The sequence below is a fragment of the Pseudoalteromonas sp. DY56-GL79 genome (genome assembly GCF_041414765.1).
Lineage (GTDB): Bacteria > Pseudomonadota > Gammaproteobacteria > Enterobacterales > Alteromonadaceae > Pseudoalteromonas > Pseudoalteromonas piscicida.
The window spans coordinates 1-49,786 of record NZ_JANHZS010000023.1 but is presented as its reverse complement, the minus strand read 5'-3'; the positions used below and the strand labels follow the sequence as shown (position 1 = coordinate 49,786).

The 49,786-nt window shown below is 41.3% G+C and carries 23 protein-coding genes; 22 read left to right on the top strand and 1 reads right to left on the bottom strand.

The window, feature by feature from the left end:
- Positions 1–189: 189 nt before the first annotated feature.
- From NO992_RS16745 to NO992_RS16725, 5 genes are all read left to right on the top strand, one after another.
- Positions 190–372, top strand: a complete 183-nt coding sequence (locus NO992_RS16745; protein ID WP_371379125.1) for a hypothetical protein — start codon at positions 190–192, stop codon at positions 370–372.
- 64 nt (positions 373–436) lie between these two features.
- Positions 437–619, top strand: a complete 183-nt coding sequence (locus tag NO992_RS16740; protein WP_010376894.1) for a hypothetical protein — start codon at positions 437–439, stop codon at positions 617–619.
- A 90-nt stretch (positions 620–709) separates the two neighbouring features.
- A complete protein-coding gene (locus NO992_RS16735) occupies positions 710–1,279 on the top strand; it encodes a hypothetical protein (RefSeq protein ID WP_253106340.1) in 570 nt (189 codons plus the stop codon).
- 49 nt (positions 1,280–1,328) lie between these two features.
- On the top strand, positions 1,329–2,093 hold the full coding sequence (locus NO992_RS16730; RefSeq protein ID WP_010376898.1) for an ABC transporter ATP-binding protein: 765 nt from the start codon (positions 1,329–1,331) through the stop codon (positions 2,091–2,093).
- A 40-nt stretch (positions 2,094–2,133) separates the two neighbouring features.
- Positions 2,134–3,243 carry an ABC transporter permease gene (locus tag NO992_RS16725; RefSeq protein ID WP_371379120.1) on the top strand — a complete coding sequence of 370 codons (1,110 nt, stop codon included), beginning with the start codon at positions 2,134–2,136 and terminating at the stop codon, positions 3,241–3,243.
- A 46-nt stretch (positions 3,244–3,289) separates the two neighbouring features.
- On the opposite strand, the gene NO992_RS16720 is transcribed toward NO992_RS16725, so the two are convergent.
- Positions 3,290–4,369 (bottom strand): hypothetical protein, encoded by a 1,080-nt coding sequence (locus tag NO992_RS16720; RefSeq protein WP_253106345.1) that lies wholly within the window; start codon positions 4,367–4,369, stop codon positions 3,290–3,292.
- 715 nt (positions 4,370–5,084) lie between these two features.
- On the opposite strand from NO992_RS16720, the gene NO992_RS16715 reads away from it, so the two are divergent.
- From NO992_RS16715 to NO992_RS16635, 17 genes are all read left to right on the top strand, one after another.
- Positions 5,085–5,321 (top strand): hypothetical protein, encoded by a 237-nt coding sequence (locus NO992_RS16715; RefSeq protein WP_010376902.1) that lies wholly within the window; start codon positions 5,085–5,087, stop codon positions 5,319–5,321.
- A 30-nt stretch (positions 5,322–5,351) separates the two neighbouring features.
- Positions 5,352–6,113: a thioesterase II family protein gene (locus NO992_RS16710; RefSeq protein WP_010376904.1), complete on the top strand. Its 762-nt coding sequence runs from the start codon at positions 5,352–5,354 to the stop codon at positions 6,111–6,113.
- Between the two features lie 101 nt (positions 6,114–6,214).
- A complete protein-coding gene (locus tag NO992_RS16705) occupies positions 6,215–7,582 on the top strand; it encodes a TolC family protein (protein WP_248694205.1) in 1,368 nt (455 codons plus the stop codon).
- 54 nt (positions 7,583–7,636) lie between these two features.
- Positions 7,637–9,304: a hypothetical protein gene (locus NO992_RS16700; protein WP_010376908.1), complete on the top strand. Its 1,668-nt coding sequence runs from the start codon at positions 7,637–7,639 to the stop codon at positions 9,302–9,304.
- Between the two features lie 133 nt (positions 9,305–9,437).
- Positions 9,438–9,929 (top strand): VOC family protein, encoded by a 492-nt coding sequence (locus NO992_RS16695; RefSeq protein WP_010376909.1) that lies wholly within the window; start codon positions 9,438–9,440, stop codon positions 9,927–9,929.
- Between the two features lie 9 nt (positions 9,930–9,938).
- Positions 9,939–11,972, top strand: a complete 2,034-nt coding sequence (locus NO992_RS16690) for an AMP-binding protein (protein WP_010376911.1) — start codon at positions 9,939–9,941, stop codon at positions 11,970–11,972.
- The gene (locus tag NO992_RS16685) at positions 11,969–15,301 is read left to right on the top strand and encodes an amino acid adenylation domain-containing protein (protein WP_371379114.1); all 3,333 of its coding nucleotides are present in this window, start codon (positions 11,969–11,971) and stop codon (positions 15,299–15,301) included. The genes NO992_RS16690 and NO992_RS16685 overlap by 4 nt, the downstream gene beginning before the upstream one ends.
- 13 nt (positions 15,302–15,314) lie before the next feature.
- A complete protein-coding gene (locus NO992_RS16680; RefSeq protein WP_253106350.1) occupies positions 15,315–17,018 on the top strand; it encodes a cyclic peptide export ABC transporter in 1,704 nt (567 codons plus the stop codon).
- Between the two features lie 18 nt (positions 17,019–17,036).
- Positions 17,037–23,756: an amino acid adenylation domain-containing protein gene (locus NO992_RS16675; RefSeq protein ID WP_371379110.1), complete on the top strand. Its 6,720-nt coding sequence runs from the start codon at positions 17,037–17,039 to the stop codon at positions 23,754–23,756.
- Position 23,757: 1 nt separating this feature from the next.
- Positions 23,758–31,815 carry an amino acid adenylation domain-containing protein gene (locus tag NO992_RS16670; RefSeq protein ID WP_371379107.1) on the top strand — a complete coding sequence of 2,686 codons (8,058 nt, stop codon included), beginning with the start codon at positions 23,758–23,760 and terminating at the stop codon, positions 31,813–31,815.
- Positions 31,815–35,468, top strand: coding sequence for a condensation domain-containing protein (locus tag NO992_RS16665; protein WP_371379104.1), 3,654 nt, complete (start codon positions 31,815–31,817; stop codon positions 35,466–35,468). The genes NO992_RS16670 and NO992_RS16665 overlap by 1 nt, the downstream gene beginning before the upstream one ends.
- Entirely contained in the window at positions 35,465–36,466 is a 1,002-nt protein-coding gene (locus NO992_RS16660; protein ID WP_371379101.1) for a TauD/TfdA family dioxygenase, read from the top strand. The genes NO992_RS16665 and NO992_RS16660 overlap by 4 nt, the downstream gene beginning before the upstream one ends.
- Before the next feature lie 453 nt (positions 36,467–36,919).
- Positions 36,920–37,951, top strand: a complete 1,032-nt coding sequence (locus NO992_RS16655) for a hypothetical protein (protein WP_045988449.1) — start codon at positions 36,920–36,922, stop codon at positions 37,949–37,951.
- Positions 37,952–38,173: 222 nt separating this feature from the next.
- Positions 38,174–41,212: an amino acid adenylation domain-containing protein gene (locus tag NO992_RS16650; protein ID WP_371379098.1), complete on the top strand. Its 3,039-nt coding sequence runs from the start codon at positions 38,174–38,176 to the stop codon at positions 41,210–41,212.
- Positions 41,209–44,736 carry an amino acid adenylation domain-containing protein gene (locus NO992_RS16645; RefSeq protein WP_371379096.1) on the top strand — a complete coding sequence of 1,176 codons (3,528 nt, stop codon included), beginning with the start codon at positions 41,209–41,211 and terminating at the stop codon, positions 44,734–44,736. The genes NO992_RS16650 and NO992_RS16645 overlap by 4 nt, the downstream gene beginning before the upstream one ends.
- A 106-nt stretch (positions 44,737–44,842) precedes the next feature.
- Positions 44,843–45,841, top strand: coding sequence for a TauD/TfdA family dioxygenase (locus NO992_RS16640; RefSeq protein ID WP_253106365.1), 999 nt, complete (start codon positions 44,843–44,845; stop codon positions 45,839–45,841).
- A gap of 205 nt (positions 45,842–46,046) precedes the next feature.
- Positions 46,047–49,786: amino acid adenylation domain-containing protein (locus NO992_RS16635; protein ID WP_371379092.1), on the top strand; the 3,740-nt coding region annotated here is incomplete at its 3' end.

Here is a 49,786-nt window from a genome sequence, read left to right as displayed (position 1 = left end):
AACTTCTTCACACTCGTAAGATTGCAGGCGGGGCTGAACTTTATCCACCCCAGGAAAATAACGGTGCTGAAGAAGGCACGAATGAAGCTATTACCCATGATTATACAAGCTACACAACAGGCTGATAATCGAGCAACAGAATAAAAAGTATAAAAACATAATAACAAAATAAAATGCAGGAATAACATCATGTTGCTAACACTAAAAAAGAAACAACTAAAAAAGCTTTCAAATACCAAAGGTATTAAACTTCTTCACACTCGTAAGATTGCAGGCGGGGCTGAACTTTATCCACCCCAGGAAAATAACGGTGCTGAAGAAGGCACGAATGAAGCAATTACCCATGATTATACAAGCTACACAACAGGCTGATAATCGAGCAACAGAATAAAAAGTATAAAAACATAATAACGAAATAAAACGCAGGAATAACATCATGTTGCTAACACTAAAAAAGAAACAACTAAAAAAGCTTTCAAATGCCAAAGGTATTGAACTTCTTCACACCCGTAAGATTGCAGGTGGGGCTGAACTTTATCCACCTCAGGAAAATAACGGTGCTGAAGAAGGCACGAATGAAGCAATTACACATGATTTTACAAGCTACACAACAGGTTAACCATCAGTTATTCAGCAACACAAAGGAACTGGAACCTGAACAGGTAGGAAAAGTAAGTCACTATTTTATCTTAACATCAAGGAGAACGTATTGAGTTCCATTAGTTTGGCACCGCTATTGATGCTTACAGCATCACATTTGATAGGGAATATTCAAGTCACAAAACCAGCGGAGGTATTTTATTACTTTCAAGAAGACGCTTTAGTTGTTGAGTTTCCTGTGAAGCCAGGAGAGCGTGTGGAAGAGGGGCAAACATTATTAAAATATCAATCAGGTCATGGAGCGCAAACTAAGGATGTGAGAGCGCAAGAAGATGGGTTTGTAAAATTTATCATGGGGAATGATGAATTGAATAAAGAGGTAAAAGTAGGATCTTTGGTTTCAATTATCTCTAGTTCTAAAGTATTGGCAGTCGTCGATCTTCATATGGCACAGTATGATCAAACACAGATTGATGGATCATTTTGGCTTTGCTTGAATAATGAAGAAGTTGAACTCACTGTGACTAAGTTTACAGGAGAGCATTTGCTCACGACATTTGAACTGCCCTCTTATAATAGCCAGTTGCTTGGGCTCGATCCTCAGCAAGAAGTTAATTTTTACTTTGATAAAGCGGATTGCATAAAATCTCGTGGAATCAATATTGCGGAACGTAAGTGAATTTACAGTAATCTATAAAGTTACTTGTTAGGTGCAGTAGGTGTCAACCATGTTTTTACATTGTTATGAGCACATCGCTTACAATTTGAAACGACAAAATGGAGGCAAAAAAGTGACGATTGAACTTGAGAATTTAGGTCGGAAGTTTCAATCTGGATTGCTTGAAACAACGGCGCTACACGAGGTGAGCTTACACATCAATCAAGGAGAGTTTCTAGCCATAATGGGGCCATCTGGATGCGGCAAATCAACCCTATTGTCTATTTTGGGGATGCTTGATAAACCAACTTCTGGGAAGATACGCTTCTTTGGCCATAATATCATTGAATACAATGAAAGGCAGTTAGCTGAATTAAGAAGAGGTTCTGTTGGTTTTATTTTCCAGAGTTTCAATTTGATTGACGAGTTAAGCGTATATGAAAATGTAGAACTGCCGCTACTTTATCAAAACACTCCTGTTGCACTAAGAAAAGAAAAAGTTGAAGCAGTACTAAAGCGTGTTGGTATGAACCATCGAGCTGGGCATTTACCTACCCAGTTATCCGGTGGACAACAACAAAGGGTTGCGATTGCAAGGGCACTAGTTACTGAACCTAAAGTGATCTTAGCCGATGAGCCCACAGGGAATTTAGATTCTAACAATAGCACAGAAATTTTGCAGATGTTGCAAGCATGCAATCGTGCAGGTGCAACTATTATCATGGTCACTCATTCTGAAAGTGAAAGTGATTTTGCTAGTCGGAAAATACGATTGCTCGATGGCCAAGTTATGTTAGATATCAATAATGTAAATACATTACCAGGAGTCGCATAACACGTAGTTTGTGTTTCGTTCTTCGATAAACACATTTTTCATGGCACAAGGAACCGTTGTCAATGCTCAGGAAAGCAAAGAATTATGCCTTAACTTAAGCATGGCAATAGGAAGCAGTAAGTTGGAAAGTGCATCGATCACCTCACGTATCTTCAAGCCGTTTACGATTGGCTATTTTATATTTAACTTCGTATGTCTCGTTATGGGCTTTACAGTAATTACACTTTCAATTTTGATTACTCAGTCTACAGAAGTTTTTATATTTCAACTATTAGGCGTAGGCTTCAGTGGTGTAGTATTGATAGTTATATTGTTAAACTCTCTCTGTACAAATTTGGTGTACGTTAAGTCAAGAGCTAGAGAAATGACCATCCGAAAAATCTTGGGAGCGACTCAAGTAGATTTCATTAGCTTGCTTTTACTTGAGAGCGTGCCTTTCACATTTCTTGCTGGTTTAGTTTCTTTGGTGTTCATTGAATGCTTTGCTTTGTACTTTAGCGTCTTTACATTAGGTCTGACCATTCAAACTTACTCCGTTTCAACGATATGTTGTTTACTATTTATCATGTTTTCAGTTGTTTTTATATCTAACACTTATCCAGCTATCCTTGCTGCGTCTGTTGATTACTCTCGTGTACTTGCTACCAAGTATTCATATCCCGTGCTGCAAAGCCGCATAGCTAACATTGTATTTCTAATACAAAGTGTGACCGTGAGTTGCATAACGGTAATAATGGTCTACGGTTGGGAATATATAGCTAAAGATGTCCAACTAAAGACTTTTGAGCACTTAATAAAGCAGAGTATATTATTGTTAATGGTGATAGCTTATGCTTCTATTTTGAATATGTTACTAAGCTTAATCGCTCATAAAAAGGTTGAGGTAGCTGCACATAAGTTGGCTGGGGCTTCGTGCCAAAAAATTGTAAACTTGACAGTAAGAAACTTTTTTAAAACTTGCCATCCCCGTTGGGGAATATACTTCCTAATTATATGCTGGTTACTGATAACATTACTATTCGGGCTGGATCTACATTATGGTCGCTGGTTACTCTTTAGTATTTTTGCAATACTAAGCTTCATTGCATTAGCTTGGCTCTGTATTGTTGCCTTTTGTTGCTATGGTTACTACCAAAAGCGAGAGTTTTGAAGGCTCGTACAATCCTTATCAAGCCTTACTTCACTGGGCGTATTACTTACTCTTTTATCTCTCGTGAATTTATACACTTAATTAATTGCGTGATGGCATCATTGACACTTTGGCTGTCTTGCCAGTTCAATTGTTCCCAATCTATCTGGGTATCTAGTGTCGAAACATCAGTGAACAATAGGGCTTTAAGCACATCTGGAGAAGAAATTCCTTTAATGTTGAACGCTTTTGGTTTGGTTGAACTCGGTTTCTGCCCCGTGAGCTTTTGTTTTATTACTTCACCGATATTCTTTCTATCTGTGAGATTTAATTGGGTTTTTTGGTGTTTTTCTTTGTAATCATTTTCGATGCTTAGTACGGTTTTCTTTGTACTGACGAAAGAGTGAGATAAGCCTTTTTCGTAAGCATTGATAACTTCAGGGTATCTTGTAAGAACATTGTAATTATCAAAAGCACCCATCGAGATACCCAAGTTTTTAGCTTTGTCTCTTACAGTTAGCTTCTTTTCACCTACTTTCAGCCGTGCTTGATCAAGTGTATCTATTTCCATCATCGCAGATAGAAATGCCTGAAGCTTTCCATATTGAGGCAGATCTTCTCGGCTGGCATTTTCTTGAAACTGTTTTACCTTGGCTAGTAGGGGTTTCCTCTCGTAGACTTTAAATTGTGCAACATGGCCAAAACCATATGCGAAAACAAGAGCAAAGAATCGCCGGTGGCCTGTTAGAATTTGGTATCTGCCGTCTGCTACTGGATATACAGTGGGCGCCTGGATCATTTCTGATACTGCGATGTTTTCACCTAACTCTACAATTGATTCTATAGTTGAGTTCGCTTTCTTCCATTCTGGACTACCATATTTTAGGCAGTTAATGATGCAGGATTTTCCTATCAAGACATGATCTTCAGCTTGATATATCTTACTTAGTTGATTTTTAGATATATTACGTGTCACAAACTGTTTGGCGTGTTCATCCTCCAAAAAAATACATGGCAGAAATCTAGCATTTGACGCATCAGGGGTGATTGAACTGAGAAATAACGATTGATATTCGTATGTCTCTGAGTGAAACAGCTCTTTATTGTTCACGTTGGATAAAATAAGTTGTTCTAGTTTTTCAGACATTGAAATTATGCTCAATTAAGTAATTAAAAGTGGAATACAACAGGTCTGGTAGCGATAGACTGAGCGCATAAAAGACAACTGCAAGACCAAGCTTGGTATGCATTGCGTATTACGTATCTGCTTTGGACCTAAGAATGAGGACTCCAATATTTTGATTCATTGTAGCAAAGCCGATTTAGTTAGGCTACTACCTAAATTTATTCACTGGTGTAAAGCATCTTTTTTTAGTTTCCATTATTATTTTTTTTTTGAAAATTGAAAGCAAAAATTGGCTAGACATTTTGCTTGGGTGCTTGTGATAAGAATTGATTTCCCAATAAGTATTAAGTCTAAGTGTTTGAATTTTATTGATATGTTTTTGTTTCTTTTGGTTTTTTGAACTATGACTACTCACTATTTTTTGGTGCTTATAAATACGCCTAATATTGAATAAATTATCATAATTCAGTGTAAAGTCGCGCTATTCGTGGCTTTGGACAGGTTTTTAGTACAAAAGCTAGCACTTTTACAGCAATTATTATTTCATTAGATTCTTAGAAAACAAAAAATATCTATAACATTCAAAATCTTATGTTTTTTCTTCTACGAGATTTAATAACATTTCATAATTACCAAAAGTGCTGAATTAGCTGTAATGTTTGTGTTGTCGAAACGGTGAGGCATTTCAATTAACAGCTTCACTATATTTGTGTAATGAAGCAGAGGTGTAGCTGAAATGTTCGATAAAGCAGAAGAAAAACAATACGTAAAACTCTACAACAAAACTAAGGGGCGCAGCATGCCAATTGCGAAATCGTTATCAAGCAAAGAATTACAACTTATTAAATGGGCATATGAGCAAGGTTATTCTCGCGGCAAAGTTGATGGTTTAGATGGCGTCTTTTTACAATCTCAAGCTGTGAGCCTTCAACTGGAGATGGATTTAGAGCAATTGAGTCAGCAACTTAATTAAATGCTTAAGGTGTTTCTAGGGAGTATATAGATGAATAAGTGGTATGTAACACCAAGTCCAAGACCCAAGGCTACTGTTAAACTAATATGTTTTCCTTACGCAGGAGGAAGCGCTGGTTCGTTTAGTTCCTGGCCCAAATTATTGCCGGATCATGTTGAAGTGCATATTATTCAACTACCAGGAAGAGGAGCGCACTTTGATAAGGCACCAATAGACAATATGGATGAGTTGATTGATGGGCTTGTTCCAAACATTAGCCATCTGTTATCTAATGATTATGTGATTTTTGGTCATAGTTTGGGGAGTCGTATCGGTTTCGAAGTTGCACGAAGAGCATTAGCGCTTGGGTTGAGAGCGCCACAACATTTTTTTGCATCAGGTAGTGCAGGTCCTCAGCGACAGTGTTTCAAAGATAGAGTTTATGAATATGCAGATCCAGAGTTTATGTTGGAGCTAGAGAAAATGAATGGTACACCCAAGGAAATATTGGAGCATCGTGAACTTATGGAACTATATTTACCCATGCTTCGTGCCGATTTTAAAGTAGCTGGGCAGTACTCATATCAAGGCAAAACCACGGTTCCCTCTGCGGTTACAGTGTTTTATGGGAAAAAGGATGCGGTATCAACGAAAGAAATTGAAATGTGGGCCGATTTATTCCTTGAGTTTGATTGTCATGCTTTTGAAGGGGGGCACTTTTTTATCGATACTCACTCAACGCAAGTTATCGATAAGCTAAATACATTTTTCGAGGAAACCTTTATCTCTCGAAAAGTTGAGGCTGTGTGTTAATTCCAATGTAGCCAATCAGGCTATTACTGAGTAGTTAACCATCATTTTGAATTCAAAATAATGTCTCACTCGTGAGATGTAAGGTGTTTTTGGAGGTTTCGTTGAAACTTAAAATAATATGTCTATGTACTGCTTTTTCTTTGTGTAGTGAGGCACATGCAGATTTGTTGCTCGATCTCTATCAAAAAGGAGCTGAAAAAAATTTAGCTGTGAATGCTGAACAATCAGCTTACCTTGCGGGGATCGAGGGGGAAAAGCAATCTTTTGCGCAGTTTCTACCTAATTTAAAACTAACAGCTAATGTAAGATACACAGATCAAGAGAGTTGGTCTTCAAGTGATAATTTGCTACGTTATCAAGCAGAGCAAAAATCGACAACGGATAGTCGACAAGTAGAGCTAAGTGTCGACCAGTTATTATTCGATCTATCTACGTATCATAACTTCGAAGCAAGTAAGCTCAATACGATACAAGCAAAAGTTCGGTTCCAAAAAGCCGTATCTAACTACACAAATGATTATTTGGTTGCTTATTTTGAAGTTGTAAAAGCACGAGAAAAGCTATTGTTTATTCAGGAAACGTTAGGTGCTTACGCGGATCAGAATAACATTATAAACAGTCGATATGCTTTTGGACTGGTTAAGATCAGCGAAGTGAAAGAGTCTGAATCTCAACAGTTAAAAGTTAAAGCGCAGGAAGCACTGGCACAGAATGACTTAAGTATTGCCTTTGAGAAATTGTCACTATTAACCCAAACTGAAGTAAGTGCCATACAAGTGCTAACAGCTGAAGTGCCCGTTTTACATCAGCCTCAACAAAAATTAGCTTCTTTACAAAATAAGTACGAGAAAAACCTTGATTATAAGTTAGCTGTGTTGGATCAAAGTGTCGCAGCTCGAAAGTTGAAAGCGCAACAGTCAAAGCATTTACCGACGGTAACGGGGCGTTTGAGCTACACTGACAATGATGATGACAATACGTATAACTATAAAGCTACAGATTCACTTGAGAGACGTGGCTGGAACGCAGGTGTTTATCTAGAAATGCCACTTTATAGTGGAGGTGCAACAAGTTCTGCGAGTGAGGCTGCGAAATTGTCAGTTGAGCAAAGACGTTACTTAAAGCAGCTTAAGGGTCATGAAGTGAAGCAGCAAATAATTGCAAGCTTTAGTACGTTAAATGCTATGCATAGTTCAATTATGGCAAATGGTGAAGCTGTTAAAGCTGCTGAACTTGCTTTGAAAAGTGCTGAAGATGAGTACTTTACTGGAGTTGGGCCGTTCTCGCGAGTGTTAGATAACCGAGCAAAGCTGTTATCAGAAAACTTAAGTTTAATTCAAGATAAATATGACTATATGGCACGATTTGTCGCTTTGAAGGAGCTTGTTGGTGAATTAACTATTGAGGAAGTTAGTTACTTTAGCAATTTATTCGGCGGTGAGATCGCACATAAAAGCAATATCAAGTAATCACGGAATAAATAAGCTGCAACTTTGCAGTAAATAACTAGGAGAATCGCTACAATGAAATACATCTGGCTAACGTGTGCGCTGGCAACATTATTAGGTTGCTCAGATGAGCACTATGATGAGCAGCAAGTCGCGCAACAGAAAAAAGAAATCAGCTTGCAAAATGAATTAGATCTTGTTGGGGCATGGGAGAGTGAGAATCTCAAAATAGAGTTTCATGGGAGTCACTATAACCGTGTATTTCCAAATCAACTGGTTCAACAATCACAGCTAAAAACTGGTATGTATGTGTCTGAAGGCTATAGTCAAAAGTTTCATTGGAGCTTAGACGACAGTGGTATCATTACTATTAACATTATAGATGGTAGTTGTACCATTGTACCTTTGGAGTACTGTACTACAACGGCGCGCAAATCAATTGCGCTAACGGGAGAGCTGCTTGGCGCTGCGCAATGGGAAATAAAGTCAGATAATGATTTGGATGGTGTTGTTGATGAAGTGGTTAAAACTTCCCTGATTAGAACAGTCTTCGGTGATTTGGCTGCATTAGGGAACAAACTCTTTTTTAAACAATCAGGAAATTTTGATAACCCTTTAATTACAACATTGAGTGAAAATCAAATTATCGTGACCTTACCAATTAGTGCGCAATCGAGCCATCGCTACGGTAAGTTTATTGGCGACCTCTCAACCGAAGGGCACGTACTTTCTTTACAAGTAATGGATCAAGATACTATCACTCAAGCTCAGTGGTTCAAAATTCCCGGAGAGTCGGACAGATTGTTAGATGTGAAAACCACCATTAGTGATGTGAAATTGAGAAAAGGGGTTAACGCTGGTTATATTATTGATTACCTTGTGCAGCGCGAGTTGAACCTACCTACTGATTTAACAGAAGCTCAGGTCGATTTATCCGAATTTATTACAGGGCAACGCCACACTATGTTGTTTACAGAAGCGGTTTCACTTCGAGATGATATTGACATTAACTTTGGTCAAACTTATTACTCGAAGCTACCTGCTGGTTTTGCGCACTCAGCGGATGGTGCGGGAAGTGAGGTGATCTTTAATAGCGATAACACAGGAGTAATTGCTTTTACGGATCCAAGTGGTATGACGCTGAATAATGAGCAACCTTTTACTTGGAATCATAAGAATGATGAAGAAATGGAGGTTAAGTTAGACTCTGGAGCAGTGTGGAGTATGGGCTTTACTGGTTCTGTACTCGGTGGGTCGAGTGTAATTTTTTACAATGAGAAAAATGAAGCATATGGTCATGATTTTTTGACAAGCAGCTATGTCGAGCCGAGTTCATTGGTGCCGGGACGCTTTAAGCTAGAAAATACAGACGGCTTGTCACTCGTTGATGTTGATTTTAAAGATAACGGTGAAATTGATATTAAAGCCGGACCAATTAGCTTTAGTGGATTCTGGGTTATTACCAATGAAGGTGATGTGGTTAGCTTTGAATGTGATAAGAAAGATGGCGCTGTAGTGACTGAGCTAGATAGCTGTTTGGATCATATGTCACGAATTGGCACGAGCGAGAACGAACTAAAATTTGGCCATATCCGAAAGTTTACCTTCTTACACAGCGACAACAGTGAGCTTGTTTCAACCTATAACGCAACTGCTTGGGGAGAACCTTTCACAACGGGTGAGGAACCAGTGCATTTTAACTGGGTATACCGCTGGAAGCGCTTAGGGGATAACCACCACTAGGCAACAAATAACATTAACCCTTGTTAAAGTGATCTACCACTTCAGCAAGATACTCAACAAAGAAAATCAAAACTCACGTTAGTTTAACTGGCAGCTAGTTATACGCCGGTATGTGTGAAAAAGGAAAATAACAATGAAATACATATTAGACCATACGACTCGTATTGATCATCTTGCTATCGCAGTCCGAGACCTAGATCAAGCCGTTGACTTCTATTGTGGGATACTCGGTTTCGAATTGCTAAAACGTCGCGAAGTAGAAGGTAAGTTTTCTGGCATGTTAGCTGCTGAGCTGTGTGGCAACGGTTTCAATATAGTCTTAGTGCAAGGAACTAGTGAGGCCTCACAGGTATCACGCTTTGTGAATGAATACGGCCCAGGTGTGCAACATGTTGCTATCGAAGTGGAAAATCTGGAAGAAACTCGATATCGCCTGCTTGATGCCGGGCTGGCATTTTCTACCGATGTTATCTTTGGCGACCAATTAAAACAGATCTTTACACTAAGAGATAAGAACTCTGGAACTATGTTTGAATTTATCGAGAAGAAACAGCAAACGTCACAATTTGAAAAAACCAGTATTCAGAACTTATTTGAACAGTTAGAGCGCGCCGGGGCGTATTAAGAGGTTGTCATGAAGTATACGATTATTGATTTTTTAGAAAAAAATAGCCAAACCAAACCAAACGAAGTTGCATTTCGTTTTTTGAATGATAAAGATCTATCTCCGGTTAGTTTGACACACTCTCAGCTTTGGCATGCTGTGCAGGTGAGAGCGGAACAAGTGCGTCAACAGGCAACACCTGGTGAGTGTGTACTGCTACTTTTCCCATCAGGTTTAGACTATGTTGTGACATTTTACGCTTGTTTGGCAGCTGGGGTGATTGCGGTACCGCTATACCAGCCAAGCAAAAGCAGCAAAGTAGATCGAATTACAAAAGTTGCTCAGAGTTGCAACGCAAAAGTTGCGCTTACTATTGCCTCTGAAATTGATAAGATCAATGAATGCTTTGCTCATGATGTCACATTGCAAGCGCAGGTTAAGGCTGTCGCTGTGGATGCTCTGCCTGAGACTGGGTTATACGTAAATCGTGAACTAGAGTTTGAACAGGTTGCTTTTTTGCAATACACATCCGGTTCAACGGGTGCACCAAAAGGTGTGATGATTTCACATAAAAATATTATCGGTAATGTGACTCACTTAACGGAGACATCCGTTGCAACGGATAACGATGTATTTGTAAATTGGTTACCTCTGTTTCATGACTTAGGGCTTATTACAGCCATCTTATGGCCTGTTTATCTTGGCACGAGCTCGACTTTGATGTCGCCTGCAACATTCGTTAGGGAGCCTATTAATTGGCTGCAAGCGATACATGATTATAAAGGTACGATGTGTGGTGCTCCTAACTTCGCTTATAACCTTTGCACGAAAAAAGTGTCTGATGAGGCAATTAGTAAGTTAGATCTGTCTTCATGGAAGGTTGCATATAATGCTGCTGAGCCAGTAAATGCTGATACGCTTTATGCTTTCTCTAAGAGGTTTGCAGCGTGTGGCTTTGAGCATAATAGCTTTTATCCCGGCTATGGTATGGCGGAAGCAACCGTATTTATTACTGGCGTTACCCGGGATGAAGCGCCGAATATTATTATCTGTGACAAAGTTGCACTAGGGGAGTTTAAACTACAGCAAACTGATGCTGAAAAAGACGGCCTAACCAGCAAATTAGTCAGTTGTGGTTTTGCTGAACGAGATCACCATGTATGTATCGTTGATCCAAACACAAAGCGAGAACTTGAAGATGGCTTTGTTGGGGAAGTTTGGTTTGCAGGGCCCAGTGTTGCCAGTGGCTACTGGGGATTAGATGAGATTTCTTCAGAGGTTTTTGCACAAAGTTATCAAAAATTAAATGGAGAGCAAAGTGAGCCTCTTTATCTAAGGACGGGCGATTTAGGCTTACTAAAAGACAACCAAATTTACATTACTGGCCGTCATAAAGATTTAGTGATCTTCCAAGGGAAAAATCATTATCCACAAGATATTGAGCTAGCAGCAAGTCAAGCACATCCTGCCGTTCGTAGCGGGTACAATGCAGCCTTTTCTGTGGAAGAGAATGGTGAAGAGGCGCTGGTATTAGTAACAGAGCTCACTCGAGAGGCTTTTCGCAAAGCGGATTATCAAGAAGTGAGTGATAGTATTCGTGCGCATGTTTATCGTGAATGCGAAGCGAAGGTAACAGAGGTTGTATTGCTAAAACCTTATTCTATCCCAATGACCTCTAGCGGTAAGATCCAAAGAAAGCAAGCAAAGGCAAATTGGCAACAGGGTGTATTGTCACCGCTTTTCAGTGCTCAGCTAAATGCTTTCGAAGATCTCCACATCGCGCCTGAAAATGAAATCGAAGAACAAATCCACGCAATTTGGTGCAATCACCTAGAAGCTGAACAGGTTTCAGTTGAAGCCAAGTTTTATCAAGTAGGTGGTGATTCTATCTCTGCAATTGAAATTGCCGCAGAGGTGAAAAAAGCATTTGTTGAACTAGAGCTAGAAGAACGGGATTTACTTGAAAAAGATAGCGTGAGAGCGATGGCTGATTACGTAACATTAATGCGTAACTTTGTTGCGCCAACAGCTAAAACTACGGATGAAGGAGTGCTTGTGCTATGAGGTTAGCTGAGCTATTTGATTTACTTGCAAGTAAAGGTGTCGTACTGAGCTGTCAAAATGGTCAGCTGTTATTAGAAGGTAACGTAAGCGCGTTATCAGAATCTGAAATCGCATTGTTGAGAGCGCGAAAACAAGAAATCATTGCCTTAAGTGGTGCGAAAAATAGTGTTTTTGATATTAACACCATTGCGCGAGGAGAGACTTATACGGCTTCGATGTCGAGTCACCAAAAAAGCATGTACTTGTTGGAGTCATTAGCTCAGCAGTCTTATTACAACTTGCCTGTGGCATACAAAATTGTGGGCAAGTTGAATATTCATCAATTACAGCATGCATTTTCGACACTAGTTGAACAGCATCATGTATTGAGAACCGTATACGTTGAAGCGAATAACACACAGCAAGTTCAGAATATGAGTGATTTTGTATTATCACATACTAAATTAGACTGTGAATCTGAGCTGCAGCATGCTCTGCAGGTTGAAGCGAATTATCGTTTCGATTTAACGGCCGAGTGGCCTATTAGAGCGCATGTTTTTGAGTTGTCGGACTACAGTGTGCTGAGTATCAATGTCCACCATATTGCTGCGGATGGTTTTTCGGCCAAAATAATACTTCAAACACTTTCCGATGCTTATGCAAAAGGAGATGTGCAGCATTACCCTGTCCAAGCCCAATATGCTGATTTTAGTGAGTGGCAGCAGCAATATCTGAACTCAGAAGCCGGTAAGGAAGGTGTTGCGTATTGGCGGACACTATTACAAGGAGCGCCAAGTTGCCATAATTTCCCACTGCAAAATCAAAGACCAGCAGGGATGACGGTAAAAGGTAAGCGAACCGAACAACTGCTTAGTCCTGAATTATCTAGCGCTATAAAAGTGGTTGCTAAACAACATGGTGTGTCTAGATTTTCTATGTTGCAATCGTTATTTGCTTGTTTTCTATCACGAATGAGTGATAGTCAAGATGTTGTGTTTGGCTCCGTCTACGCTAATCGCGGTTGTGATAATGTAGGGCACACTGTAGGTATGTTCGCAAATACCTTGCCGTTTCGTTTTCAATTTTCAGCAGAAGACGGCCTAGCGGATGCGTTACAGCAATGTAAAGGACTAGTTCAGCAAGCAAAGCAACATCAATACATTCCGTTTGATGAAATAGTTAAGTGCGCAGAGGTTGAATATCAATCAAATCATTTGCCTCTGGTGCAAATTATGCTGGTTGCACAAGACAATGCGCTTGAACAGTTCGAGCTAGAGGATTGTCAGGTTGAGTTTATTAAGAATGAACAGGAGGTCTCAAAGTTTGACTTTTCTATCCATGTATTTACGAAAGGCAAGCAATTAGCTTTTGTTTGGGAGTATAACACCGAGCTGTTTAGTCGAAAGTGGATCGTCCAACTAGGAAAGTATTTTGAGCAGTTTATTGCGACGTTAATTTCAGCACCGGAACGGGCTTTTGCAAAAGTTGACTTTGTCGCGACTGACGATATGACACTCGCGACAGTGCAAGATTTTCCTTGTTTTAAGAGTCTTCCTGAATTGATTGCTGAACAAGCGCAAACAAGCAGAGAATGTATAGCTGTTCGTCATCATGATGACGTATTAACCTACGAGAGTCTCGAAGACTGTGTTAGCCGTTCTGCAGGCGCGTTATTGCAACGAGGCTATGCACCAGGTTGTCGTGTAGGTGTATGTATGGACAAGTCGATTGAGATGGTGATTTCTATGCTCGCAATTATGCGTGCAGGGTTGACTTATGTACCTATCGATCCGAGTTATCCGCAAGCGCGTATTGCTCAGATTTGTAGTAACGCTGAACTGAGTTGTATTGTTACTGCACATGGAGAATTTGATGTTGTATTGGAGGATTGGCAACCAGAGATCGTAGCCATTTCTCAGCTATTACAAGGGAGCAAGCCTACAAAGCTACCGGTACTAGCAGCGGATGATATTGCCTACGTGTTATATACATCTGGTTCAACTGGGGTGCCGAAAGGAGTGGCTGTTCCGCATGGAAGTATCTTTTACTCTATCGAAGCAAATCGCAATGTTTTCGGCTTTTCGGCAAGCGACAGCATGCCTACGATAGGTTCTCAGGCTTTTGGTGTATCACTGCTAGAAATCCTTGTGCCGCTGCTTAGCGGAGGAGGAGTAGAAATTGTTTCCAGAGAAGATGTGTCGCTAATACCAAATCTCGTAGATCGCACTCAAAATGTCTCTGTACTCCATGCTGTACCAAGTTTGATGTCTCCTTGGATTGATGAAGTACTGCATCGAGGTGACAGTTGTTATCCAGCACTAAGATTGCTGTTGGTTGGTGGAGAGCCGGTGCCAGAAGCATTGCTTAAGAAGCTGAGAGATTGGAGACCCGACGTCGAGATTCGAGTGCTGTATGGAATGACCGAATCGTCAGTGGTCAGCAGTAGCTATGATGCCAGAAGAGTAGAGTCATTGGGCTATTGTATCGGCCAACCACATCCAAACGTCAATTACTATGTGATGAACCCATACGGAGCTCGACAGCCTGATGGCGTCAGTGGTGAGTTATGTGTTGCCGGTCTATCGCTTGCTGCTGGCTATGTTAACAATGTAGAACAGAGCAATAAGCATTTTGTTTTTGAGCAGAAATTAGCACAACGTATCTACAAGACCGGTGATAGAGCCAAGCGAAATTCGGATGGTTATTACGAGTTTTATGGCCGCTTAGACAATCAAATCAGTTTACGAGGTGTGCGTATTGAGTTAGGGGACATTGAAAGCTGTGTTAATTTAGTCCACGCAGTAAAAAGCTGTGTGGTTCACCCGCAAACAATAAATGATACAGAAACGGTTCTTGTGCTCTATTTCTGTCTCCGAGATGAAGCGGATGAAAAGCAAGTACTAGCGCAAATTAAAGAGCTGATGGATGAGCAACTTCCAGCTTCAATGAGACCAACACTATTTAGTTGTTTGGATGCTTTACCGTTAAACGCCAACGGAAAAGTAGATCGTAAGTCACTACCCATACCACAATTACAAAGTGATTATGTGGAACCTGAAACTGCAACGGAAGTCGCGCTTCAAGGTTTATGGAGTGAACTATTTGAGATGCCAGAGATTTCTGTGGAAGGTAACTTTTTTGAGCTCGGAGGTCACTCTCTACTAGCTAGTAAGTTAGTCGCAAAGTCAAATGCTCTATTTTCTATCGACCTCTCAATAGCATCGTTTATGACGTCACCGACGATACGTTTGTGTGCGAAGCAAATCGACCTTGAGCTGGATAAGCAAAAGATGCAGCAACTCAACGCCGCTGTGGTTGATCAAACAAATAATGAAGAATTAGTATTTTAAAAGGCTTAAAACAATGAATAAAAATAGAAAGCTAACCTCACTGAGTAGGCTCCTTTTTAATTACTCGCCGAAACAACTTGTTTTTGCTGTCGTGCTTGGGATGCTGTCAGGTGCCCTATATAGCTTAATTATTCCATTTATTTTGAGTGGGCTGGAGGATGATTCTCTTACTGTATCTGATTATGTATTGTTAGAAGACGGTGGCGCTGGTTTTTTCATCTTTGTCACTGCTATTTTATTGACTAAAGTTGCTTCTGTAATTTTTGTCAACAATATCGCGAAATCAGCCTCTGCTGATTTAAAGTTAAGTGTTGCAAAACGCATCCAAGCTTTAGGTGTTGATACGGTTGAACGCATAGGCTTTTCTAAGATTCTGAATATCGTCGTTGATGATGTGAATAAAATAACGAATGCTGCCGTTGCTATACCAATGATGATCGTATCTTTAGTGACCGTATTGGGAATGTTGACTTACCTGGCTTATTTAGACTTACAAGTGTTTGCCTTTATTTGTGTTGCAATTGTCATCGGAGTTTTACTTTTTCAACTTCCCGTATTGTTTGCTAAAGGGCTGTATACCCGCTCTCGAAACGATAAAGATGCATTACAAGAAGGGATCCGAGGGCTGATCTTCGGTGCTTATGAAATGAAGCTGAGTCATGAGAAAGGAAAGCAATTTTTAGCTGAAGAAATTGCCATGCCGCTAGCGAGCTCAACATCGCAAGAAAAGCGTGGTGATGCGATCATTCACTTGGCGGGTAACGCCAGTGAGATGATTTGCTTCTTCGTAATTGGCGCAGTGGTCTTTTTGTTACCAACTGGGTATTTAAGCTCAGGTACAAGTGCTTTTGGTGTGGTGATGGCATTGCTCTACATCACAGGACCAATCGCGAGTATTTTATCAATGATGCAAACTCTTAAGATTGCTCAGGTGTCATTAGAGCGAGTGCACCAACTACAATTGCTAGAGCCTGAGGTTTACAGTACTAGCAAAAATACGGTTGAAAACACCGAATGGACTAAACTGTCGTTGTCAGAGGTTCAATATCAATACACATCTGATGAAGTAGATGAAGCGTTTGCGCTCAAGCCGGTGAGCCTCAATTTCGAAAAGGGAAAAATATACTTCATCGTGGGTGGTAATGGTTCTGGTAAGTCAACATTAAGTAAGCTGATTTCCTTCCACTACCGTCCAACCAAAGGCTGCGTTCAGTTTGATGATACGGTTGTTACAGAAAACAATTTAATGCAAATGCGAGAAAAAGTAGGTGTTATTTTCTCAAACTATCATTTGTTTAAGAAGCTCTATATTCCAACGGAAAAAATCGACAGGGAAAAAGTTCAGCAATATATGGAAACGTTCAAATTGACGGGGAAGACTGAGCTTGTCGGCAATATTTTCACTACAACTAAACTTTCTGATGGTCAACGAAGACGCTTAGCATTACTAGTTGCTTTAATGGAAGATAAAGATATCTACATCTTTGATGAGTGGGCTGCAGATCAAGATCCTGAGTTTAAAGACTTCTTTTATACCCAGGTGCTGCCAGAGCTAAAAGCTCAGGGTAAGTTAGTGGTCGCGATCACACACGATGATAGATATTTCAACTGTGCAGACTCAGTTATCAAAATGGAATCTGGTGCGGTAAAAAGCATGATGAACACCGCAGCAATTAGTTTGGCAAAACCTGCGATGCCAAGTATGGCTCAAGCATAAAATAAGAAGAATCGCGTTATGAATATTAGTACCTTTTTAGACTATTGTGTCACCAATCATGTTGCTTTGAGTGTGGACAATGAGCAACTGAAAGTTAATGCCCCGCAAGGCGTGCTACAACAAGCGCAGATTAGCTTTATTAAAGAGAATAAACAGCAGCTTATAGACATCATTAAGACGCTAGATCTGAAAAAAGAAAAATCAGCAATTTTTGATAAAGCGCTTGATGATACGGGTGTTATCTCGACAGGACAGCGCCAGATGTGGTTACTGGAGCAATTGACTTCCGGACAGCCTTATAATTTCTTTCGTATCCTGCGCTTACACGGAACATTAAATACCGATGTACTGGAGCAAGCGTTGCGTGTACTGGTTATGAGGCATAAACAGTTACGTATGACGTATCACGATAACAATGGTGTACCAACCACAACTTGCCAATCTCAGCCGGCATTTTCGCTGCCTGTGTATTCGGCAGGTGAAGGAGATCAAGGGCAATTGCTTGATACGATTATCAGTGAGTTCCAACAACATGAATTCGCGTTGGATAAAGATGTTTTGCTAAAAGCTTCTGTAGTGAGCCAGTCTGAAGAGGTACATTATCTTCTTATTAAATGCCATCACATAGCGACGGATGGGTGGTCTCTTGAACTTATCAACAGAGAGTTGAATTCTGTTTACACTGCACTGGTGAATGGTAAAGAATTCGAGTTACCAACACTTACCCATGAATATGGACATTTTAGCCTATGGCAGGATTTTTATCTCAGCCACGAAAATGCGGAAATTGACAGAGAGTTTTGGTCAACTTATCTCAGTGGGGAGTGTGAGTCACTAAATCTTGCGCAGTTTAGTCACACCAATAATTCACCGTTGGTAGCCGAGACTGTGACAGTACCTGTTGCTTCTCACCTGGGTAAGACACTCAAACAGCTGTGTAACAAATACAACACAACTATGTATACCCTATTCCAGTTTGCATTTACGTTGCTACTAACCAAATACAGCCAGCAAAAAGATGTAGTTATAGGTACACCTGTTGCTAATAGAGACGAAGCGGAACTGCAACCATTAGTTGGGTATTTTGTTAACACGCTTCCAATCCGCTTTGAATGTGCGCAATCAGAAACGCTAGCGCTTGCATTACCTAGATATCAGGACATGTTAAATCAGGTCATGACTCACAAAGCTTTGCCTTTGAATGAGATCCTTAAAGTATCTTCTCTGGATAATGAATTGCTAACTCAAGTGATGTTTACTTACTCAGCATTTGAGTCCAGCGTGCAGCAACTTGGCGGTATGGATATTGAAATACTAGATCCTGAGCAAAAGCTTACAGACCTTCAGCTACATTTAAATTGTGTTGAAAGCAAAGGTGAGATTTCTTGTCAGTGGCATTTTGCAACTAAGTTATTTGAACAATCGTTTATTAGCTCAATGGCAACTCATTTTATTGCCGTGTTAGAGCAACTTGTTGCAGCTGATCATGATGATTGTGCGCTTTCACAAATTGATCTGCTGAGTGACAATGAAACCCACTTTTTGGTTGAGGAGTTGAATAAAACTGCGACTGAATTTTCAAAATCTGCTTGTATTCACGAACTAATTGAGCATCAAGCTGAGTTACATCCAGAGAAGGTAGCGGTGGTATTTGGTCGTGAGCAGCTGACCTACCAAGCATTAAATGAAAAAGCGAATGAGCTGGCTCACTATTTGATTGAGGAACACGGTGTTTGTGCAGAGATGCCTGTTGGACTATGTGTTGGTCGTTCTTTAGAAATGGTTGTAGGCATTTTGGCTATTCTGAAAGCTGGTGGCGCCTATGTACCATTAGATCCAAGCTATCCAAAAGAGCGTCTAACGTATATGTGCGAAGATACTGGCATTAGTCTGATTTTAAGCCAGGCGCATCTTTGCTCTGCTTTGACACACTTTAATGGAGCGATACTTGCCCTTGATGAAATTGTGGCAAATACGGAAGCTGTGCTTAGTAACCAATACAGCCGAAAGAATCCGAATGTAGATATTGCTGCAGATAGCTTAGCGTACTTGATATATACCTCTGGCTCTACAGGTCAGCCAAAAGGAGTGATGGTTGAACATCACGGGGTAGTCGCATTTGTTTCCTCACCTACGTATGCCGAAGTAGGTTTATCAACAAAAGTGGCTAGTTTATCCTCACATGCTTTTGATGCGTTTGTGTATGACTTGTTTTTTAGTCTGACTAATGGTTCTTCTTTGTATATCTATCCGCAAGATATTGCGCTTGATGCACAGCAATTTCATACTCAAATCTCGCGTGATGGGATCACCAACCTATTTACAACCACGGCATTGTTTAATGTATTAGTGGAAAATAATGCTTTTGCTAATACAAAGATAGAGCAAGTATTATTTGGCGGGGAGCGTTGTGATGTTAAAAACGTAGAGCGTTTCAAAGAAGCCTATCCAAATGTTAGCCTGATGCATGTATATGGGCCAACAGAAGCTGTTGTATACGCAACTGCTTGCGAACTATCGGCGGTTGAGCATGGTGCGCCAATAGGTCGTCCTATCAATAACAATACTGCATATATTCTTGATGAGGAGCAAAACTTAGTTCCTTTTGGTTGCATCGGGGAGTTGTATGTTGGTGGTGCTAGTTTAGCTAGAGGTTATTTCAAGCGGGAGGAACTAACGGCTGAGCGCTTCATAAAGAACCCTTTTTATGATCAATCTAGTTCAAACAGTTCAGTACACCTATATCGTACAGGAGACCTTGTTCGTTACTTGGCAGATGGCAACATCGAATTTGTTGGACGAGCTGATGATCAAGTTAAAATCCGTGGTTTTAGAATTGAATTAGGGGAGATCGAGTCTAGACTCAGTGACCTCAAAGCTGTCGATTCCGCGCTAGTAATGGCTTTAGACATAGCTGGTAGCCAACAATTGGTGGGCTATGTTAAGTCTGCGAGATCTTTAGATAATAGAGACTTAGTGGCTACAGGCTCTGAGATCAGAAATCAGTTAGCTGCAATGCTTCCAGATTACATGGTGCCCAGTGTAATTATAGTGGTCAATGAGTGGCCACTTACCGTAAACGGTAAAATTGATAAGAAAGCATTGCCAAAACCTGACATTGCATCTAGCTGTGGTAACTATGTCGCGCCATGCACTATGCATGAAAAGGCGATAATTGATGTTTACGCTGAGGTACTTCAACAAGAATGTGATGTTATTAGCACTACGAGTAGCTTTTATGAATTAGGTGGCCATTCGCTATTGGCTCTTAATGTGCAAGCACAGCTTAAGTTACAAGGGTTGTTTGTAACTATCACGGATATTCTGCAGCCAATTTCAATCCAGCAGTTAGCGAAAAAGGTAACACAGCTTGATGGCGAGAATAGCGAGTTTGTGGCACCAATAAACCCGATAACAGCTCCGAAAGATGTCACGGTTGAAAAACTAAATATGGTGTCTTTAAATAATGTCGAGCTGTCTAGCCTTATTGGTAAAGTCCCTGGTGGCAAGGAAAACATTGCGGATATATACCCTTTAAGCCCGCTACAAGAGGGGATGCTTTTTCACCATATAATGGACAAAACGGAAGACTTATACTTAACCTCATTTACTTTAAAGCTTGCTAATGCAGAGTTGGTAGAGCAATTAATTACGGCGCTACAGAGTTTAGTTGCGCGTCATGACACGCTAAGAACCGTATTTTTCTGGGAGGGATTACCTGAGCCTGTACAGGTTGTACTGAATCAGGGCGAGCTTTGTGTCGAACATGTTGTGTTAGAAAACTACGACACGACAGCGGAAGGTCGTGCGCTGTTGGAGCAGCATAAATCTACTCGAATTTCGTTACACCAAGGGCCGCTGCTACAGTTGAAAGTAGGCAAGAGCAACGGGTCAGATGAATACCTTGTGCTGGTAGAGCATCATCATCTCATCATTGATCATATTGGTTTAGATATTCTTGTTGAAGAGCTCAGCGCAGTAATGTCGGGCAATGATGAGCATTTACTGACACCGACACCATATAGAAATATGGTTGCCTATGCGAAGATGAAAAATAGTGATGATCAAGGAATCGGGTATTTCCAGGAACTACTAGGTGACTTGGAAAATAAAACTACATTATTTTCAGGCTCCACAGCGGCACCTGAGGATACCTACAGCGGCCGTATTGATATGGCACTCGGGGAGCAACTTCGTAAAACCTCAAAACATCTTGGTCATAGTATCTCTGCTATTTTCCATACGGTTTGGGCACAAGTTGCAGCACAATGTACGGGAGAGCCGGAAGTGGTATTCGGTACAGTGTTATCGGGTCGATTGAATAATTTTGCGAGTACGCAAAGAACAATGGGCATGGCAATAAACACCCTACCACTCAAAGTACAGATCGCAAAGACCAATGTACGTTCTATGATTGGAGATGTCGCCAGTGGGTTACAAGCGCTAATTGATGTTGAGCAAACACCACTCTCTTCAGTACTTAATTTAACGCCATTTGGTGGTGACCTATTTAACTCGGTTCTGAACTATCGCCATTCATTGGAAATGGAAGGCGAAGGTGAATTTATTGACGGTTGGGAGGTATTAGGCGCTCACGAAAGAAACAACTACTCAATCTTTGTAAATGTTGATGATTACGACCTTTCGGGCGCTTTTAATGTGACGGTGCAAACAGCCAATGGCGTTTGCGCAAAGAGATTGCACTGCTACTTTATCGAGGCGTTGACTAACATTCTCACCAGTATTGAAAAGAGTGTAGAGTTAAAGCAAGTATCGGTTATTCCAAAGGCTGAGCTTAACACTTTATTAGATGATTTTAATCATACGAAAGTCGAGTACGATCACACCTGCTGTATTCACGAGTTATTCGAAATACAGGCAGAGCAATATCCAGAGCGGATAGCAATTCAGTATCAACAGTCACAGTTGACATACAAGCAGCTAAATGACAAAGCCAACAAACTTGCTCGCTATTTAGTCGAAAGCTGTAAAGTGGTACCAGATACCTTGGTCGGACTCAGTGTTGAAAGATCGCCAGAGATGATAATTGCTATCTTAGCGATTTTGAAAGCGGGTGGCGCTTATGTACCACTTGATCCAAGTTACCCTAGGGATCGCTTAGAGTTTATGGTTAATGACGCGGAGTTAACTTTGATCTTGACGCAAAGTCGATTCCAATCTGTATTCGAAAATGACGCATGTACGCTACTTACGCTTGATACATTATTAGATGAAAAGCATGAGAGCTATAGTCTGATTAGACACCTATCGGATCATAATCTAGATAAGAAAATGATTGAGCTAACTCCTCAGCATCTGGCCTACGTCATCTATACATCGGGCTCTACAGGCAAGCCTAAAGGCGTATTAGTAGAACACCATGGAGTAGTGAATTATCTCACATATGGACAGCATTACTTACAGCCTCATCATAAAGGTGCTGTAATGAGTACGCCGCTGAACTTTGATGCAACAGTCACCAGCTTATTTGTTCCGCTTATATCAGGCAAACAATTAGTCGTACTCGCTGAAGATTTGCTTAGCATGTTCGAGCAATTAGCGTGGTATTTGTTTGAACAAGGAGATAGCTGGTTATTTAAGCTAACACCGACTCATCTAGATGGTTTATTCCCTTTATTTGAAGATAGCTCACCTTGTCAGCAAGCTCATAGCCTAGTGATTGGTGGTGAACAATTAACGACAAATGTTGTAGCAAAGTGGCAGCGGCATTGCCTGCCCAACGCGTCATATATTAATGAGTATGGACCAACAGAAACGGTGGTGGGATGTACGACCTTCACTATTAGTAATGAGGCTTCGCTACAGACTTGTGGTAGCAGTGTGCTTATTGGACGACCAATTAGTAATACTAAACACTTTGTGCTGAACGGCGATATGCCTGCGCCGATGGGGGCTGTTGGGGAGCTATGTATTGCTGGGGTTGGTGTCACCCGAGGTTATCTGAACAGACCGGAACTTAATGAGCAAAAATTCACTACATTTACCTCGCCGTTCGGCAAAGTTGAACGTATTTATCGCAGCGGTGACTTAGTGCGCTATTTAAACGATGGCAACTTAGAGTATATCGGTCGCGTTGATGACCAAGTGAAAATCCGCGGATTTAGGATTGAAACAGGTGAAGTTGAAGCGCATTTGACGAAACAGAACTGTGTCGACTCGGCTGTAGTGCTGGTGAGAGAAGTTGATTCTCAACAAGTACTTATTGGATATGTGAAGCCAAGTGAGGATATTGATCCCGATAACCACAGCGACTTTATTACTCAGCTTAGATCTCTGTTGGGAGCATATTTACCTGACTACATGGTACCGAGTGCTTTGGTTGTGGTACCTAGTTGGCCACTGACATCTAATGGAAAAATAGACAAGCGCGCATTACCAGAACCAGAAAATAATGCTGTCATTGGCGAGTACACCGCGCCTGAATCTGAAACTGAGCATGCCCTTGTTGCTATTTGGGCTGAACTATTGAATCAGGAAGTGGGCTCGATCAGTACGACTGCCAACTTCTTTGAAATTGGTGGCCATTCATTGCTGATGGTGCGTTTATTTAGCCATATCCAAAGGGAGTTTGATATTACTTTGGAGCTGCAAGCACTATATGAGAGCCCTTATATCCGTGAACTGGCGCAACTTTGCGACGTAATTATAACGAAAAAAGAATTACAACAACGATTAACTCAACGTGTTGACTGTGAAATTGAAGAGGTCGAGTTTTAATATGAATGCGAAAACAATACTAAATACATTAGCTAAATCAGATATCGATCTTTATCTAGACGAAAGCAATCAGCTTAAAGCAAAAGCGCCAAAAGGTGCGATCACAGAAGAATTTCGAACGCTAATCAAAGAGCACAAAGCGAGTTTGGTTGCTTATCTTGAACAATTAGATGCGATTTATACTAAGCGTGATAATAATAAGAAAATTGAGGCTGCAAAGCGGGTAGATGGGAAAGCTGATATTTCTTTTGCCCAGCAACGCTTGTGGTTTATTGATAATCTCCAGAGTGGTTCGCCAGAATACAATATGCCCATGGCATTTGATACTAAAGGTGAGCTGAATCTACAAGTGGTCCATCAAGTATTTGCTACAATCCTAGAGCGCCATGAAGTACTCCGCTCAGTATATGTTGAACATGAAGGTCGTATCGTTCAGCAGATCCGAACTATGGACGAAGTTAACTTTACAATTCAAGTCGAAGATTTGAGTCATCTGAGTGGTAATGCGTTAACTGATGCTGTGACACAAAGAATGGATGCGGATATAACCACGTCTTTCAATCTTGAGTCTGACTTAATGTTGCGAGTTAGTTTCTTGAAGAAAACGGTGGATACCGGTGTGCTGCTATTTAACATGCATCATATAGCATCTGATGGCTGGTCCGTGGAAGTGCTGACTAAAGAATTTGTTACGCTCTACCATGCATACCATGCGCAGCTACCTAATCCGTTGCCGCCACTTGATGTGCAGTATGCAGACTATGCTCAGTGGCAAAAAGACTATCTGGAAGGTGACGTACTTGAAAAGCAGCTGAGTTATTGGCAAACCCAGTTAGATGAAGCGCCTGCGGTACACTCGTTACCGCTAGACAAAACACGGCCAGTTACTAAGCAGCAACAGGCGGATGTTGTGCGGGGCTCGCTACCTGAGGATATCGCACAGAAATTGTTAGCGGTTGCCAAGGCTTATGAATTGACTCCATTTATGCTTCTTCACGGTGCCTTAGCACTGTTGCTATCTCGCCATAGTAATAGTAATGACATCGTTATTGGTACACCTGTTGCGAACCGTAAGCAAAGTGAGCTTGAATCACTTATAGGCTTTTTCGTAAATACATTGGTATTGCGTACAAATACAGCACATAAAACATTGGCAGACTATCTTAGTCATATTAAAACAGTGCATCTAGGTGCACAAACTAATCAAGATGTTCCGTTCGAACAACTCATTGATCATCTGAAGGTGCCGCGTAGCAAAGCCTACAACCCTTTATTTCAAATTATGATGACGACGAGTACGAGTTATGGCATTGATGATGGTGGAATGGATGCTTTTTCTCTACCAAGTGTTGAGTTACAGGCGAATGCCTCTGATTTAATCCAAGTGAAATTTGATTTGGATATTGACCTAAATATAAGTGAGCAAGGTGTTGGACTTCGCTGGACTTACGATCTGAACCTGTTCTCAGCGCATCATATTGAGCAACTAAATGCACATTTATGCCGCTTGTTAACCGAGATCTCTACATTGCAAAGTGACCGTGGCGTTGCTTTGTCGGAAATTGCGATGTTAAGTGACTCAGAGACACACCAATTGGTACATAGTATCAATGACTCTGAACTTACTCGCTCAACAGATCATTGTATTCATGAGCTATTTGAACAACAGGCGGAGTTGCACCCAAATAATATTGCTGTGGTCATTGATGAGCAAGCTCTGACATATCAGCAGCTTAATGAAAAAGCGAATCAGGTGGCGCGTTACCTGCGTGCAAACCATGATATTCGCCCTGATACTTTTGTCGGTTTGTGTGTAGAGCGTTCACTAGAAATGGTGATTGGTATTGTGGGAATCCTAAAGGCGGGAGCTGCGTATGTCCCTCTAGATCCTGATTACCCTCAATCACGTTTGAGCTACATGTTTGATGATGCTTCATTAGAGGTAGTACTTAGCCAATCGCATCTTGATTCGGTATTAAGTGATTTTAAAGGTACTATAGTGTCCCTTGATCACGTGGCGGAAACCAACCAGGGTACTACACATTTATTCTCACAGTATGACAGCCACAACCTTTCCTCCGCGGAAACTGGCTTAACCTCAAATAATCTTGCTTATGTAATTTATACGTCAGGATCCACTGGGCAACCGAAAGGTGTGATGATTGAGCATCAATCATTGGTGTATTCAACGGTATGTCGATTTGATATTTATGAAGAGTTCTCTAGCTTTTTACTGATTTCTTCAATGTCGTTTGATAGTTCCATTGCGGGAATATTCTCTTCTCTAACTAGTGGCGCAAAACTATGTTTGCTTAGTGCTCATAAGAAAGCTGACACTAATTATATTGTGAGTCAGCTTAAACGCCATGAAATTAGTCACTTGCTTATGGTCCCAAGTTTTTATGACTTGATCCTAAATGAGGTCGACAGTACCGCACTGCCAGCCTTGCGCGGTGCGATTGTCGCAGGAGAAAGTTGTTCGAAAAATGTCGTTGAAAAGCACTATCAGAAGTTTGCACTAACCGGAGTCAAGTTATTCAACGAGTATGGACCAACGGAAGCTTCGGTATGGAGCAGTGTGGCGCTATTGAAATGCGATGAAACGGTTAGCATTGGTAAAGCGTTACCGGGAAAGTCACTGTTTATCATGCATAACGATATGCTTGTTCCTTATGGCAGTGTAGGAGAGCTTTACATTGGAGGCCAAGGGCTTGCGCGTGGGTATTTAAATCGCTCAGACTTAACAGCGCAGCGATTCGTTGCTAATCCATTCTATCAAGCTGGCAATCAGAATAGTTCTAAGCGCTTGTACAAAACAGGTGATCTCGTGCGATATTTGCCAGACGGGAATTTGGAGTTTATTGGCCGTGCGGACGATCAAGTAAAAGTTCGTGGATTTAGGATCGAACTAGGTGAAATTGAAGCGCAACTGGAGAAGTTGGACTGTGTTAACTCAGCACTGGTGACTACCTATGAGATTGGCGGTGCTAACCAGCTCGTTGGCTACGTGAAAGCGAGCGATGGTATGACAGATGAGCTGCCTGAGCACTTTACTAATAAGGTCAGAGTTCTGCTTGGGAAGCGTGTACCAGAGCATATGATCCCAAGTATGATCATACCGATGACGGAATGGCCTTTAACTGCCAATGGTAAAATGGATCGCAAAGCACTACCAAACCCATCTGAAATGGCGTCGAAAGATAACTTTATTGCAGCTGCCAATGATACTGAACAAGCGCTAGTGAAAGTGTGGTGTGATGTATTGCAGCTCGACAAGGTATCGGTGAATAGTAACTTCTTCGAGATCGGAGGGAATTCACTGCTTAGTATTAAGCTACAGAAGGCAATTCAACAACACATGGAAGTAGACGTTGAGCTAACAGATCTATTTGAATATCCGACCATAGGGGCACTTGCCAAGTTTCTATCTGGTGGACACGATGATGGGGTTGAGCATGGTGCAACGTTAATGACTAGAAGCCTCACACAAGAGTGTACAGATATAGCGGTTATCGGTATGGCTGGTCGGTTCCCTGATGCCACTAATGTTGACCAATTCTGGCAAAATATTAGTGCTGGAAAAGAATCTATCACCTTCTTTACCGATGAGGAGTTGGTGGCTGCTGGTGTCGCGCCTGCAATGCTTAAAGATCCTCGTTATATCAAATCAATGGATGTCCTAAGTGGCGTGGCTGACTTCGATGCAAAGCGCTTTGATTACACTCCTAGAGAAGCTGAGTTGTTAGACCCACAACACCGTCTTATGCTAGAAGTGTCCTCCGATGCATTAGAACACTCAGGGTATGGAGATCACTCAAAACCACAAAATGTGGGTGTCTTCGTTGGTGTAACGGATAGTGCTTATTTGATTGAAAACTTGTTGCGCAATCCAGATGTTGTCAGTAGTGCATCTCAGAGTTTGGTGGCAAGCACCAGTGCATCATTTTTGGCGACCAAACTGTCTTATAAATTAAATCTAACAGGGCCAAGTGTAAACGTACTGACAGCTTGTTCATCTTCATTGGTGAATGTGCACCAAGCATGTAATAGCTTATTGTTAAATGAGTGTGAGATGGCACTTGCTGGTGGTGCTCGTATCGCTTCATTGAAGGCTGATGGTTACCTTTACCAAGAAGGGGGGGTGAACTCTGCAGATGGTCATTGTCGACCTTTTGACATTGAGGCAACAGGAACACGTGGTGGCAGTGGTGGCTGTGTTCTTTTACTGAAACGCTTAGATAAAGCGCTTGCAGATAAAGATACCATCCATGCTGTAATTAAAGGCACTGCAGTGAATAATGATGCGGCAGAAAAAGTGGGTTATATGGCGCCGAGTATTTCGGGCCAAGCTGCAGTAATTAAACAAGCGTTGAAAAACGCTAATGTCGAAGCGAATTCTATTCAGTACCTCGAGGCACATGGCACAGGTACTAAAATTGGTGATCCAATAGAAGTTAAAGCACTCAAAAATGCCTTTGCGACCGAACAAAAGGGTTATTGTGCATTGGGTTCCGTCAAAGCGAATATCGGCCATTTAGATGTTGCGGCTGGTGCTGCTGGTATGATCAAAGTCATTGAGGCGATGAAGCATCGACAGCTACCACCGACAATTAATTACACACAGAGTAATACCCAGATTAACTTCGAACAATCTCCATTCTATATAAATACCGAAAGTAAATATTGGGATTGTGACACTGATCAAAGCAGGCGTGCCGGTGTGAGCTCATTTGGGATCGGAGGAACTAATGCTCATGTGATATTAGAGCAAGCTCCTGAGGTCGAACCCAGTTCATCACCACGTAAGACTTGGCTGTTGCCGATTTCAGCAAAATCCAGTAGCGCGGTCAAAGCGGCATGTGAGAACTTACGTTCCTACTTGGCGACGAAAGCAGACGACCAGGTGAACTTGCATGATATTGCTTATACTCTGCAAGTGGGTCGTACACAGTACGAATACAGTACTCATATTTCTTGTTCATCGCTGGAAGATGCAATTACGCAGCTGGACAGCCATCCAAAAGTGGTTCGTAATGAAGCAGATGATCGCTCGGTGGTATTTATGTTCCCGGGCCAAGGTGCGCAATATATTGAAATGGCGCAGCAGCTCTATCTTAATGAGCCGCAGTTTAAATCGGTATTTGATCAATGTGCCGATACGATAAGTGAGCAGATCAATGTAGATTTAAGAGCGGTTCTTTATCCTCAACTTACCGGGCAGTTAACGCCTGAAGCCGCACAGTCTTTATTGGCGCAAACTCGTGTAACACAGCCTGCGTTATTTGCCATTGAATATAGCTTAGCAACATTGATGCAGTCTTGGGGTATCAAGCCTGACGTCATGATTGGACACAGTATCGGTGAGTATGTTGCTGCCTGTTTGGCTGAGGTATTCACGGTAGAAGATGCTTTAAAGCTGGTATGTGCTAGAGGTTCCTTAATGCAGCAGGCTCAACCCGGCGGTATGTTATCTATTGCGATGCCAGTTGAGCATCTTCGCCCGTTGTTGCAGCTAAGTGATACTTGCCTAGCAGCGGTGAACTCTGCTAACAACTGTGTTGCAGCTGGCTCTGAACAAGCGCTTATGCAGTTACAAGCGCTATTAATAGAACGTGGCATCGATTATCGTCCGCTGCATACATCCCATGCTTTCCATTCAAAAATGATGGATGGGATTTTAGATGAATTCTCGAAGGTATTTGAACGAGTGGAGTTGAATGCGCCGAAAATTCGCTATGTATCGAATGTTTCAGGGAAGTTCATTACTAATGAGCAAGCACAAAACCCAGAGTATTGGCTCGCACACCTAAGAGGCACAGTGTTATTTGCTGATGGTATTGAGACAGTCCTATCTGATACAAATTCTCTTGCTGATCAAAAGATATTTGTAGAAGTGGGGCCTGGTAGAAGTTTAACAACACTCGTGAAGAAAAACCGTGATGCGCAGCAACAAGTGGTGCTATCGGTTACGCGCCATGCGAACGAAGCTATCTGTGATCAACAAAAATTGTTAAGTGCGGTAGGTTCTCTTTGGAGTCATGGTGTGGATATAGATTGGCTCGCGCTCAACTTAGCGCAGGTTGGTCGTCGTGTGCCATTGCCGACCTATCCATTTGAGCGAGTTCGTTACTGGGTGGATGCCAAAACAGACTCGTTGACGAGCGTATCCTCTCATGGTGCTAAGTTAGCTGCTGATAAATGGTGGTCGGTGCCTATATGGAAGCAAAGTACCGCAATGAAAAAAGCCAAGGCGCAACTTAACACAGATAAGCAACATTGGTTGTTAATTATGGACGGTCATGGTGTCGCGGAAGAGTTAGCCTCTCAGCTTATGTTGAACGGTCACACTGTATATCGAGCATATTCAGGAGAGGGCTTCAACCGTCTAGATGATCAGAGTTTCAATATTGATATTGGCAATAGTCAAGATTATGAAACGCTTCTAGAAGTCATCAATAAAGAGGTACAGTTGGATCGCGTTGTACACCTGTTAGGTGTTGCGCTTACACCAACTGAGAATATGCTAAGTATGACACAATTTAATCAAGCACAACGGTATGGCGCGTATAGTGCTCTATATACTGTTCAAGCAATTGTTAAAGCGGGTCTAGATGATAAATTGAGTATTGATTTCATAACCAATGATGTTGAGCGAGTCACTGGTGATGAAACTCTTAACATAGGTAAGTCAACGATTAAAGGGATATGTAAGGTCGCACCACAGGAATATCCTGAGCTGAGTTGCCATCATATTGACGTACATTTGAATCAAGCTACGTGTGATCATGCAATTGCTAAATTGTGCCAGCGTTTATCATTGGAGTTACATTCACAACAGCGAGCACCACTTGTTGCACTGCGTGGTAATCAACGTTGGGAACCTGATTATGAAACTGAGCTAATCGATACAGAGACGCCAGCTGCCCATCGTTTAGTAGATGGAGGTGTTTACTTTATTACTGGTGGCTTGGGTAACATTGGTCTTTTGCTTGCTAAATATATTAGTCAAGCCGTGGCAGCTCCTAAGCTGGTACTTGTGGGACGCTCTGAATTTCCCGAGCGCGCGACATGGCCAAGCTTGCTGGAAGGTAAAGTTGACCCAGACCTTTGTAAGCAAATTGAGCAAATTACTCAAGTGGAAAAAAGTGGTGCAGAAGTAATAATTCTAAGTGCCGACTCAGCAAATTTACAACAAATGCAAGATGCTATGAATTTCGTAGAAAGTCAGTTTGGCGCGATTTCTGGGGTGATCCACGCAGCGGGCCAGCTACACGGTTCAATGACAGCACTCATTGAGACCACTGAAGATGACTTCGAAAAACAATATCGTGCCAAAGCGAATGGCGTCATAGTGTTAGAAACCTTGCTACAAAAGCGACAAGTTGATTTTTGTATATTGATGTCTTCATTATCTTCAGTACTTGGCGGCCTTGGATTCTCGGCATATGCCGCTGGTAACCAATTTATGGACGCATTTGTGCAAAGTAAGCATGAGCAAGGTGACGAGCGCTGGGTAAGTGTTAACTGGGATGGGTGGAGTTTTACAGAGGCCACCCAAGATGATTTCTCGATGACACCTGAAGAGGGAATAGAAGCGTTTGCAGCCATGATGTCAATCGCTTATTACCCACAATTAGTGAATTCAACTGGTGCATTGGAGAAGCGACTAAGCCAGTGGATAGACAAAAAGGTTGCTGAGTCGCAGCAAGCTTTATATGAGCGCCCTGACTTGGAGAGTGACTATATCGCACCTCGTAATGAGGTTGAAGAGAAGCTCGTTGCTATTTGGCAGCAGGTGCTAGGTATTGAGCAAATCGGGATTGAGGATAATTTCTTTGATTTAGGCGGTGATTCTTTAGTAGTAACCCGTGTCATTAGTGAAATAAGAAAAATATTCTCAGTAAATGAATCTGCATTATCTATTAAAGAGTTCTTTGAGAAGCCAATTATTAGCCAGTTATCAGAAAAAATAGCGGCTGAACTAGAAAATGCTGAAGTCGAAAGTAAGAAAGCGCAAATATTAGAAGCAGGTAAAGCTGTAGAAGAAGGAGTATTTTAATGAATTCACCACAACAAATTATCGCCCACGCAGAAGCTTGTAATATTGTGCTTTATTTAAAAGGCGAGCAGCTAGCCTATATCAGCGAGGAAGGCGGCTTTCCTGATGAACTGAAAACATTGATCCGTGAGAACAAAGATCAAATAAGTGCCTATCTACGAGAACAGGAACTGCTAAAGCAGAAAGCGGAGAATGAAACACTGATCACGCCAGTAGATAAGAGTAGAATATTGCCACTTACCTTTGCGCAGCAAGGTCTATGGTTTATTGACCAGCTAGAAGGGGGAAGTAATCAATATAATATACATGCAGCGTTTGGCCTCAAAGGAGAGCTAAATTTGGCGGCAGTACAGTGGGCTGTTAATAAATTAATTGAGCGCCATCAAGTATTGCGTACTGTATATATTGAGAAAGAAGGAGAAGTCTGCCAAGAAGTTCAGCCTCTTCAGTACATGGAGCTGCCGATTGTTGATTTAAAAGGCTTTTCGCCGCAAGAACAACAGGAAAGAATACTTCAGATCTCGAACCAAGAGATGAACCAAGTCTTTAACTTGCAATCTGATTTAATGTTGAAAGCAAAAGTAGTCGTACGAACAGAACACGATCATGTATTGTTTTTTACATTGCATCATATAGCCTCTGATGCTTGGTCACAGGCCATCATGATCCAAGAATTTGCGACACTTTACGAAAGTTATTGCAAACAGCTGCCAGATCCACTGCCTATGTTAGATATTCAGTATTGCGACTATGCTCACTGGCAACGCAACTACTATACCGAAACTCGCATATCTGAGCAGTTAGTGTATTGGGAAAAAATGCTCAAAGGTGCGCCTTATTCCCATGCACTACCGTTCGATAGGCCTCGAGGTGCACAGCAAAAGTTCGCTGGAAAGACACATTCTTGGTTTGTTGATAATGAACAGGTCCAGGGATTAAAAGCAAGAGCAAAAGAAAATCAAGCAACATTTTTTATGATGCTATATACCGCATTTTCAGTATTGATTGGGCGTTGGAGCCAGACAAGAGATGTAGTTATTGGAAGTCCTATTGCGGGTCGCACTCACCCTCAGGTGTCCCCTATGATCGGTTACTTCATTAACAGCATGACATATCGTAGCGAATGGACTGAAGGAGAAAGTTTCCGCTCCCTACTTGGTCGCAATAGAGAGAATACGTTATCTGCATTTGATCATCAGGATATACCTTTTGATTCGTTGGTTGATCGTTTGAAAATACCGAGAGAGCTGAGTCATAGCCCGCTATTTCAGGTGATGTTTACGCTACAAAACACAGAAAAGTCTGATTTTGAGTTGAACGGGTTGGAGACTTATCCTGTGATGGGCGAAAACTCACTAACTAAGTACGATTTGCAAATGGTTGCTGAAGAAGGTGAGGGTGGGCTTTGGTTAAATCTGACCTACTCAACAGATCTGTTTGACTTTGAAACGGTTCAATCAATGTCCAATAGTTTTGATATGATATTGCGTCAATTATCTGTGAATGTGGATATAGCGGTAGATAAGTTAGCATTGGCAAACACGACTGAAGTACTAACTCCGAAGTTGCTTCCATTGGAGTCATTTACGTCGGTCCACTCGTTGATTGAGAATATGGTTGAGACGAAAGGGGATGCGACGGCTATCGACAGTGGCGATTGTTCACTCACTTATAAGGAGTTAAATGAAAAGGCAAATCAACTGGCGAGATATTTAATTCAAAATGGGGTTATGCAGGGACAGCAAGTACATCTGTGTGCAATCCAAGGGGTGTCCCGTTATGTTGCCAAGTTGGCTGTATTAAAAGCTGGGGCGATATATGAATGTCATGACATCTTTGAAAGTACAGACTGGTTCAACAACATCGTAGCTCAAGGTAGCGTCTTGCTATTTTCAGAGTGCACGGTAAGCCGCCTATCTGGTAACGCATTACGAGTGCCTTCAGATGATGAGCTTAAGGCATTTTCTTCAGCAAATATGCGACAGGATGAGGTCTCTATCAGGTCTTTTGACCGAGCGATAATGGATAGTCGACTGAATAATGGTAGAGTAAGCCATGCACTTTTGTTACAACAGGTGCTCAGGCAGCAGCAAACGATGCAGCTAAATAAGAATGCAAACTTGTTAATTCATCCGGAAACAGAGAAAACCAATCGTATAGATTGGATTACAGGACTCGCGTCAGGAGCTAAACTGGTGTTGTTAGAGGCTGCTCGAGACCTTGAAGATACTTTAATCACTAAAGAAGTGACACACTTGACGCTAACAGCTGCACTGCTTGCTGATGTGACTTTATGTAAGGATTATGCTATTCAGCAGCTTATCATTCATGCAGAGTCTGGTGCTGATTCATTACTGTGGCGATGGAGTGAGCTATACTCGGTAACATCTGTCTTGAGTCTTGGCCTACAAGGTTATATTTGTGCAGAGAAAGTGATTGCTGGTAAGGCTATCTCGTTGGGGAGAGCTTTTGACAAGCATCAAGCGAAAGTGATGTTTGACGATAAGAATCTTGCTCCCACAGGTGCTATTGGTTATCTCTATACCGTTGATGCAAATAATAACTTTGAAAATACTAATATGTTGGTGCGAGAAACTAATGCTGGAACTATCGAAGCTATTCACTATGGAGCTTTGAAAATGAGCCGTGATGATGTATTTCTAGAAAATATTATCTCAGCTCAGCCGCAAACGATTCAAGTTGCGGTGATAGAAAAAGTGGTTTACCTAAGATTGTCGGGTAGCAGTGCTGCACAGCAAGAGCAACTGAAAGCAGTTCAGCATAATTTAAAACAATTGGTACCTACATATCTATTACCAAAGTTATACGTAATAGTATCAAATATGCCGATTCGAAATGGAGGTACGGTCAATCGTGAAGCGCTGTGGCACCATACACAAAGTTGGCAAGACAACTTAGCTGCGTTACCTCAACCGGAATTATTGGAGGCTGACTTACAACTGCAAGGTTCCACAACAGAAACAGTTGATTTTTTCCTCGATAAAGAAGTATCATTTGCATTGCGAAATTTAGCGTGTCAGTATAATGTGACAATTGCAAAGGCCTTTTCTGCAATTTTTAATTTGGCCCTAGTGATTAACTCTGAAAGTGATTGTATCTTAAGTACGGTGTCTGGAGTATCTTCATCTACAGTCGGTAGTGGCGTTTTGTCTAGTTCATTTTGTAAAGATGCACGAGTTCAAGACAACCTGAAAATCATTCTAGATAATTTATCACAAGGTGTAGAATACGAATTTGTTGATAAAAATTGGATAACGCAACAATACAATCAAAAATGCGGTACCGATTGGAAGACTATTTTTGCCTATCAGTTAAAGTTTGTGTCGGATACTATGATGCAGCAAGAGCTTGTGACAGACAGCTCAGTGAGCTTATTGGTTTCAGACAGACTGAGCGCAGAAAAAATAGAGGGTCAATGGCGCTTGCAAAATAGTTGTTTTGATCAATCAACGTTGCGTCGATTGGAAAAAATAATAGCGATGTTGGCATCCCATGAGTTGCAGAGCAAAACGCTTGCGGAAGTGAAAACAATATTGAACGAAGATGCCCGCAGCAAGTTGCGTTCAGCGAAGCGAAAATTTAAATCAGTGAGAAATAAGAGTCAATTCTCAGTTGAAGGAAACGTAGCATGAGTTTTAATAAATGGCGTAATAAAAAAAGTGAAACTACAACGCCGATAAGTTCATTAGTTTCAAAGGTTTTTTTAGAAGAATCACCTACATTGCCTGTAGTGTATAAGTGCAATACGGCAAACGTTGATTTACCGACTTGGTATAATCAGAATGAGTCGGAAATAGCGCAAGAGCTTGCTAAATATGGCGCTGTGTTATTCCGCGGTTTTAACATACATAGCGAAGATGATTTCCAGCAGTTTGTTGCCACTAGCATCAAACAGACCGCTAAGTATGTGGAAGGGGCAACGCCGAGGACAAAGCTATCAAAAGGGGTTTATACGGCCACAGAGTTTCCTTCTGATCAAGAAATTGCTTTGCATAACGAGTTATCGTATGTCACAGAGCCACCAAGTAAGTTAGCATTTTGCTGTTTGACTGCCCCTGAAAGTGGTGGTCAAACTCAACTGGTCGATGTACGTAAAGTGCTGAATCGAATTGACAGTGATATCGTATCCGAATTCGAAAAGCGAGAAGGCTGGTTATTGCGTAGGAATTATGGCAATGGATATGGACCAACAGTGGCGAAAGCGTTCGGTATGACAGATATTGCAGACATAAAAGCTTATGGAGAAAAGGTTGATTTAAAAGTGACACCAATTTCGGATGAAAAAGTAGTCACTGAACAGGTTCGAAAGGCTGTGCATCAACATCCAATTAGTGGAGAAAGAGTCTGGTTTAACCATATCTCTTTTTGGCATACAAATAACCTATGCCCAGATGTGAGAGCAAAAATGCAAGAAGACTTAGCTCTTGAGGATTTTCCCTATTCAACGCGCTATGGTGATGGTAGCGACATTGATGACAAGACAGTCGAAGCACTGAGGCTGGCGTATACGAAAGAGGAAGTGAAGTTTGACTGGCGTGAAGGGGATGTATTACTGATAGATAATTGGTTGGTTGCACATGGCCGAAAACCATTTACTGGTGCTCGTAGAGTGCTTGTGGCCATGGGCTAAGTGAGCCTTGTCGAGATATATTATCGTCTCACGCATGAGATGATAATATATCGACCAAAGGAGCTTTGTTTGTAAATTAGTCATTTTTATACCTTTGTTAATTGACTCGGTGTAAAAATTTAAATATATTTAATAATCGAAACACTTTAATATTGAGCTAGCAATAGCCTGAATGGTAGAAGCGTGATGCGCATTCCTAAATGGCGTTGGTTTATACTAATACCTTGTTTTTGTTAGTTTGTGAAAATCTAAACTCATAGAGCTATTTGTTTTGCTTGGTGGGCTTGCCCACGACTATATCCAACGACCAAGGACATGCTTGGTTGGCACTACTTCTTTGAAAGTTGAAGTGGATGGGCGTAGAGATTACGTGTTATTGCGACACATACCATGGAACAGATCGACATTGAGTCAAAAATAAAGAATTTTACGATATAAAAAGGATCTATGTTTATGCTAAAACTAGATAAAGCTATCTCTGATGAGCTTTTACTTGGGCTTGTGCGCTCTACCATTCGAGGAATTGAAGCTAAGGATTGTTTTTACAACCAACTTCATTACGTTAATCGGAAGTTTGTTGAAGTTCATGCTAACGCGCTACTCGATATTGTCGTTGCTGCGTTACAGGATATTCATCCCGGTATTTGTCGAGATGACATTGCTTACGTCAATGATTTTGTTGCACCCGTTAATCTGAAGAACTCAGCAGTGAGGCCGGTCACTGAATTAAACAAAGCTAATAAATATCAGTGGCACGTAGACTCAATTGACCAATGGTTAGGGCCTTGCTATAACCTATGGATCCCGTTATATCGTCAATCTGCGCTTGAGAAGTTAAGTGAACAACCACTATTTGAAGTGATGACGTCAGAGCAGGTGCCAAGCCTCTATGGGAATAACAATATACCAAAGACTAACTTTCTCATTGATGGAGCGACTCAGGCACCTGACTATCTCGGTTTGGCTCAAGAGTTTACAGGCATAGAAATCGAAAAATTACGCGATAGCTACCTGTACCATGACGCAAAAGGGAAAATTAATATTTTGCCAAAAAGTGATATGCAGAGCACTACAGTTGTGAAACCGCAGTTAGGTGATGCTTACATTTTCAGAGCAAATCAGTTCCATTCATCAGGCCCCTCGGAGTTTGAGCGTATTGGTGTTGCTATGAAGTTCATTATTACCAACCCGAAATACGGCTTCAAAGAGCATGATGAATTTAGATTTCCACCACCATTTGCGGGATGGGAAGGTTTGTTTACCGGCTGTTATGCGCAATTTAAAGATTTTACCTCATTCAAAAAATATATTGACTTTAGCATCGTCGGGGAACAGCTAGAGCTTCGCAACAATCAAGATAAATTGAATAACATCTGTGTAGTATTAAGTGAAATAGAACAAGAGTTGGCACACTATATAGAGCATGGCAGCTTTCCTTCTCTCGCTCATCAAGCAGAGCAAGAAATGGAGGTCGGGTTTCTGTAGGGACGAGAACAAATATTTTTTGGTAGGTATTAATAATTAGTACATACCGTTTTAGAAATCGTATTGATGAAAGTAGTTTCTGGCTATTTTGCTTTACAACTTAAAGAACAAGCAAATAAAAGTGGGCATTATTAGTCGTTCGCTGCATTTTAAATAACTAAAAGTGAATAATGGTAAACCGTTTTTGCATGTATTCATGCAGAAAAAACAAGGAATAACCCAATGAATAAAAAAGTATTGGCGTCTCCAATTCAAAACGCGCATTGGATCCAGCTGAACAACAATATGGATAAGTCAATTCAGCTTGGCTCAATTAGTGTTTTACATACGGGTAGCTTAGATATTGAAGCTATCAGTGCATATTTGACCACTTTAGTAGAGCGTTTGGATATTATCCGCACGGCCTATGAGGTCGATGAATTTGGTGGGCTCTGGCAAAATATCAGAGATCTTGATCTGATTGAATTGGTGACAGAGGATTGGCGTGGTTATACAGACGCACAAATAGCACAGCGTAAGTTAGAAAACACTATAATCGGGGAAAAACAATCAAGCGACTTTACCACTCCTTGGTTACGATTAGTCATTGCGCAGCAAAGCAATAGCTACTGGTGCTGCCTTGAAATGAGCGCTCTAAACACAGATAGTTTTACATTGGCTCATCTAATGCAGTTGATTCTTGCCGCTGGTAGCGAGTGTTCCAATGATGCACAGACTTGGCTGCAAAATGAAGTCATCCAGTATGAAGAGCTAGCACCTTGGTTAGCAGATTTCTTGTTAGATGAGGAATTAACAGAAGCTCGTCAATTTTGGGCGAGGGATAAAAGTGTTGCCGCGTTGGTTAATAAATGTACGTTGCAACGATATAAGCATGATGGAAAATCAGAGTACAAATTTGACTATATCAACCTTGGTGATATTCAAGGTGAAATCTCACGTTTTGCTGAACAACACCAAGCGACGAGCGCTGAAGTAGTATGTGCGAGTTTGCGTTTGGCGTTGAAGAAGTTTGCACCAAAGGCCGAACTTGCTAGAATGTTCGATAGCCGTTCTGACAGTGATTTAGCGGATGCTATCGGACCATTGAGTCGGGCTGTGCCTTTATTCCCAGAAGTTGCTGACAATTTTAATGACGCTATACAGAACGAACTTGAATGTAGTGAGCACGGTGTTGATTACGCTGAGTGTTTTGCTAAAAGTCATGATCATGAGTCCGCAGGTTTTAGCTTTATCTTTGATAGCGTAGTTAATTTAGATCTGCCGACACTGCAAATCGAGCAGGTAAAGCACTTAACTGAAGCGTGTAAGTTACAGTTTACTTATATTCAGCAAGAGAGTGAAAGTCGTTTACAACTAACGTATGATAGCGAATATGTTGACGCTCAAGCCGTCACTTATTTACTTAATCAGATAAAAGTGGCGTTAACTAATCATGTTGGTATTGTCACTCAGCATCTTGATGCTACATATCAAGGTTATGGTAAAGTGGTTACTACATCGGGAGTAACGGTATTAGATCACGTTAATAAGGTCGTCGCTGCAGGCAACGGTAGCGTGCTTGAGTTAAATGGTAAGGAAAAAACACTCGCAGATGTTGATTGTGCAGCAAACCAACTGGCGAATTATTTACAACATCAAGGAGTAGGTAAAGGTGATGTCGTTGCGCTATGTCTGGTCCGTTCAGTGGACTTCGTCATTGCGATGTTGGCGACGATGAAAGCGGGTGCAACATATGTTCCTATCGATATTGACCTGCCGCATCAGCGTATCACCGATATGCTTAAAGACGCGCAAGCAAGTACGGTGATAAGTGTTGGTGAGTATGAGGTCACTGGCTGTAAAAACATTGATTTAAATGAGCTCAAGCTCGAGCAGTACGCTGCTACAGCACCGGATATAACTATTCAAGAAACAGATTTAGCATATATTTTATTTACCTCTGGCTCTACAGGAAAGGCCAAGGGAGTAAGTATCAGTCACAAAGCTTTGCTCAATCATATGAACTGGATTAATGATGAATTTACATTTGCAAAAGACGATCGTTTCCTGCAACGAACATCAGCAAGTTTTGATGCATCAATTTGGGAGTTTTGGGCACCGTTGATGGTTGGCGCAACGATGGTTATTGCCCCAAGTGAAATCAATTATGATCTACCACTGTTCAAGCGTACGATGCATGACTATTCGATCACTCGACTACAGCTTGTGCCATCACTATTAGACTTGTTACTTGAACACATTGATGGTTCTGTATCGTTCGCGCTAAAAAGTGTATTTTGTGGCGGTGAGGCATTGAAGAGCTCAACCGCAGATAAAACTATGCAAGCTTTTAATTGTGAAGTTATTAATCTATATGGGCCATCTGAGTGCTGTATTGATGCTTTATTTTGGCGCTATGAGCGTGCGACAGCAACAGATTTTGTGCCTATCGGATACCCAATTGATAACTTACAGTGTCGGGTCATGAAAGAAGATGGTTGTCTTGCCGAAATAGGTGAAACCGGTGAGTTACAAATCGCAGGTGATTCCGTTTTCAATGGTTACTTTGGTCAAGACGCTTTAACGGCGAAAGCACTGATTCATTGTAATACTAGTCACTTGGATTTTTATAAAACCGGTGATCATGTCCAAGTGTTGTCAGACGGTAACTTAATGTACTTAGAGCGTCTTGATAATCAAGTAAAACTTAATGGCTTTAGAATAGAACCTGATGAAGTTTCTATGATTATTTTGAATGCAGGTCTTGCGGAGCAAGCAAAATGTGTTGTTGCTGGAGGTGGACTTTCTCTATTTATTATTGCTCCTACTGCCTCCGAAGCTGAGCTTACGCAATTGTTGGCCAATAAGTTACCTGAATATATGCAGCCAAAACAGCTGATAGAGCTAGAGGCATTCCCCTATTTATCCAACGGTAAGTTAGATACTAAAACTCTAATTGAAAGTGCGTTAAACCATACTAATTCAGACTATGTAAAGCCTGAAACGGAAGTCGAGGTACAGCTTGCTCATATTTGGCAAGAGCTCTTGAATACATCTATGTTGATTGGCACTACGCATGATTTCTTTGCTATCGGAGGACACTCTCTCTTGGCAATGAAAGTACTAAATCGCATTCAAGAAGAGTTCAAAATAAACATTAGTGTTCGAGTGTTATTTCAAAATAAAACAATTGCTGAACTTGCAGCGCACATCGAACCATTACTGCTGTTAAACAGTGCAAATAATGAAGAATTAGAATGTATGGAAGGTGGTTTACTATGAGCGTAGTTGAGTTGCTTAGAGAAGTTAAGAATAAGGGCATTATTTTATATCTTGAGAATGGTAGCTTGGCTTTTAAAGCACCGCCAGGAGCGATGGATAATGAAATAAAAGCACAAATTATAGCGAAGAAAAGTGAAATTGTTTCTTTGCTTCAACAACAGGAAAATACAGGTATTCCCACTATCATTAGCCGTCCAAAGCGGGATGATAAGCTTCAACCTGCTTCATTTGCGCAGCAAAGGTTATGGTTTATTGATAGCATGCAAAAAGGATCCGCTGAGTACAACATGCCTGTTGCTTTTGAGGTAAGTGGTACACTTGATCTTGCAACGCTGACCAAAGTATTTGCAGCAATTATTGAGCGTCACGAAATATTGCGCACAGTGTATTTATCAGATGCCGGTGAAGTACAGCAGGTCATTCGTGATATGACTGAAATTGACTTTAGCATCACTGTGGAGAATCTCGAGCATCTCACGGGTGAGATGCTCGAATCTGAAGTTCAAACTCTTATTTCATGTGATATGAATACCCCATTTAATTTAGCGCAAGATTTGATGCTAAGAGTAAGCTATATTCATAAAGCTGAAGGCTCAGGTGTACTGCTATTTAATATGCACCATATTGCATCCGATGGATGGTCGACTGAGATACTTATCAAAGAGTTTATTACATTATACCAAGCGTTCAGTGAGGGGGAGCAAAATCCGTTACCTGAGTTACCAGTGCAATACGCAGACTATAGCCATTGGCAGCGGGAATACGTAGCTGGTGAAGTCTTAGATGGTCAATTACGCTATTGGGAAAGTCAACTCAAAGATGTACCGATGATACACAGCTTACCCTGTGACTTTTCTCGCCAAAAAAGCAAACAGACCATGGGCAAGTTGGTACATGGTCAGCTCTCCGGTAAACTTGCTAAAACATTACTAGATACTGCGAAAAAGTTGCAGCTTACTCCATTTATGCTAGTTCACGCTGGATTCTCTCTTCTGTTGGCAAGACACAGTAATAGCAACGATATAGTTATCGGTACGCCAATAGCAAATCGAACTCAGGCAGAATTAGAGTCACTAATTGGGTTGTTTACAAATACATTAGTATTACGAGCTAATACAGAGCATAAATCGTTACATGAATACTTTGATCATATTCGCCAAGTGCATTTAGGGGCTCAATCTAACCAAGATGTACCATTTGAGCAACTTGTTGAGCGCTTGAATGTTCCACGTAGCTCAGAGTATAGTCCTTTGTTTCAGGTTATGCTGACAACGAGCAGCGACTTTGGGGTCAATGAGAATTCAAACAGCCAAACGTTAGCATTACCAAATGCAGAGTTGAAAGCATATCTCTCTGATCAAGTACAGGCTAAGTTTGATATTGAGCTCAATGTCAGTATTAGTGAGCTTGGTGCGAGTTTAGATTGGACCTTTGATGACGGATTGTTTGAAACTCAGCATATCGAACAATTAAACCAACACCTGTGTTCATTATTTGAAGCCATAGGCTCTGTTAATGACCCCAAACAGGTGGCACCATCTTCATTACCCATGATGTCGGAAATTGAAATTAATCGTTTAGTTCATGAATTAAATGGCGTCGAACAAAGTTATGATAATGAAAAGTGCATTCATGAGCTTTTCGAACAGCAAGTAGCTAGCTCCCCAAAACAAACTGCAGTGGTGTTTGCAGACAAAGCGCTTACTTTTGCTGAGCTAAACCAGAAAGCAAATCAGGTTGCACACTGCTTAAGGGCTAAGCATGAGATTACGCCAGATACTTTGATCGGCCTGTGTGTTGAGCGTTCATTGGAGATGGTAGTTTGTATTTTAGGGATTCTCAAAGCTGGGGCGGCATACGTTCCGTTAGACCCAAGTCACCCTAATAATCGACTGATGGATATCATCTCAGAAACAGAACCTAAAGTTGTTCTAACACAATCTGAGTTGCTCAATAAGTTTGAATTATCAGAATCAAAGGTGTTGATTGTTGACGATTTAATTGATGGAGATAATTCACCATTTATTGAGTATCCGACTGATAACTTAGATAAAAGCACGATTGGATTAACCACAAACCACCTTGCTTATGTAATGTATACCTCCGGGACCACTGGTAAGCCTAAAGGGATCATGGTTCAGCACTGCGGATTACTTGCGAGAAAAGCTGGCTGGGACCATATTTTTGAAATTGATAAGACACCGCTGACTGTTTTACAAATGGCAGGACTATCGGTTGATATTTTACTGGGTGATATAATCAAAGCGCTTTGTAGTAATGCTGGAAAGCTCATCGTTTGCCCGTACGAAACGTTAATTTCAGCACATGAACTTTGTAATTTGATAAACATACATCAAGTAACTTATGGTGATTTTGTCCCTAGTGTTGTAAGAGAATTGGGACATTACCTTGTGAATAATGAGCAGAAGTTGCATGGACTTAAGTTCATATCAATAGGCTGTGAAGCGTGGAAAGTTGATGATTTAGAATTACTAAATCAAGTCGTTGATAACAGTACTCGAATTTTCAATTTATATGGTCAAACGGAAACGGTTATTGATGCTAGTTACTTTGATACCAGTAAGTATGGAATTGAATACTTAAGGAGTGGGTCGATCCCATTGGGCACACCATTCCCAAATACTGCACTTTATGTGTTAGATGATAACCGTCAATTGGTACCAAATGGAGTAACTGGTACTTTATATGTTGCGGGCCATGGTTTAGCTAAAGGCTATTTTGGCAACTCTGAACTTACAGCTGAGAAGTTTGTGCGCAATGAAAGTTCAGATATAAAAGAACAGAGACTCTATTGCACAGGCGATCTTGTAAGACGCTTATCCGACGGTAGCTTAGAATTTGTTGGGCGAGTCGATGAGCAAGTTAAAATTAGAGGGTTCAGGATTGAGCTCAGTGAAATTGAAGCACAAATCTCAGCCTTAAGCGATGTAGACTCTGCTGTGGTGATGGCCAAAGAAGTGCAAGGTAGTCTGCAAATCGTCGCTTATGTAAAACCTTTGGATCTAGCAATGGTGACAAACACTGAGGAAAGTTCAGAAAGTCAGTTTAAAGCGGCGTTGAGGAGTGTACTCAAAGAGAAACTACCAGAGTACATGATACCCACAATCGTTATGATTATAGAAAGCTGGCCATTGAATGCTAATGGAAAGGTCGATAAAAAGGCATTGCCAGAACCTGACCGGGCATCAATCGGACAAGAGTATGTTGCACCAAAAACAGAGGTTGAAGAGCATCTAGCTAAAGTGTGGTCTGAATTGCTTAACCTTGAGGTTCAACAGATTAGCACCACAGCTAATTTCTTTGAGCTGGGTGGGCACTCCTTGCTAATAAGTCGCTTAGTTGCGGCACTCAATGAGCAGTATGAGATTAGTCTAGCGCTAAAAGAAGTATTCGAACTGCCTACAATCAAAGGGATTGCAGCACTTGTGGAAGCGTCGAAAGCGGCAGCAGTTAAGCAAGTAGAAACAACGGTGTCGGAAAAGAAAAATTCGATAGTGATATAAAAAGTAAATCTTATTCTCGTCAGAGTTATGCGCAATCTACTACAGCATGGCTCTGGCCATCAAACGATATCAATGATTTGATGGCGCTAACTTTTCGGAGAAAAACATGGAACTATTAAAAGAGCTTAGCCCCGCTGAGTATCAACAAGAAGCGAAGTCTGATTGTGGAGGCTTGATCCTCACCTTATTGGATGATGAAAAAGAAAAAATAGAACAACTAGTCAGACAGCATAATACAGTTAACTCAAAAGATGGTGCAGATATCACTTTTAACTATCTAGAAACATGGAATAAATTTCCTCGTAGAGTTAAAAGAAAGCTGCTTGAGTTCAAGTTTAAAGGCGGTGACCATAGCTATCTATTGATAAAGAATTTGCCGCTACTACAGGGGCTTCGTGATACACCGCTCGCGAAAAATGAAATTAAGGGTAAGCAGCGAGATTATGCCGCGCTATTACAATCGATCATTTCCGTATCATTAGGGTATGTATATAACTTTAAAGATAAAATCACCACTGGGTTGGTAGACGATATCTATCCGATAAAGAAAGATTCTAACAAGCAAGTAGGCACCAACAGTGTATTTCTTGAATGGCATGTTGAAGATGGATTTCACGAAACGAAAGCTGATTTCGTTACACTGCTATGTTTAAGGGATGACCCTGAAGTAAAAACATATTTGATGCCGGCAAATCACCTGAATTTGTCAGATGCAGAGCGTGCACAACTGAGCCAATTAGACTATCTAATTTGGGAAGATCTCACATTTAACAACGAGGGTGATTTACGTAGTACCAAGGTAAAAGTGCTGGATGGTACAGAAGATCCTGAAATTATTTACGACCCAGCTTACATGGAAGCGTGCAGTAGCGCATCAGCCGAAGCTTTCTCGTCTCTTAAAGACTCTATCGTGAAAGGGTGTTTGACTTTAACCTTAGCTGAGGGCGAGATGCTGGTCTTTGACAATCGTAGAGTGGTTCATTCTCGTAATGCTTACAGTCCCAGATTTGATGGCAAAGATCGTTGGCTGTTGAGAACGCTTGTGGTGGAAAGCTGGTGGAAAGCAAAGAATAAAAAAGTAGAGTCGACTTTATATGTAAGTTAACGGGCAAGGTCGGATAGCTCGGATTTACCCTGTTATTTTAGGTCTCAATAGTTTGAGGATGAAGCAGCTAGTCGCTAGCTTCGGTTGAATACAAAGTTTTAGTACTCCAGTCATGGATTGGTAATTGGTCGTTTGCACTTAATAGCTCGTTGAGAAGTAAGGTGCGCTCTGTAGACCTTGCACTATGTAAAAAGGTAAAATTTCTGTGGAAAATATAAAAAAATTAATAGCCGATTGTGCCGAGGCACAGTTCTCATTTGAGCTGGCGGAGAATGACCAACTCAAAATCAACTTTGAGGAAGCCATCCCTGAGTTAATACAGCGAATTAAGGACAATAAAGAAGGGATCCTGTACTACCTCCGAAGTGATGGATATAAAAAAGTTGTAAAAGCAACTCAAACGGATCAAAAACATAACTTATCGTATGCACAGCAGCGCCTGTGGTTTATTGATAATTTAAAAGGCAGTACTCAAGAATATAATATGCCGATGGCTTTTGATGTAACGGGTGAACTCAATATTGCGGTGTTGAAAAAAGCATTCCATACCATCATAGCAAGGCATGAGGTATTACGTACTACTTACCATGAACACGATGGTTTGGCTGTACAGCAATTAAAGGGTATAGATGCTTTTGCTTTTGATATTCAAGAAGTTGATCTTACAAATCTCAGTGGTGATTCATTACAAACTGCATTAAAGGGCCACATCGATGAACTGATTGGCCAGCCATTCGATCTAAGTCAAGATCTAATGCTTCGCGTAAGCTACATCAAACGAACGAATGATTCTGGCGTTCTATTATTCAATATGCATCACATCGCGTCTGATGGTTGGTCAATGGAAGTCATTTTGAAGGAGTTATTTACCTTATATCATTCATATATAGCTGGTATGCCTAATCCACTTCCTGCCCTTTCTATTCAGTATTCAGATTATGCACATTGGCAAAAACAGTACTTGAGCAATGGGATTCTAGAGCAGCAATTAGCATACTGGGAAAAGCAACTAGATGATCTTCCTGTTGTTCACTCTTTACCTTTGGATAAGCCTCGCACTGAAGGGACGGCCAGCCGAGTCGGTATCGTACATGGCCAGCTTTCATCTGCATTGGCGAAAGAGCTTATCAATATCGCTAAGATGTATCAATTAACGCCATTTATGTTACTACATGGAATGCTTTCACTTTTGCTTGCTAAGCACAGTAATAGTAATGACATCGTTATTGGTACGCCTATAGCTAATCGCCTGCAGTCGGAACTGGAGCCGCTTATTGGTTTCTTTGCAAACACATTGGTACTTCGAGCTGACACCAGTTTTGCTTCTATGGATGAGTACTTTGCACATATTAGAGCACTACACCTTGATGCTCAGTCTAATCAGGATGTCCCTTTTGAACAGTTAGTTGAGCGCTTAAAAATACCGCGAAGTCAAAGTCATTCTCCTTTGTTTCAAGTATTGTTAACGACAAATAGTGACTATGCTTTAACGCCAGGTTCGGAGCAGGCATTCAAGTTACCAAATGTTGAACTCCAGACATATCAATCGGATTACATTCATGCCAAGTTTGATCTGGATATTGATATCAGCATTAGTGACTCAGGTGTTGCTTTAGTATGGGAGTATGATACTAGCATCTTCATGGAGCAGCGGATCCAAGTCTTAAACGATCATTTTTGTAAATTACTTAATGGGTTAGCTCGTATGGTTGCAGAGGGTAATGATGCCTTGCCTTCGTTGCCTATGCTGTCTCAGGAAGAAGCACATTACTTATTAAATGAAGTGAACGATACAGTAGTTCCTTATACTAAGGACATGTGCATTCATGAATTGATTGAAGAGCAAGCCTCGCTTCATCCTGAGCGGACCGCTGTGGTTTTTGATGACGAGGTTCTCAGCTATGCAGAGCTCAATAGGAGAGCAAATCAGGTAGCGCACTATTTACGTGAAGAGCACCATATTAAGCCTGATGATATTGTTGGCCTATGCGCTGAGCGTTCGGTTGAAATGGTCATCGGTATCGTTGCGATATTAAAAGCAGGAGGGGCATATCTCCCTCTTGACCCTAGCTACCCAGTGTCACGGCTGTCTTATATGGTAGAAGATGCTGCACTTAAAGTTGTGTTGACTCAAGGAAGTAATATTGAGATAGCAAAAAGCTTGGGAACACCGGCTGTTGCATTGGATCAGCATGCGCAATTTTCACCTTATGACATAACAAATGGACCTAAATCACAACTAGGTTTGACAGCGAACCATTTAGCTTATGTGATTTACACTTCTGGTTCTACAGGAAAACCAAAAGGAGTGATGGTTGAGCATCAAGCTCTGTTTAACCGGATTCATTGGATGCACAATAAGTATGGTATGACTCATCGTGATAACGTGCTACAAAAAACACCGTACAGTTTTGATGTTTCGGTTTGGGAGTTCGTTTGGACTCTAGCCTACGGGGCGAAACTGGTTGTTGCTCGTCCAGATGGGCATAAAGACCCAGAGTATCTATGCCGTCTAATCCAGCAGAGCCAAATTACTAAGCTACACTTTGTTCCTTCAATGCTGGGACTTATATTGGAAAATAAGCAGTTCTCACATTGTCATAGCTTAGAGCAAGTATTTTGTAGTGGCGAAGCGTTGCAGCAAAGCCATGTTGAAGAATTTAGAAAGGTTTTACCAAGTACCCAGCTGCATAACCTTTATGGGCCAACAGAAGCTGCCATTGATGTAAGCTATTGGGATTGCTCGGGGGATATCAGTAAAGGAGTGCCGATAGGAAAACCTATCGACAATATTCAGTTGCTTATTCTTGACCCTAATTTAAACCTAGTGCCAAAGGGAGCTGTAGGGGAGTTACATATAGGTGGAGATGGCCTCGCGAGAGGGTACTTAAACCAAGAAGAACTAACTTCTGACCGCTTTATTCATAACCCTTTTTATGATGAAGGACAAGGTAGCCGCTCTCCACGTTTATATAAAACAGGCGATCTTGCACGCTTAAGAGCCGACGGGGAAATTGAATATCAAGGTCGAATTGATCATCAAGTTAAAATTAGAGGCTTACGTATTGAACTTGGAGAAGTCGAGCATCAGTTAAGTGGCCTAGATAGTGTTGATTCAGCGCTTGTTCTAGCAAAAGAAGTTGCAGGTTCAACTCAGTTGGTTGGTTATTTTAAACCATCGCATAACCATGGCGACTTTGATCAAAAGAGCTTGATAGAAAATATACAAAGGGAGTTAAGTGGCGATCTTCCCGCTCACATGGTGCCAAGTATACTTATTGCAATAGATGAATGGCCATTAACGGCTAATGGTAAAGTAGACAGAAAAGCCTTACCAGAGCCAGAAGGCAGTGCACTGCAAGGAGAATATGTTGCACCGGTAACAGAAGTGGAGCAAAGGTTAGTTGATATTTGGTCAGCCTTACTGAATATACCGAGCGATAGAATAAGCACCACGGCGAACTTCTTCACACTAGGCGGACACTCGCTACTGAGCATTCGTTTAATGTCAGAAATTAGACAGCAATTTGCCGTAGCGCTACCAGTGCAGGCAGTATTTGATGCGGAGAATTTGGCAGCACTTGCGACACTCATCAATCAGGGCCAAGGCAGTGACATGCGACCAGCTTTAGAAGCGGTGGCGCGTACATCAAGTATCCAGCCAGTTTCTTTTGCGCAGCGACGATTGTGGTTTATAGACCAGCTACAAGGAGGCTCGGCGGAGTACAATATGCCAATGGCACTGGAAGTGTCAGGTGAATTGGACTTGATGGTAGTAGAGCGAGCACTGAACGAAATAGTGGCACGACATGAAGTGTTACGTAGCGTGTATGTTGAAGTAGATGGCGAAGCAAAACAGCAAATTAAGGATATAGCAGAGGTAGAGATTAAGGTAGCACAAGAGGACGTGCGACATTTATCAGGAGAGTCTCAGGCGCAAGCGGT

Coding starts and splice junctions, on each gene's coding strand:
- NO992_RS16730 (WP_010376898.1), top strand. CDS start 1,329: ATGTTTTTACATTGTTATGAGCACATCGCTTACAATTTGAAACGACAA.
- NO992_RS16640 (WP_253106365.1), top strand. CDS start 44,843: ATGGAACTATTAAAAGAGCTTAGCCCCGCTGAGTATCAACAAGAAGCG.
- NO992_RS16745 (WP_371379125.1), top strand. CDS start 190: ATGTTGCTAACACTAAAAAAGAAACAACTAAAAAAGCTTTCAAATACC.
- NO992_RS16720 (WP_253106345.1), bottom strand. CDS start 4,369: ATGTCTGAAAAACTAGAACAACTTATTTTATCCAACGTGAACAATAAA.
- NO992_RS16700 (WP_010376908.1), top strand. CDS start 7,637: ATGAAATACATCTGGCTAACGTGTGCGCTGGCAACATTATTAGGTTGC.
- NO992_RS16710 (WP_010376904.1), top strand. CDS start 5,352: ATGAATAAGTGGTATGTAACACCAAGTCCAAGACCCAAGGCTACTGTT.
- NO992_RS16650 (WP_371379098.1), top strand. CDS start 38,174: ATGAATAAAAAAGTATTGGCGTCTCCAATTCAAAACGCGCATTGGATC.
- NO992_RS16690 (WP_010376911.1), top strand. CDS start 9,939: ATGAAGTATACGATTATTGATTTTTTAGAAAAAAATAGCCAAACCAAA.
- NO992_RS16645 (WP_371379096.1), top strand. CDS start 41,209: ATGAGCGTAGTTGAGTTGCTTAGAGAAGTTAAGAATAAGGGCATTATT.
- NO992_RS16695 (WP_010376909.1), top strand. CDS start 9,438: ATGAAATACATATTAGACCATACGACTCGTATTGATCATCTTGCTATC.
- NO992_RS16680 (WP_253106350.1), top strand. CDS start 15,315: ATGAATAAAAATAGAAAGCTAACCTCACTGAGTAGGCTCCTTTTTAAT.
- NO992_RS16660 (WP_371379101.1), top strand. CDS start 35,465: ATGAGTTTTAATAAATGGCGTAATAAAAAAAGTGAAACTACAACGCCG.
- NO992_RS16715 (WP_010376902.1), top strand. CDS start 5,085: ATGTTCGATAAAGCAGAAGAAAAACAATACGTAAAACTCTACAACAAA.
- NO992_RS16740 (WP_010376894.1), top strand. CDS start 437: ATGTTGCTAACACTAAAAAAGAAACAACTAAAAAAGCTTTCAAATGCC.
- NO992_RS16685 (WP_371379114.1), top strand. CDS start 11,969: ATGAGGTTAGCTGAGCTATTTGATTTACTTGCAAGTAAAGGTGTCGTA.
- NO992_RS16670 (WP_371379107.1), top strand. CDS start 23,758: ATGAATGCGAAAACAATACTAAATACATTAGCTAAATCAGATATCGAT.
- NO992_RS16655 (WP_045988449.1), top strand. CDS start 36,920: ATGCTAAAACTAGATAAAGCTATCTCTGATGAGCTTTTACTTGGGCTT.
- NO992_RS16675 (WP_371379110.1), top strand. CDS start 17,037: ATGAATATTAGTACCTTTTTAGACTATTGTGTCACCAATCATGTTGCT.
- NO992_RS16665 (WP_371379104.1), top strand. CDS start 31,815: ATGAATTCACCACAACAAATTATCGCCCACGCAGAAGCTTGTAATATT.
- NO992_RS16725 (WP_371379120.1), top strand. CDS start 2,134: ATGGCACAAGGAACCGTTGTCAATGCTCAGGAAAGCAAAGAATTATGC.